The organism is Bacillus sp. ISL-57 (genome assembly GCF_018613135.1).
Taxonomy (GTDB): Bacteria; Bacillota; Bacilli; order Bacillales; family DSM-1321; genus Peribacillus; species Peribacillus frigoritolerans.
In genome coordinates, this window is sequence record NZ_JAGGQV010000013.1 from 1 (window position 1) to 57,671 (window position 57,671).

Consider the following 57,671-nt stretch of genomic DNA (forward strand, 5'->3'; position numbering starts at 1 on the left):
TTTTAAACGAAACGATTTAAGGTTGATTGGAGCGGAAGTGCGAGACTCCTGCGGGAGCAGCGGGACAGGTGAGACCCCACAGGCGTTTACGCCGAGGAGGCTCACCGCCCCGCGGAAAGCGAACATCTGGAAGGGAAATCAACCACAACTCACTACCTGGTAAATAGCAACAAAGTATGTGAAAACAGCCTTCATAAAATGGCCGAAAATTCAAAAGAAAAAGGAGCGGGAAATATGAAAAAAATCGCATTTATCGGAGCTGGATCGATGGCAGAAGCAATCATTTCGGGGCTGGTGACCCAACAGGTAATTGAACCAGAAAATATTTTTGTAACAAATAAATCAAATGATGATCGGTTCGTTTATTTAAAGGACCAATATGGCGTAACTGCAACACGATCACTGCAATTATTAATACAGGATGCAGACCTTGTCGTACTGGCGGTGAAACCGAAAGATATTTTAGAAACGATGCAATCAATAAAAGAATACATTCGTGAAGAAATGCTGTTCATTTCCGTTGTTGCAGGGGTTCATACAACAAGCTTGGAAGGAATCGCCAACAAGCGGTTTTCGATCGTCCGTGCCATGCCTAATACATCGGCAGCTGTAGGAAAATCAGCAACGGCGCTTGCGGCTAACTGCCATACGGAAGACTCGCAATTACAAACGGCGATTACCCTTTTTGAAACGGTGGGTACGGTGGCAGTGGTCGAAGAAACCCAGCTAGATGCGGTAACAGGCTTATCAGGCAGCGGTCCTGCTTATATTTATTACTTGGTCGAGGCATTGGAAAAATCAGCGAAAAAAATAGGTCTCGATTCCGAAACCGCTAAGCAATTGATTCTCCAGACATTGATGGGCGCAGCCGACATGTTACAGAAATCACCTAAAACGCCTGCCGTACTAAGAAAGGAAGTAACTTCACCAGGCGGAACGACCGAAGCAGGTCTGAAAGCACTACAAGCACATCAAGTGGAGGATGCATTCATAGCCTGTGTACAAGAAGCGACAGAGCAATCGAAGAGAATGGGCAATCAAATAAGTAAAGAACTGGCCAAGTATGTAGTTTCGCAGTAAGCCTCATGATGATGATCGGCTGTTGCCTGGCCACTCTGCAGCAGTGGTCAGGCAACAGCCCTTTTTATGATCCATACATCTTAGGGTAAACCTTCTGAAGTAGCGTTACTTTATAATCAGCATATCATTTTCATCGAAACTCCAGTCCTTCGAATACGCTACCTCCCAATAGTAACCATCGGGGTCTGAAAAATATCCGCTGTATCCTCCCCAAAAAACATGCTGAGGTGATTTCTCGATTGTTCCCCCAGCCTTTTCAGCCTTGTTGATCACTTCATCCACTTCTTCAATGGATTTAGCATTATAAGCGAGTGTAAGACCCGGGAAACCATTTTTCTTAGGCGGATCCATATCATTAATGTCTTTTGCTAGCTCCTCTAAAGGATACAAAGCAAGTTTCGTACCGGCATTATTAAAAAAAACGATTGCGGGATCGTCCTCTTTAATCAATGTACGGAATCCCAACCCGTCCCTGTAAAACCTTAATGATTTAGTAATATCCCTGACACCTAAAGTTATAATGTTGATCCTGTTCATGCCAGTCCTCCTTTTCCATGTTTTAAGGGTAAATTCGACAACTGGAACACTTTTCCCTTTTTAGCTTGATTGACCATCACCCACCATAGCAAATGCTTCTTAAAGTTCCTAAAACTGCTCACCACTTTGCAAAAAGGAACTCCACGGGAAATTCCACCTTGGATTGCCCCTCATGCAAATTACGTAGGAATTCCACTTTCTTTGCCGAATGAATACATGTTTTGTCATCTGTAAAGGAATTCCCCCATACTTATCGAATTCAACATGCAAAAGGGGGAATCTCAATGAATACAAGTGCAGTTGCCCGGTTACTGAATGTTTCCCATAGTACGATTCAACGCTGGGTCACCCAATTGAACATGGAAGTAGAACGGAATCAGCTTGGCCACTACCAGTTTTCGGATGAAGACATTGCATTATTGAGAAAAATCCAAGATCAGCTGAACGAGGGCATCATTCTCCAAAAGGTCAGCATCTCAGAGAAAAAGATTAGAAAAGCACCCCTCCAGAAACACTCCGAACCGAATAAAGAACAGGATCAACTGCTTGAACGGGTCATAAGGCTGGAAAATGGCCTGAAAACAAAAGCGGACGATGTTGTATCCTATCAGCTTTTACAGCACAGAAGTGAAATGGAAGAAATGCACAAACTCGTTAAAAAGCTTGAAGCCCGTATCGAAGCGTTAGAAACACCAACGGGCCAGCACTTTGATTATTTCCTCGCGGCTGAAGAAGCTGCTGCCACTAAAAAGACGAAGAAAAGGCCATTCATAAAAATGATTTTCGGAAACAGAAAGAACGATAGTTCATCATGGAGCACAGCCGACAGCGATTGACATCTATAATCAAGATCTTTCATGAGCACCCACGAATAACCATTTTGTTAGGCAAAGCATCTCTTCAAAAAAACTGATCTTATTAATTACCCCAAAATAAAAAGGCCCTGACCCAAGATTAAACTCACCTGGGTCGGGCCTTTTCATCATCTTAAATCAACACTGCACGGTCATTGATCATTTTTTCGCCTTTGATGCGTTGGAATTCGTTAAGCAGTTTTTCAACGGTTAACTTCTGCTTTGCAGCACCTCTGGCTTCAAAAATGATCTGTCCCTTATCCATCATGATCAGGGAATTTCCAAGATCGATTGCCTGCTGCATATTATGAGTCACCATCAACGTCGTTAATTGGTTCTTTTCGACGATTTCCTTTGTCAGGTTTGTAACAAGTTCTGCCCGCGAAGGATCAAGCGCTGCAGTATGTTCATCAAGAAGCAGGATTTTAGGCTCGGTGAAGGTCGCCATCAGCAGTGATAGTGCCTGACGCTCCCCTCCTGACAATAATCCCACTTTTGCAGTCATCCGGTTTTCCAGGCCTAAATGAAGGGTGCCCAAACATTCTTTAAAAAGTTCTTTCCGTTTTTTTGTCACCCCAAAGCCTAAACCTCTTCTATTTGTTCTGCCATAGGCAATTGCCATATTTTCTTCAATCGTCATATGCGGTGCCGTACCCAGCATGGGATCCTGAAAAACGCGTCCAATCATTTTTGCACGGGCATGTTCTTCAATGGCCGATACGTTTTCACCATCGATGATGACTTCACCGGCATCAGGGAGAATCTTACCGGAAATCATATTCATCAAAGTCGATTTACCTGCTCCATTACTTCCGATGACTGTTACAAATTCACCTTTTGTCATCTGCAGTTCCAGATTTCCAAGGGCTAGCTTTTCATCTGGTGTTCCCTCATTGAACACTTTATAAATCTGATTTAACCGAAGCATACTCTTCCCTCCCTTTCGGTAAAGTGCCATCATGACGCATCTGTATTTCTTTAAGCCGCCTTTTCTTCCGGTTTTTTTCCTTTTGTTTATCCGAAATTTTTGGAATGACAAGTGCCCCGACCACAATAAGTGCCGTAATTAATTTAACATCTCCCGTTTCAAGGAATTCAACGCGAAGTGCCAAGGTTACGACGATTCGGTAAATGATTGCCCCTCCAATGACCGCCAGCGTAGCACGTGCAATCGTTTTTGCCCCGAATAGAGCTTCACCGATTATGACGGATGCCAATCCGATGACAATGATTCCAATCCCCATGCCTATATCGCTAAAACCGTTATATTGGGCAACCAGGGATCCCGAAAAAGCCACAAGTGCATTTCCGATAGCAAGTCCTAAGATCTTCATGTTTCCGGTATGGGCGGAAAAACTCTTGACCATGGCTTCATTATCACCAGTCGCCCGTAAGGCAAGACCAATTTCCGTTTTTAAAAACGCTGACATTCCCGCTTGGATGACTACAGCCACAACCAGCATAACGATTAATATGGCCCACGTTTTTGGCAGGCTGTCACCGAGACCCACGAATGATAAAAGACCATTCAACATATTGTCCAGCCCGGTGCCAGCCCAGGCATCCTGGATATTCGTGATAATGGTTGTTTGGGAAAGCAACGGAATGTTGGATGCACCCATGATCCGCAAATTGATCGAGTAGAGCGCAATCATCATCAAGATACCTGCCAAGAGAGGATTGATTTTCCCTTTTGTATGAAGGAACCCCGTTATCGTCCCAGCGATGAACCCTGCCACCATGGCACACAACGTGGCTACGATCGGCGAGTATCCGTTAACGATCATAATCGCGGCAACAGAGGCCCCTGTCACAAAACTGCCTTCCACAGTCATATCCGGGAAATCGAGAATCCTGAATGTTAAATAGACACCAAGTGCCATGATTGCATAAATCATTCCCGACTCAAAAGAGTTGAATAAGGCTGAGAACATTTTTTTCTTCCTTCCCCGAACAAAAGCAGAGTTTATTTTACAAACTCAGCATCTGCTTTCCATTCTTCTTTTATTTCAACACCCATATCTTTTGCTGCTTTTTCATTGATGACCAATTTCAGTTTTTGTGGATATTGAACCGGGATATCTCCAGGTTTTTTACCATCCTTCAGGATTTCAACCGCTTTTTGCCCCGCTTCATAACCAATATCATAGTAACTGAAGCCATATGCTGCAAAACCTCCAGCTTTCACGGAATCAAGCTCGCCGACAAACAAGGGGATATCTTGATCATTTGCCACGGAAATGACCGATTCCAGTGCAGAGACAACTGTATTATCAGTAATGATATAGAAAGCATCCGCTTTTCCGATTAATGATTCCGTTGCCTGTTTAACATCCGCTGAAGTCGAGACGGACGCTTCCACGACTTTCAATCCAGCTTTTTTCGCTTCCGCCTTCACATTTTTTATTTGGACGACTGAATTTTGCTCCCCTGTGTTATAAACCGTTCCAATCGTTTTGGCGCCAAGCTCTTCCGCTAGGAATTTCATTGACTTGGCAATGGCTTCAGGATGGGAATCCGTCGTACCCGTCACATTTCCGCCTGGCTTTTCCAAAGAAGTGACAAGCTCCCCCGCTACAGGATCGGTAACCGATGTAAAGACGATCGGAATATCCTTGGTCGCATTTAAAGCACTTAGAGCACTAGGTGTCGAATTCGCAAATATCAGATCCACTTTATCCCCAACGAAGTTATTGGCAATCGTTTGGCTGTTGTTTTGGTCACCCTGAGCAATTTGAAGATCATATTTTGCATTGATGTCACTATCCTTCAATGCCGCCTGGAAGCCTTCATATGCTTGATCCAGGGAATCATGCTGAACGATTTGTGTTACCCCAATATTGAAGGTATCCTTTCCGCTTTCATCCTTTGCCGCATCTTTTTCCTTTTCATTTCCACACCCAGCCAATAATAAACCTGCGACCAATGTCATGGCTGCAGTTGAATATAATTTCTTTTTCATATTTTCCCCCCGCTTTTTCCTTATTTAAAATAATGTTTTTCTAACGACGCCAGCTTTTTTCGCTTTTATTTCCTAAATTATAATCGTTTAGTCCCAATTATTCCAATATATTTTTTAACTTTTTAGAATTTTTTGAGTTCTACATGTAAAACATGAAAAAAGCTGCTGTGAAAGGTATGATGACTTTCACAGCAGCTTTTTGAAAAATCAATGTTCGACAACCTGGCTGACAATTTCGGTAACGGTAGCCCGATCAATTTTTTCTTTTCCTTCTTTTAGGGCTTTCAATGTAGCTTTTGCCAATTCCAAGGGTATTTTACAGAATTGGATGATGTCCTTCGTTTCAATCTCTTCAATGTACGCATCGGCTAATGCAAGATTACGCTCCGTATGGGCAAGCATCTCGTCGAAACCCCAGCCATCCGGATAAAAGTTCACACCACGTTCTGCATCTTCCTCGCGGTTACGCAGGATATTGACCGTTTGGAGCCCACGGCCAAATGCGATGGCAAGTTCACGGTCCGTTTCGGTTCCATCGTACCAGTTCCACATATCAGACAGCATGACCCCCACTAAACCCGCAACATAATAAGTGTAATCATCGAGTTCCTCTTCATTATGGATTTGCCAGTCCTTAATAACCCATTTTGCCATGCCTTCGGCCATTTCCTTTGTTGACTCCAAGACTTTGCCTTTTGCACCGGGTGGACAAAATTCAACCCAATCCGAAAGAAACAGGGTCACCTCGGGCAGTTCATCCTTATATGGTTCAAATAACTTTTGAAGATGCTCTTCCTTGAAATCCGCATCCGGCAGCTCACTAAGGGCCTGTAACAAGGAAACCTTACTATCTGCAGGAAGATTTGGGTGGTCCTCTATCTCATCGATGGCGCGCATGCAAAGGTATGCAGCTCCAATACCCTCTTGTAATCCCTTTGGAAGATAACTGATTGGAATGAAAAAAGTCCGGCTTGTTTTTAGGAGAAAATCCATTGCTTTAGTATGTAGGTCACTTTTGTCAGTCATATTTACACTCCTTTAAATATCCAATGAACAATTGATTAATTATATCAAACATTGGCTTTGATTTCAGCTGTCCGATTCCTCTGAATACAAAGGAACTTTAATCGCCATCAGATCTTCACCCATGATCGTATTTGCAAAGATTGCTTTGCTTTCCTCTTTTAGCCTCTCAGCATCCTCTGGAGTATACCGTGAGCTGATATGCGTAAGGATTAGATGCTTAGCTCCCGCTTTCAAGGCCGTTTCTGCAGCTTGAACGGTGGTCGAATGATAATAGGCTGATGCCATTTCAGATTCTTCCGCTGAAAATGTAGCTTCATGAACAAGGTAATCCGCCGATTCAGCAAGAATGAGCGCATTGCTGCACATTCTTGTATCACCAAGAATCGTGATGATCCGGCCTTTTTTCGGAGTACTGATATAGTCCTTCCCATTTATGACACGGCCATCATCGAGACAGACCGTTTGTCCTTTTTTCAATGCTTTAAATAGAGGCCCCGGCTTCACACCTTCGGAACGCAGCCGGTCGACCAGCAGGCTACCCGGACGGTCTTTTTCCACAATCCGATAACCGATGCTGTAAATGCCATGATCAAGCGACTTGGCCGTCACTGTGAATTGTTCGTCCTCAAACACTATGCCTTCTTCTATTTCGATGATTTCCAAGGGATATTTTAAATGAGTCCCACTCACCTGTAAGCTCGTCTTAATGAATGAATCTATGCCTTGTGGACCATATACGGTCAATTTATCCACTCCGCCCTGAAAAGATCTGCTGCTTAAAAAACCAGGCAGTCCGAAGATGTGGTCACCATGTAAATGGGTGATGAAGATCTTTTCAACCTTTCGCGGTTTGACCGCCGTTTTTAATATTTGATGCTGTGTTGCTTCCCCACAATCGAATAACCAAATAGTCCCTCGCTCTTCCAATAATTGAAGGGCGATTGATGTCACATTCCGCGCTTTGGCCGGAACGCCAGCGCCTGTACCCAATAAAACGAAATCCACTCATACTACCTCCGTTGCAAATACTTTATGCCTTAACTATAGCATAACCAAGGTGCTCTTTCATTTATGACCCATTAAAACCGAAACCAAATTAAACTTTTAATGAAATCTGAGAAAAAATGCGCAAATTGATTGCTTTGAGGGAAAGCTAAACGTAAAATTAGAAATTGGTACACATACGGGAATTCCAACTTTATAGACAGATTTAACGGAAAGTTGAGGTTTTAACATGACAGAAAACAATAAACCCACAGCATTGATCATGATTTTTGGTGCTACCGGAGATTTAGCGAAAAGGAAATTGTTTCCTTCCATATATCGACTATTTCAAAAAGAGAAAATCAATAAGTTCGCGGTCGTCGGAGTGGCAAGGAGGCCATTGACGAACGAGGAGTTCCAAACAAGTGTCAAGGACTCGATTCTTACGTTCGGACATGCGGAAGAAAAGGTCGATGAATTCATTTCCCATTTCCATTATCACTCCCATGACGTCTCAAGTTCGGAATCATATTTGCAATTAAAAGACATTGCCGAACAATTAGACGGACAATATCAATTAGAAGGAAACAGGATCTTCTATTTGGCGATGGCACCTGAGTTTTTCGGAACGATTGCCGAACAGATTAAAGCTCAAGGCCTGAGTGACACGGATGGATATAAACGCCTGGTCATCGAGAAGCCATTTGGACACAGTTTTGAAACAGCACAACAATTGAATGAGCAGATTCGGACTGCATTCGCTGAAGATGAAATTTACCGCATCGATCATTATTTAGGTAAAGAAATGGTACAAAATATCGAGGTCATCCGTTTTTCCAATGCCCTTTTCGAGCCGCTATGGAATAACAGATATATATCCAATATCCAGGTTACTTCAAGCGAAACGCTCGGCGTTGAAGAACGCGGGCGTTATTATGAAACCAGCGGTGCCCTAAGGGATATGGTCCAAAACCACCTGCTGCAAATGGTGGCCTTGCTTGCCATGGAACCCCCGATCGCTCTGACGACTGAAGAGATTCGAAGCGAAAAAGTACGGGCATTGCGTTCACTTCGACCAATGAAGGTCGACGAAGTCAACCAATACTTCGTTCGCGGCCAGTATGGTGAAGGAACGATAGACGGTCAAATGCTTCCGGCCTACCGAAATGAACATAATGTAAATCCTGAATCCAACACAGAGACCTATGTTGCGGGTAAATTGATGATTGATAACTTCCGTTGGGCCGGTGTTCCTTTTTATATCCGTACCGGTAAAAGAATGGATGTCAAATCAACGAATATCGTTGTTCAATTCAAAGATATTCCAATGAATCTGTATTATAAAACGGAAGAAACGCTGAATCCGAATCTTCTCGTCATCAATATCCAGCCTGACGAGGGTATCACATTGTACTTAAATGTCAAGAAATCCGGGACGACTTCCAATACAAAGCCAATGAAGCTGACCGTCTCGAACAAAGGGATCGAACACATCAATTCTCCCGAGGCATATGAAAAGCTATTGTTTGACAGCATGCGCGGGGATGCTACAAACTTTACGCACTGGGACGAGGTTGCCCTCTCATGGAAGTTCGTCGATACCATTTCCAATGCATGGGAAAATACTAAAGACGAGTCTTTCCCTAACTATGAAGCGGGATCAACAGGTCCACTTGCATCCGATGAACTCCTGGCGGAAGATGGACATATTTGGTGGCAAGTCAAGAAAAACGAAAATAATGATTGAAATGAAGAAGGGATGCAGATTTGAATCTGCATCCCTTCTTCATGAAACACTCTTCCTTAGCAATTTATTCCGGATAATATGAAACATTTCCTTGGACTTGGACATTTCTTCCTCTTTTTCCGAATTAAGCCAAAATGAAACAACGGATTCTAAAGCAATGAAAAATAAAAAAATGGCTACAGCCCACCAGATGATGAACATAAAGTCCTCCGCTCCTTCTCTCTCTTTCTGCCTAATGTATCCTACGGCCCGCCCATCTTCTTTCAATGTTTATATTCCTTTTTCCACAGGTGTTTAAACCTAAAAAAGCAAGGATGAATGTCATACATCATACTACGTTTTCCCTAAAAAAGGTAAATTAATTGGAACTATTTACAACTAGTTCGTTTTTACCATTTTTCCCTCTATCTATAAAGAATGGTAAGCCTTTGCTGAGGATACACTAAAAAAGGTGCTTAATGACAGTACCGCTAACTTCGATGTGGAGGGATTAAACGATGGACATTCGTGAAGGATTAATTCCAACAGCGTTAGGCACAGCCGTGACAGCTGCGGGTTATGCAATGAAGCAGACCCGGGGTTCAAACAAAATGGTAGCTAATACGGTTTTTGGTTTCGGTTTGGCACATGTTGTATTAGGGGTCATTGACCTTGTAGAGCATCGGAGATAGTAATAAAAGGGGGCGCCAAGCGCCCCCTTTTTACATGCTGAAACAAAAAAGCCAGCTTAAAGGGGATCCCCTTCCAAGCCGGCTTGAACCTTTTACTTTTCCATCCATTCGGTATGGAACGTTCCTTCTTTATCAATGCGTTGGTAGGTATGAGCTCCAAAATAGTCACGCTGAGCTTGAATCAGGTTGGCTGGCAGCGTTTCTGTACGATAGCTGTCGAAATAGGAAAGTGCCGATGACAAGCAAGGAACCGGGATTCCGTTCATCACAGCCGTTGATACTACTTCACGTAAAGCTCCTTGATAACTTTCGACGATCCCTTGGAAGTAAGGATCTAGAAGAAGATTGTTCAAGTTCGCTTCACGATCGTACGCTTCCTTGATTTTTTGGAGGAATTGTGCACGAATGATACAGCCGCCACGGAAAATCATCGCGATTTCCCCATATTGCAAATTCCAGCCATTTTCTTCTGATGCTGCTTTCATTTGTGCAAATCCTTGTGCATATGAACAGATTTTGCTCATGTAAAGTGCTTTTCGGATACTTTCAATCAAAGCCTTTTTGTCGCCTGTAAATGATTCGGTTTTTGGACCACGAAGGATTTTACTCGCTTCGACGCGCTCGTCCTTGATTGCTGAAATAAACCGGGCAAACACGGATTCCGTAATGATTGGAAGCGGAACACCAAGATCAAGCGCACTTTGACTTGTCCATTTACCTGTACCTTTTTGGCCAGCTTTATCTAAAATGACATCGACCATCGGCTTGCCGGTTTCTTCATCATATTTTTTGAAAATATCAGCAGTAATTTCAATTAAATAGCTATCAAGTTCCCCTTCATTCCATTCAGTAAAGACTTCATGGAATTCTTCAGCAGACAGTCCAAGGAGATTTTTCAGAAGAAAATAAGATTCGGAAATCAATTGCATGTCCCCGTATTCAATACCATTATGTACCATTTTAACATAATGACCTGCCCCATCCGGTCCGATATATGTGCAGCAAGCATCACCATCGACCTTAGCTGAAATATCCTTCAAAATCGGTGCAACAAGTTCATATGCTTCTTTCTGACCTCCAGGCATGATGGAAGGACCTGTTAGAGCTCCTTCTTCCCCACCTGACACGCCTGTACCGATGAAATGGATGCCAAGCTTGCTTAACTCCTCATTGCGGCGCTGAGTGTCCTTGAAGAAGGTATTCCCTCCATCAATAACGATATCACCTTTTTCAAGCAATGGTTTTAATTGCTCGATTGTTGCATCCGTTGCCGCTCCGGCTTTAACCATCAATAAAATTTTGCGTGGTGTTTCCAAAGAATTGACGAATTCTTCAAGCGTATAAGCAGCTGTTACGTTTTTGCCTTCCGCTTCCTTCATCATCTCGTCCGTTTTTGATCCTGAGCGATTATATACGGAAATTGAATATCCCCTGCTTTCAATATTAAATGCAAGGTTCTTGCCCATTACGGCTAGTCCGATAACGCCAATCTGCTGTTTTGTCATGATTCATCTTCCCTTCTCTCTATCTTTATACAGCTTGTACGCTATTCTTTGTCAAAAGAAAGATCATTCCTCCTGGATTGCTCAAAGAAATCTTTGCTGAAGCTAGTGTCTGTTCCTATTGAACGTTTTTTCAAGGGTAATCCCTTTTTAATAATATTTTCTCCGTACTTATTTTGCAAGTGTTCCATCGCATCATACAGGGGTTCTTTTTCTGCATCCTCTTGAAAGGAAAAAATATCCAGTTGCTTGAAGGCCGACTCTTTTTCGATGACATCATAGGCTGTGACACCAAGAAGCCTGATTCCTTCCCCATTCCAATTTTTCATGAAGAGATCGATAGCTTCATCCAAAATATCCTTTTTTTCAAAAACTGGATTAGGAACCGTTCTGCTTCTCGTAAATGTCCGGCGGTCTTTGTAACGGATCGTCACCCCTATTTTTTGACCAAGGAGGCGTTTATTTCTCAAGCGGACGGCAACTTTCCCTGAAAGCTTTTCCAATACACCGATCAATTCTTTTTGATTGGCGGAGTCATGCGGAAGAGTTGTCGAGTTCCCGATGCTCTTATGCTCAAAAATCGCTTCGGGATCCACTGCCCTTGGGTCAATTCCATTAGCCCTATCTTTCAAACGGATGCCATTGATCCCAAGAAGCTGTTTAAGTTGACTATCATTGGCGTGTGCAAGGTCCCTGATCGTCATGATCCCGATAGTTTGAAGCTTTTCCGATGTCCTATCCCCGATGCCATGCATTTCGCCCACTTGTAAAGGCCAGAGCTTTTCCGGAATGTCCCGTTTCCTTAACACGGTGATACCCATAGGTTTCTTCATATCAGAAGCCGTTTTGGCCAAAAATTTATTAGGGGCAATCCCGATACTGCAAGGGAGATCCATCGTATTAAAAATTCTTTCCTGAATGCTATTGGCTATATCTAAAGGCGAACCCAATTCGGCGCATTCACTGATATCCAGATACCCCTCATCAATCGAAACCGGTTCAACCATCTCTGTATACTGCCTCAAAACATCGAAAATAGCCAGTGATGCCTTTCGATAGCGCTCGAAATTCGGTTTCTGAATGACTAATTGAGGACATAATTTTTTCGCCTGCCAAATCGGCATGGTCGTTTTAACCCCGAACTTCCTCGCCTCATAGCTGCAGGTGACGATTATGCCCCTTCTCTCCTCAACATTCCCTGCAATGGCAAGCGGTTTGCCTTTCAATGAAACATCATATGACATTTCCACTGAAGCATAGAAACTATTCATGTCCACATGGAGAATGACCCTGCCATTTTTGGGATACATGTCCTTCATGCTTGACCGTCACATCCTTGTAAAAATAAAAAACATTTCTATTAAAGTACCCCTATTTATCTTTGGTAACCACGCTGAGAGATGCTTCCACTCCAAGAAAAACAGCCATCATGTCATTGATGACTGTATTTATATTCCTTGGATAATTTGAACAACTTGACCTATTATGGGTGATTATTCCCCTGAAACTTCTTTGATGATAGTGATGACCATTTCAGCTAGCTTCGTTAATTCCTCAACTGGAATTCTTTCATTCGTAGTATGGATATCTTCATAGCCCACTGCGAGATTGACAGTAGGGATGCCGAAGCCTGCAATGACATTTGCATCGCTTCCACCGCCGCTTTTGACCAGCTCGCATGGACGGCCGATTTTCTCTGCTGCCTTTCTTGCGATTTCGACAACATGGTCACCAGCACCATATTTAAAACCAGGATACATGACGGTAACTTCAACTTCAGCACGTCCGCCCATTTCAATGGCTGCAGTCTCGAAAGCCTCTTTCATTTTCGCTACCTGTATTTCCATTTTTTCAGGGATCAAGGATCTTGCTTCAGCAAGGATTTCTACATGGTCACAAACAATATTGGTTTGCTGTCCCCCCTGGAAACGTCCGATATTGGCTGTCGTTTCTTCGTCGATTCTGCCTAATGGCATTCTAGAGATTGCTTTGGCAGCGATCGTAATGGCCGAAACGCCTTTCTCTGGAGCGACACCAGCGTGAGCAGTCTTGCCTAAAATGGTTGCGGACACTTTCGCCTGAGTAGGTGCAGCAACAACCACATTGCCCACTTTTCCATCACTATCGAGTGCAAAACCGAATTTAGCCGTTACAAGGGAGCGATCCAATGCCTTTGCCCCTACCAAGCCAGATTCTTCACCGACTGTAATGATGAATTCGATGGTACCATGTTCGATATTCTGTTCTTTCAACACTTTAAGCGTTTCTAACATGACAGCTAATCCAGCTTTGTCATCCGCCCCTAAAATGGTCGTTCCGTCTGACACTATGTATCCATCTTTGATGGAAGGCTTGATTCCATTACCCGGTACAACCGTATCCATATGGGAGGTGAAATAAATGGTATCTACGCCTTCTTTCGTTCCTTTTAAAGTACATACTAAATTCCCTGCACCATGACCGGTGACTGCTGTTGTATCATCTTCAAAAACTTCTACACCCAGTGCCCCGAATTTTTCTTTCAGCACTTTGGCGATGGCTGCTTCATTTTTCGTTTCGGAATCGATCTGCACCAATTCCATAAATTCATTAACTAAACGTTCTTCATTAATCATAAAATAAAACCTCCAAAAAAGTTTTCCTCTTCAATTATACTTCTAAAAGCGGCGCCCCGGCAAATAATGTGGCATGCTGTACTAAAGACCATTTTAAAAAATGAATGATGACTTATTTCAAAATGATATCTTGCCCTGTATGGAGAAGAGCCCAAAACAGATAGGTTTGGGCTCCTTGCAACGTTTGATCACAACGGGATATTTCCGTGTTTTTTCCATGGTCGAGTTTCTTTTTTGTTGCGTAGCATATCAAGAGATTGAATGATCTTAATCCTGGTTTCACGGGGATCAATGACATCATCCACCATTCCAAGACTTGCGGCAACATAAGGATTGGCGAACTTCTCACGGTATTCTTCAATTTTAGCTGCTCGTGTCGCTTCCGGATCCTGGCTATTTTGAATTTCACGGGCAAAAATGATATTTGCCGCTCCAGCAGAACCCATTACAGCGATTTCAGCATTCGGCCATGCAAACGTAAGATCCGCACCGATGGATTTACTATTAAGAGCCACATAAGCTCCCCCGTATGCTTTTCGCAGAATGATCGTCAATTTAGGCACTGTCGCTTCCGAATAAGCATACAGCAGCTTTGCACCATGTCGAATGATCCCGCCATGTTCTTGTTTAACGCCGGGGAAAAACCCGGAAACGTCTTCAAACGTAATGAGCGGAATGTTAAACGAGTCACAAAAACGAATAAAACGGGCAGCTTTATCTGATGAATCTATATCAAGTCCCCCTGCCAATACCTTTGGCTGGTTACAGACAAGCCCCACTGATTTCCCTTTAATCCGTGCCAAGCCGACCACTATGTTTTTTGCAAAGCCCTCTTGCACTTCCATAAAGGAATCCTCATCGACAACCTGCTCCAATACTTTCCGAACATCATATGGACGGATCCCTTCATATGGGACTACATCCGTTAAGTCCGGCCGGTAGTCATCTCCCTCATCCGCTTCCAGAACCGGCGGCTTCTCTTCATTATTTTGCGGAAGATAGCTCAAGAGCCGTCTAACGTCAGCCAAAACTTGCTCCTCAGATGCTCCTTTGAAATGGGCATTACCGCTTATGGTATTATGTACAGTCGCTCCGCCCAATCCTTCGGATGATATCTTTTCACCTGTAACCGTTTCAATGACTTTAGGGCCTGTTATGAACATTTGGCTCGTTTTTTCAACCATGAAGACAAAGTCGGTAATAGCAGGGGAATATACGGCTCCGCCTGCACAAGGTCCCATAATAACCGAAATCTGTGGAATGACCCCTGAATATATGGAATTCCGGTAAAATATTTGGCCATATCCGTCAAGCGAAACTACGCCCTCTTGAATACGCGCCCCACCAGAATCGTTTAAACCGATGAAAGGCGCTCCATTTTCCGCTGCCAAATCCATAACATTGGCAATTTTCAGAGCATGCATTTCACCGAGTGCCCCGCCAAAAACAGTGAAATCCTGTGAAAACAGATAAATGTCGCGGCCGTTGACCTTTCCGTAACCGGTGACAACCCCTTCTCCCGGCCCTTCTTCCTTTTCCATGCCGAAATTGGTATTACGGTGTTTGATAAAAGGATTAAGCTCGATGAAAGTACCTGGATCAACTAGAAGTTCAATTCTTTCCCTTGCCGTAAGTTTACCCTTTTCATGCTGCTTATCGATTCTTTCCTCACCGCCGCCCATTTCCACTTTTCGACGTCTGTCATATAGGTCATTGATCGCATCATAAATGTCTGTCATTTCTGCTCCTCCTTTGATAATGCTTGTTCACAAAGCTCATATAATACTCCCGCGGTAGACTTTGGATGAACGAAAGCAACATCCGCATTGTGCGCTCCCTTTCTTGATGAATCATCAATCATGCGCAATCCAGCTTCTTTGATTTCTTTTATTCTATCTTCGATGTCATCGACGCCTAGTGCCACATGATGAATCCCTTCACCGCGTTTTTCGATGAATTTGGCGATTGGGCTTGCAGGTGACAACGCTTCCAACAATTCCAAACGGGTATTGCCTGCCAGGATGAAGGCCACTTTCACTCCTTGGCTCTCCACTGTCTCGATTCCTTCAAGTTTCAATTTCAACGTTTCCGTGTAAAGCGGCAAGGCTTCATCTAGTGACTTGACGGCAATACCGATATGATCGATATTTTTAATCATCGTAAAAACCCCCATGCTATGTATTATTGGATGACTCCATTAAAATACTACTAATCTTCCATTAAAGCCTTTTAAGATTCGAAATAATATGAACATTATACTTTTACTTGTTTCTACTAAATGTTCAAGTTAAAATAAAATCAATCAAACTGTATTAAGGGAGAGAGCATATGGGAAACAAGAAAATCAGAAAGATCGTCGTGTATTTAATGCTTATCTCAATGTTATTAACGAGCTTATTATCAGGTATCGCATTTCTTTTGTAATAGACACCGTATTGGGGAGGGGAGCAGAAAGCTTCCCTCTCTTTATTTTATCGCTCCGTTTTTCTTAGCCAGCGTTTTGAAATCCTCGTTCGATAGGGTGATCAATACCTTAGTGCCGATGGGGACTTTTTCGTACAAACGCTCCACATCAGATTTATGCATCCGTACACAGCCATTTGAAATATATTTACCAATCGATGATGGCTGATTCGTACCATGTATGCCGTATATCCTCCCATCGGTATTTCGTGCATCGAAGCCAATCCATCGCGATCCCAAAGGGTTCCTGGGATCACCGCCAGGAATATTCTTTTTCCGGTAATATGGATTGACCGCTTTTACTTTGACCGTGAAAATCCCTTCAGGTGTCAGTTCCTGACTCTTTCCCGTACCGACCGGCAGAATCTCCTTGACCTCGTTATCATCAATGAAAGCCAATTTATTGTTGGCTTTATTGATGATGATAAACGGATCGCCAGGCTTAACCGATTGAGGCTGGGCCTGTACCTGTAACGGCCACAAAGATAGCATAAGCAATAAAGAAAGGATCCATTTCATTTGTATCATTCCTTTACTTTTTTGCTTAGTTTAAGCCAAGTGCCTCTTTTTCATTCGGTTGCCGGTCTGCTTAGGTAATCCCTTGAAGGAATGCTTCAACAATAAATAGCGCTCCATTTCCTTCATGAGCTGCAGTAATGCAGCCCTGGATTCGAACTCTTCACGTGTTTGCGGCAGTGCCATTCCCCTAAAATGTATCTCCATTTCTTCAAGCTTCTTCAAATAAAGGATGGCCGTATTTTGTGGGTGGACGTTTTCTGCCAAATCTTCTATAAAATCAGCCACTATCCCGCTTTGCTTGACGACCAACGGAATATTCGTGACCAAGGGAAGAATTCGTTCAATAATTTCAAATTGCTTTTCACGCATTTTGAAATAATGGTAATACAGGTCTTCTTCCCTTAAGAAATGATTTTCCACGTCCCTGAAGGCAAGGCTCTTGGCTTGATTAAGAAGATTGGCTGTTTCGGTAATTTCCTTACCATCCCATGTGTGATCATTATCCCTCAAATAGCGGACAATTCCCATCAAGATCGCACTGAAGTTCGTTTCGATACTTTCCTGATAGGCCAGCAGTTTGTCATCGACACTGGGCATGTACAGATTCATGACAAGTGCCACTCCAACTCCAACTGCAATTAATATCGTTTCATTGATCAGCAGGGAAAAAGTAATGTTACCGGACCCGTATAGGTGCATGATGATGACGCTGCTCGTCACGATCCCCTCATTAATCTTCAAGGCAACTGTCGTTGGAATGAAAATCAAGAGAATCAACCCTATTATCAGCGGATGAAATGCGATGAACTGAAATAATAGGGATGCATAGGCCATTGCGATCAAACAAGCTAAAAACCGGTGCCAGGAGGCATACACCGACTTCTTTTTTGTAACTTGGATGCATAAGATCGCAATGATTCCCGCGGCAGAGAAATATTCGAGATTAAGCATTTGTGCAATAATAATTGCCAGGGTGGCCCCCAAAGCAGTTTTAATCGTCCTGTACCCGATTTTAAACATTGTTATGTATCACCTGGCTCTTTCTCTATCTATTATAATACTATCAGGAAATCAGATATTTTTACAGTCCTTTGCGAGTTAAATTTCCAATTTTTCTAAATACATGCACGCAAAAATACATTATAGGAAAAAAATAAAAAAGGTAACTAAATGTTACCTTTTTTTCACAATTATATACTATTTGCTTTAGCTTATAAAACTTTTTCCAAGAAGTCTTTTGCACGCTGGCTTTTCGGATTGGAAAAGAAATCTTCTGGAGCACTTTCCTCAACGAGCAGACCCCCGTCCAAGAATAGTACTCGATCGGCCACTTCTTTGGCGAATCCCATTTCATGCGTTACAATCAGCATGGTCATCCCCGTATGTGCCAGTGACTTCATAACCTCGAGCACTTCTTTTACCATCTCGGGATCAAGCGCCGAAGTCGGCTCATCGAAAAGCATTACTTCCGGGTTCATTGCCAATGCCCGTGCAATCGCGACCCTTTGTTTTTGTCCGCCTGACAGACGATTCGGATAAGTCGATTCTTTATCGGCCAAACCGACTTTAGCCAATAGCTCACGAGCTTGTTTTATAGCCTCGGACTTTGATAATTTTTTCACCTTCATAGGTGCATATATCAGATTCTCCAGTACGGTTTTGTGTGGAAATAGATGGAAATGCTGAAATACCATTCCGACATTTTCACGCACTTTCATGATATTGGTCTTTTTTTCAGTGATGATTTGATCTTTAAACCTGATTTGACCATCAGTTGGAGTTTCAAGCATATTGATGCAGCGTAAGAAAGTTGATTTTCCCGAACCGGATGGACCGATGATCGCTACCACTTCACCCTGTCCTATCTCGGTGCTGATTCCTTTTAAAACTTCGAGCTTACCATAATTTTTTTTGAGTCCATCAATTTTAATCACTGCGTCTCATTCTCCTTTCAATCACTTTGCCTAAGATGGTGAGAATCATGACCATCACATAATAAATGAGACCGGCAAATAAAATCGGCTCGAAGAATTTATATGTCTCACCGCCGACAATATAAGCACGGCGCATGATATCCCCTAATCCAATAATTGTGACAACGGCTGATTCCTTCGTTAAGGAAATCAATTCGTTAACAAGAGATGGCAGGATGTTCTTGATGGCCTGCGGAAGGATAATATTAAGCATCATCCCTGAGTAAGGAACCCCAAGTGCAAGTGCAGCTTCTCGTTGGCCTTTATCGACAGCTAAAATGCCTCCCCTGATAATTTCAGAGATATATGCCGCTGAATTTAGCCCAAATGCTAGAAATGCCGCTTGGAACGCTTCGATTTGAATTCCTAATATTTGTGGTGAACCAAAATAAATCAGCATTAATTGCAGCACCAAAGGGGTACCGCGAAAAATGGATGTATAAAAGTCAGCAATCCAATTCAATGGCTTGATTCTGCTGATTTTAAGTATAGATAATAATATTCCCAAAACAAATCCGATTACTGCCGCTACCGCTACAACCTTTAATGTAGTCGGTATTCCCTCCAGGATATATGGAAGGGAAGGCATAATCCTTTCAAATTCCAGATTCACTCCATTCATCCTCTCTTATGAAGGCCGTTATCTTTAGGGCCTTCCTCCTGCTTCATTTTATTAACAATAAAGCGCGGAAAAACGTTCAGAAGGCATACCAAATCTCTTCTGAACGCTTTTCATCTCTCTGCATTATTCAGTTTCACTGCCACCGAACCATTTTAATATTAATTTTTCCATTTCACCATTTTCCATCATTTTTTTCAACTCGGCATTGAATTCTTCAGTTAACTTGCTTCCTTTTTGGAAAGCGATTGCCGATCCGGCATCTTGTTCACCGGACTCAATCAAATGCCCCACCAATTCTTTATTATCTTTCAAGTAGCCTTTTGCCACAGTATCTTCCATGATCACGGCGTCAAAACGTCCTGTTGACATTTCTTGGACAACCTCCGGAATACGATTCCTTTTTTCAACTTTCATCCCGATATCTTGGGATTTATTCAAGTCATTTGCCAATGTCTCCTGAATGGATGCAAGCTGTACGCCTACCGTTTTCCCTTTTAAATCTTCAACAGTTTTGATTTTACTGTCCTTTGTCGTGATGATCATGTTTTTAGCTGTATAGTAAATATCACTGAAATCGACTGATTGCTCACGTTTTTCTGTTGGAGTCATTCCTGAGATAACGAAATCGACCGATTTATTTTCCAGGGCAGGCACAAGACTATTAAAGTCAATGTCCTTCACTTGGACCTCATAACCTAATTTTTTCCCGATTGCTTTAGCGATATCAATGTCAAATCCTTGGATTTCATCACTTTTAGATGTTTCAACAAATTCAAATGGTGGATAATCCGCAGATGTTCCCATTACCAGGACCTTCTTGTCTTCATTGTCAGCTGTGTTCTTATCTTCTTTCTCTGATGTTCCGCATGCCGCTAAAATACCTACTAATAAAATAGAAGTAAGCAACAATGCTAACTGCTTTTTCAACTTCATTATTATTCCTCCAAAATGATATTTTCAATTCTTTTGTTATTAAATTAGGTTAGTTAAATTTCTAATAACTAATATTCATACACTAATGTGTATTTTAACACACTCTAATAATTATTCAATAATGTAAATAATAGATTCATTTTTCAGAATATTATCATAATTACACATCTAGGCTTCGTGCTTTCTCACCAAAGGTAATATATCCGCTTCCATATATATCTTCTTTCCCAAAAGATCCTGACTTATGCAATTTCATGAATAAAAAAACCCATCGATTGGGCGGGTACAGATTGTAGACAAAATTCGAATAAAAGCCAGTTTTTATATAGTTTTTTTCTTAAAAAAGTGTTTCTATTGATTCCAGAAATCCGCTCCCGTTCCGCCGACTGTCTGCCAAGCTTCTCAGCGCAAGCGCCTGTTGGCTCTCGGCTAGCCAGTTATCCGGGATGCGTGTCATAATCTCCGCAATTCAATTATGGATTAAAGTAAAAACCACCTAAGAAATTCTAGTCTGTTCTAAGATCATGGTTCGGATGAGTCCATTCCGAATCACTTTTTGTCGACAAACTAAAACCCGCCGATTGGGCGGGTTTTTAGGTTATCGCTATGGATTAAACTTCTTCGCAATATTGATCGAAGTAGTCTTGTAATTTTTCTACTACAGACATCGGGTGGTGCCCTTCAATTTCATGGCGTTCTATCATGGTGATGATTTTTCCATCCTTCAGCAATGCAAATGATGGGGATGACGGCGGATATCCTTCGAAATAATCACGGGCTTTTTCCGTTGCCTCTTTATCTTGCCCAGCAAAAACGGTTACAAGCTGATCTGGGCGCTTATCATTATGGATTGCATGAGCAGCTGCAGGTCTAGCTATTCCACCAGCGCAGCCACAAACGGAGTTTACCATAACAAGTGTCGTTCCTTTTTGTGCAAATACTTCCTCTACTTCTTCGGGAGTGGTCAGTTCTGTATATCCAGCAGTCTTTATCTCATCGCGAGCCTGTTTGACTACGTCGTTCATTAAAAAATTAAAATCCATATTCATGGCATTTGCTCCTTCCAAGTTTTCTCTTCAATCCTATCATAACAATTGCCTCTTCGTGATTCAATAAATTTACCTATTAAAACCGCATATTCCGTTCCAAACATGTTTAAAACGAAAGGGGAGCGGGAATCATGTGTGTAACAACAAGACTTACAAAAGGATGGGGCAGGCGCGGGAGAAGATCCATGCCTGCCCCATCCCCTTTATTTTTCATTAGAATTAAATGTCTCGGCAAAAGATTGAAAGGCCTGCTTAACAGCAGCAGTAACCGTTTTATTCCCTGACATCACTTGGTTCTCAAGTATAGGAAGAAGATTCTTGACGGTTTCATTTTTATAAAACATCGTTTTAAGCTGGTGATCGATCAATGAATAAAGCCATTCCCTAGATTGCATTCTTCTCCGTTCTTGAAAAACACCCGATTCCTTGGTCATATGGGAAAATTCATTCAATACATCCCAAAGCTCAGGAATTCCTTTACCGGTTATGGCGGAACAAGTATATGCCTTTCCTGCCCAACCCTTTGTTGCTGGCTGAAGGAAGTGCAAGATTCTGCTGTATTCGGATTTCGTCCTAATCGCCAGGGGGAGGTTCTCTCCGTCGGCCTTATTGACAACAATTCCGTCCACAAGTTCCAGAATCCCTTTTTTCATCCCTTGCAATTCATCTCCGGCACCCGTTAGGACAAGAAGCATGAAGAAGTCGACCATACTTCGAACTACGGCTTCACTCTGACCGACCCCGACAGTTTCTATCAGTATCACATCAAATCCTGCCGCTTCACAAAGCAACATCGTTTCCCTCGTTTTGCGGTGAACCCCGCCCAGAGTTCCTTCGGATGGTGAGGGTCTTATGAAGGCATTGGGGTTTCTAGCCAGTTCCTCCATCCTTGTCTTATCGCCCAGTATACTTCCGCCATTGACCGAAGAGCTTGGGTCGACGGCTAGAACGGCAACCTTATGGCCCCTGTCACATAAGTAGGTTCCGAACGTCTCGATGAAGGTACTTTTCCCGGCACCAGGCACTCCGGAAATCCCGATGCGGATTGAGTTCCCTGTATGAGGAAGGATGGCCTGCAATAATTCCTGTGCATGATCCAAATGGTGGGATGCATTGCTTTCAACCAATGTAATTCCTTTGGCTAGCTTGGCCCTGTCCCCTTTTATAATTCCCTCTTTAAGTTCATGGACCGGTATGTTTACATTATGTTTTTTGACGAATTTGCTTTTTGAAGGTTTGTTTTGGCTGGCTGTTAATTCCACACCTGGCTTTAATGAAGTAGCAAAACCTTCCTGATTGTTAAGATCGACCCATTCCGGCTTCTTGTCTTCACTCATTATTGGGCCACTTCCTCATATCCGAGGCGATTGTATATTTCCTGAAGCACTTTCTTTGCTGCCTGCGGAATGACCGTCCCAGGTCCAAAAATGGCTGTAGCGCCATTTTCCATAAGATAATCATAATCCTGTGCAGGGATGACGCCGCCTACGATCACTATGATGTCCTCTCGTCCCAAGTTCTTCAGTTCCGTCATAAGCTGCGGCAACAATGTTTTATGGCCGGCAGCAAGGGAACTCATTCCGACTACATGCACATCATTTTCCACCGCCTGGATGGCGGTTTCTTTCGGTGTTTGGAATAATGGACCGATATCGACATCATAGCCTAAATCCGCAAACCCCGTTCCGACTACTTTAGCTCCGCGATCATGACCGTCCTGGCCCATTTTAGCCATTAACAAACGCGGTCTTCTTCCTTCATTTTCAAGGAATTCTTCCGTCATGCGGACGACTTCCTCAATTTCCGCTTCTTTTGAGTACGCCGAGCTGTATACGCCGCTGATAGAACGGATCGTTGCTTTGTGACGTCCAGCCACCTCTTCGATCGCATCGGAGATTTCACCTAATGAAGCCCGTACTCTTGCTGCTTGCACAGCCAGTTCAAGAAGGTTACCCTCGCCAGTTCTGGCAGCCATTGAAAGCGCTTGAAGAGCTTCATCCACCTTTGCCTGATCACGTTTCGCTTTCAAATCGCTCAGTCGCTTAAGCTGACTTTCGCGAACTGCTGTATTGTCAATCTCCAGTATTTCAATCGGATCTTCTTTTTTCAACCGATACTTATTGACGCCTACGATCGTTTCATCTTGAGAATCGATTTTAGCCTGACGCTTTGCAGCGGCTTCCTCGATCCTCATTTTTGGAAGGCCGGTTTCAATTGCCTTCGCCATTCCTCCCAGACCTTCGATTTCTTCTATGTGAGCCCAAGCCCGTTCGATCAATTCATTAGTGAGCGATTCTACATAGTAAGAACCCGCCCATGGATCGATTACTTTTGTGATCCCGGTTTCCTCCTGCAGATAGAGCTGTGTATTTCGTGCAATGCGTGCCGAGAAATCCGTTGGCAGGGCAATGGCCTCATCCAATGCGTTCGTATGGAGCGATTGTGTATGTCCAAGTGCAGCCGCATGCGCTTCAATGAGGGTCCTTGCGACATTGTTAAACGGATCCTGCTCGGAAAGGCTCCAGCCGGAGGTTTGGGAATGAGTCCTCAATGCCATCGCTTTATTATTTTTCGGTTCGAAATGTTTCATCAGTTTTGACCAAATGAAACGAGCCGCCCGCATTTTCGCCACTTCCATGAAATAGTTCATTCCTACAGCCCAGAAGAATGACAGGCGTGGTGCAAATTTATCGATATCAATGCCTGCTTTCATTCCGGTACGTGCATACTCAAGCCCATCCGCCAACGTATAGGCAAGTTCGATATCAGCCGGCGCCCCCGCTTCTTGCAGATGATAACCGGAGATGGAAATGGAATTGAACTTGGGCATATATCTGGAAGTATACTCAAAGATATCAGCTATGATTTTCATGGACATTTCAGGCGGGTAGATATACGTATTCCTAACCATGTATTCCTTTAAGATGTCATTTTGAATCGTGCCTGAAAGCTTATCCTGTGTTACGCCTTGTTCTTCGGCTGTCACGATATAAAACGCAAGGATCGGTAATACTGCACCGTTCATTGTCATAGATACGGACATCTGATCAAGCGGAATGCCGTCGAACAAGATCTTCATGTCAAGAATGGAATCAATGGCAACTCCCGCCTTCCCCACATCACCGACAACGCGCGGATGATCGGAGTCATAACCGCGGTGTGTAGCTAAATCAAAAGCAACTGAGAGCCCTTTTTGCCCCATCGCCAGATTACGTCTGTAAAACGCATTGGATTCCTCAGCAGTAGAAAAACCTGCATACTGCCGTACCGTCCAAGGCCGATTGACATACATCGAAGGATAGGGCCCCCTTGTAAAAGGAGCGATGCCTGGCACACTTTCCATATGCTCCAGGCCGCGAATATCTTCCTCAACATAAAGCGGTTTGATTTTTATTTGTTCATTGGTTTCAAACAGAAGATCCTCAATGTTTTTCCCAACGGCTTTTTCGACTTCCTTTTTCCAAGCTTCCACTGTACCTTTCATCTCGGACTTAGCAGGATTTATAGCAGAAAAATTCGGTTTTTTCATTTCAGTTCACCCCTAGCTTCTGCAATAATTCAAGTAAAATGGATATTGCATTCGTTTTAACATGGATAAAATCTTTGACCCCGGCTTCTCTTAGTGTAATCTCCAATTCTTCTTGCTGCTTCCCCGCAATATAAATGGTGATGTCAGGGAATTGCTTTTTAATTTCTTTAATGATGACTGGCGCTAATTCCGAATAGTCACCATCACTGCCGCAAAGACAATAGATTGGGAGTTTGGTCACAGCTACATAATCGATTGCTTCCTCAACGGCTTGACATCCCTTACTGCCGATTGTTTCGATACCACCTGCTGCCGCAAGACTTTGAACGAAATCAGCACGAGGTTTATAGGATTTGAGATTTTTCAAATTAATTAAACCGATAGTTAGAGCCGTTCCGCTTATTCCTTTAAACTTTTCACTGCGTAGTCTTATCTGTTCGAACTGACTGGATACCCGTTCCAATTCAAGTGGGGTAATGCCAATCGGCTTCGCAACTTTCATATATGACACATGTTTATCCTTTGTCGTGTTTTTAATCTTATCAGCGGGATTCGGATATACATTCGTTCCGATGATGCTTTCTTTTCTGAAAGCCGCATTTTGAACTCTTCCTTGGTAAACTTCAGCTATTTCTTTCTGAAGGATACCTTGTTTAATTAGCTCCAGAATCCCTCCAGCTGCATCGATTTCAAGGAATTTTGCCCAAGCCTTTTCAGCCAACTCATCCGTTAGTTGCTCAACATACCATGAACCGCCAGCAGGATCGACAACTGTTGTAATGTTTGTTTCTTCTTTTAAAATCAAGTGAGTATTACGGGCAATTCTTTCTGAAAACTCATCGGTTGCACCGGTTGCGTGTGTAAATGGATGAATTTGAAGATATTGAATGCCTCCAATGGCTGCTGCAAAAGCTTGGTTCGTGGTCCGAAGAATATTGACGTGCTGATCATATAGCGTTTCTGTCAACTCGGAGGTTACGGCATGTATCGTCATTTTAAAATGGTCCGATGCTGTATCGAAAGCTTCTGCAAGACCTGCCCAAAGCCTTCTGGCAGCCCTCAGTTTAGCGATGGACATGAAGTAATTTGAATCCACTGCAAACGAGAATACTATTTTTTCGGAAACCGCAGCAATAGAAAGACCTTGCTTTTGCCCTTCCAATAGATATTGGACGGCTGCCGATAATCCGTATGCTATTTCTTGTACGGAATTGGCTCCTCCATTATGGTAGACTGCCGTATTAATCAAAATTGTTTTTAAATCCCTGCCTACCTTCTGATAGTCCTGGATCGTCTTCAGCCAGTCTGCAAAATAGTTATCCGTATCATCTGGCAGCTGACCGCAAATGAGCCATTCTGCAATTGGATCTTCAGCAATGACGCCTGTCAATTGGGTATTTTGTGCTTCGGCAACAGCTTTGAATTGAGGGAATAATTCTTTTTGTTTCCCCTTAAGGTCAATGAAAACCGGTATTTCTTTTAATGATATTTCCTTAAACAAGGTTTCAGCCCTTGCTCCCTCGGAAAGCAATCGTGCAGGATACGCCACGACATTTTGACCGCGCTTGAATGCAGCCCTCATCTTTTCATTTGCTTCTTCAGCCGTGATACCGCTTACAGGTTGAACGACAAGCCAAGGTTTGTCATGATATCCCGTTGGGGACGTTCCTCGGGTGAAAGGGAAAAATCCTGGCAATTCAGCTACTTTTTCCGTTGATTCCGCCTTTTCTGTATAGAGTGGATATAAAGCGATGCCCTCATATGTATTCGTTTTAAGCTTTTCTACACTTTTCCCTTTTAAACTTGCTTCCGCAGCTTCTTTCCACTCTTCAAAAGAAGGCTTAGGAAAGGTTATGTTTTTTACATCTTTCAGTTCCATCTGTAATCGCTTTCTTATCCTCATACGCCCTTTTCCTTCATTGGGAGAACGAACGCTCAGTCAGTTTTGGATAAGAAAACCACCCTCCCGTCAATTTAATCTGGATTATACTAACATTCTACCATAATTTTCTTGAAATTTAAGACAATAGAAATTAGCAAACCTGTTATTAGGGAAACCACTAGCCTATTTTGCCTCTTTAAATCAAGTACAGTCCCTGACCTGTATTAGAACAGCTCTTAATAAAATAATAGCAAAAATAAAATTTTTGTCGATGTTTTTCTACGGAAAAGCGAAGTGCAAAAAAAAAGGAAGGACCTTCCGGCCTTCCTTTTCTTCATTTTAGTATATGGGAGTGTTGTCTTTGGAAATCTTTTCGATGATTTCTTTAACCCTCGCGAGGAATCGTCCGCATACCAGTCCGTCCAAAACACGATGATCAAGTGATAAACAGAGATTCACCATATCTCGTACTGCAATCATGTCATTAATGACCACAGGACGTTTTACAATCGTTTCAACCTGTAAAATGGCTGCCTGTGGATGATTGATGATTCCCATGGACTGGACAGAACCGAATGAGCCAGTGTTATTAACAGTGAACGTACCACCTTGCATATCCTCTGCTTTTAACTTACCTGACTTCACTTTTGATGCAAGTTCCTGTATTTCCCTTGCTATACCTTTGATTGATTTTTCATCTGCATTTTTAATGACCGGAACAAATAGGGCATCTTCAGTTGCAACGGCTATCGATATATTGATTTCTTTCTTTTGTACGATTTTTTCGCCGGCCCACATCGAATTCAGTTCTGGAAATTCCGTAAGGGCTTGAGCAACCGCTTTTACGAAAAAGGCAAAGTATGTTAAATTATAGCCTTCTTTTTGTTTAAAATCGGATTTTAGATTATCACGCAATTTCACCATATTGCTGGCGTCAACTTCCACCATCGTCCAAGCATGAGGAATTTCATGCTTACTTTTCAACATATTGGACGCAATTGCCTTACGGATGCCGGTTACCGGTATTTCCTTGTCACCAGCCGCAGTCGGCACGTTTGTTACTGGACTTGTTTGACGATTGACTTGAGGAGCGATCTCTTCAGGAGCCGCATCGGAAATTGCGGAAGGCTCATCCGCCTTAGGAAGATTCCCTGATTCAACAAGTTTCAGTAAATCTTTACGGGTGATCCGTCCCTCATTCCCCGTCCCTTTAACTTTTGACAGATCGATTCCATGCTCCTGGGAAAGTTTTAACACAGCTGGCGAATAGCGAGCTTTCCTTGATGGTTCTCCCGCTTGCTGCACATCTCTTGTAACAGGTGCCTCAACTTTTACCTCATTTTGAGAAACTTGCGCAGCATTTTCGTTATCCGTCTTTGCCGTTTCAACTTCTATCGAGCAGATGACTTCCCCGACTGCCAATGTTTGATTCTCATCCGCTTTCAATTCCTTGATGATGCCGGTGAAGGAAGAAGGAACCTCAGCATTTACTTTATCCGTCATCACTTCAGCTAGCGGGTCATATTTCGTGACATGATCACCAGGCTTCACAAGCCATTTACTGATGGTTCCCTCTGTGACACTTTCGCCTAGTTGGGGCATCTTCATTAATTCCATAGCCATAATTCGTTCCTCCTTCTTAACAGTCATTAATACTCGGCCAATTCCCTCATTGCCTTTTCCACTTTATCAGGATTCACCATGAATTGTTTTTCCATCGTAGGTGCATAAGGCATGGCAGGTACATCCGGGCCGGCCAATCGTTTTACAGGGGCATCCAAATCAAAAAGGCAATGCTCGGCAATTATGGCTGCGACCTCACTCATGATGCTTCCTTCTTTATTATCTTCCGTAACCAATAATACTTTCCCCGTTTTAGAAGCTGCTTCTATGATGGCATCCTTATCCAAAGGGTACACGGTACGCAAGTCAAGAACATGTGCAGAAATTCCATCTGCAGCTAATTTTTCTGCTGCCTGAAGGGCAAAATGCACACAAAGGCCATAGGAGATGACAGTAATGTCTTCCCCTTCCCTTTTCACATCCGCCTTACCGATTGGAAGTACATAATCTTCAGTAGGCACCTCACCCTTGATCAAGCGGTATGCGCGTTTATGTTCAAAGAAAAGCACTGGGTCTTCATCGCGAATGGCAGCTTTAAGCAAGCCCTTTACATCATACGGAGTGGAAGGCATCACAATTTTCAAGCCCGGCTGATTGGCAAAGATCGCTTCAACCGATTGCGAATGATAAAGAGCTCCATGAATTCCCCCTCCATATGGAGCACGGATTACCATAGGACAGCTCCAGTCATTATTGGAACGGTATCTGATTTTGGCTGCCTCTGAAACAATTTGGTTAATGGCAGGCATGATGAAATCAGCGAATTGCATCTCAGCTATCGGCCGAAGCCCATACATGGCGGCTCCAATTCCAACTCCTGCGATTGCAGATTCTGCGAGCGGGGTATCGATGACCCTGTCTTCACCGAATTGGTCATATAAACCATTAGTGGCTTTAAAGACCCCACCTTTTTTCCCTACATCCTCTCCCAATACGAATACACGGGAATCCCGTTCCATCTCTTCCCTCATTGCCATTGTCACGGCATCTATATAAGAAATCACTGGCATTCTATTACCCCCTTACTTTTGTGCATAGACATGATCCATAGCACTTTCAGCCTTTGGATATGGAGCATTTTCAGCATAATCGGTTGCTTCGTTGACTATCTTCATGACTTCATCATTCAGTTGTTTCTCAAGGTCATCATCCATGATTCCCACTTCTTTTAAATAGGCTCCAAATGTCATTATGGAATCCTTCGTTTTGGCTTCGGCCACTTCGTCCGCCGTCCGGTAGCTTCGGTCATCATCATCACTTGAATGTGGTGTAAGCCTGTATGAGACGGTTTCCACTAGTGTAGGGCCTTCTCCCCTTCGTGCACGGTCAGCCGCTTCTTTCACCGCAGCATACACGGCCAATGGATCATTGCCATCCACCGTTATCCCAGGCATCCCATAGCCAATCGCCCTGTCGGAAACATTTTCACACGATAGCTGTTTCTCTATAGGAACTGAAATCGCATATTTATTATTTTCACACATGAAAATGACCGGTAGCTTATGCACACCTGCAAAGTTGGCCCCTTCATGAAAATCGCCCTGATTGGATGAACCTTCCCCAAACGTTACGAAAGTCACCAAATCCTTACCTTCCATCTTCCCTGCAAGGGCAATTCCGACTGCATGCGGGACCTGTGTCGTTACAGGCGATGAACCAGTGACGATCCTATTTTTCTTTTGACCAAAATGACCTGGCATTTGGCGCCCTCCGGAATTGGGATCTTCCTCTTTCGCGAAACCTGAAAGCATCAAATCTTTTGCGGTCATTCCGAAGGTAAGCACCACACCTACATCCCGGTAATAAGGCAGCACATAATCCTTTTGCCGATCAAGCGCAAACGCTGCCCCAACCTGTGCAGCTTCTTGCCCCTGGCAGGAAATCACGAAAGGAATTTTCCCGGATCGGTTTAGAAGCCACATGCGCTCATCAATTCTGCGGGACAAAAGCATTGTCCGGTACATATCTAAAACCGTTTCCTCATTTAAGCCTAATTGTTCATGACGTTTTTCTACCATCATAAAACCTCCTGACCTTATTCTTTAAGAATGTATGGCACGTCCATCGACAGCAAGGGCCGCCTCCCCGATTGCTTCGGAAAGACTTGGGTGCGGATGAATTGTCTTGCCTATCTCCCAAGGTGTCGCATCAAGCACTTTTGCAAGTCCAGCTTCTGAAATCATATCCGTAACATGTGGCCCGATCATATGAACACCCAGTATATCATCCGTTTTCTTATCGGCGATGATTTTGACAAAACCATCCGCTTCCCCGAAAACAAGGGCCTTACCAACTGCACGGAATGGGAATTTCCCTATTTTAAGGTCATAGCCTTCCTTATTTGCCTGATCTTCCGTCAAACCGACACTTGCAGCCTCAGGGCTTGAATACACACATTTAGAAATGAGCGAATAATCCAGCGGTTCCGGTTTTTTGCCTGCAATATGTTCAACGGCCGTAATACCTTCATGGGAGGCAACGTGTGCCAATTGCAGACCGCCGATACAGTCACCGATCGCATAGATATGTGATTCCTTCGTTTGGAAGAAGTCATTGGTTTCAATAAAACCTTTTTCTTTCACAATCTCCGTATTTTCAAGGCCGATCCCTTCAACATTTGCTGACCTTCCTACGGAAACCAGCATTTTTTCAGCTGTGAATTCCTCTACCGAACCTTTGACTTCAGCAGAAATGGATACTGAATCACCCGTTTTCAGGGTTTCAGGCAATACCTTGGCACCTGTAACGAATTTGACGCCTTTTTTCGTTAGGAGACGAAGCATTTCACTGGAAATATCATGGTCTTCTGTCGGGATGATTCTATCTGCATATTCCAGTACTGTCACTTCCACACCAAAATCATTGAGCATCGAAGCCCATTCAATGCCGATAACTCCACCGCCTACAATAATCATCGATTTTGGCAGGCTCTCAAGCGCTAGAGCTTCATCCGATGTAAGCACCAATTCCCCATCAATCGCTAAACCGGGCAGTGTTTTCGGACGCGAACCGGTTGCAATGATGACATTCTGGGGAATGAGCATTTCATTTTCACTGCCATCATTCATTTCCACGGAAATTGTCCCAGGCATCGGTGAAAATATAGAAGGACCAAGTATACGCCCTAACCCTTCATAAACCGTTATCTTTCCTTGTTTCATCAAGTGCTGAACTCCTTTATAGAGTTGATCGACCACTTTAGTCTTTCTTTCCTGCACTTTAAGGAAATCTACCTTTACATCCCCGGTAACAATACCGAATTCCTCACTTTTCACTGCAGTCTGATAAACTTCCGCACTCCTTAAAAGTGCTTTCGAAGGGATACAGCCTTTATGTAGACACGTTCCGCCGAGCTTGCCTTTCTCCACGACAGCCGTTTTCAATCCTAATTGAGCAGCCCTTATCGCCGCCACATACCCGCCTGTTCCTCCTCCGAGGATAACGAGGTCAAATTCTTCAGCCAAAACCACTCCTCCTCACAAATACATACAATTTGTCACCATTTTTACTTGCCCTATGTTTATTACGTTATCCATGTTGAAAATTCCTGTGTTTATTTAAAAAAACACAGGAATCTAATCTTGTAAATTACATTCACTTTCTTCCATTCAAGATATGTTTTTCATTTTGCAGGAATTGGCTCCTTGAATTCCTCATGCGAGCAATTCGCTCCTCTGCCATCCTATCCGCCGCTTTATAAGTTGGGATTTGATCACGTTTTGCAATCTCGATGACTCTTTCAATTGTATCATAAACCGTTTCCACTTTCTTAAGGGCTCTTTCCCGATTATACCCTAAAAGTTCATCGGCCACGTTTATGACTCCCCCTGCATTAATTACATAATCAGGAGCATATATAATACCTTTTTCATGAATTTGATCGCCATGAACAGATTCCTTTAATTGATTATTGGCAGCACCTGCAATGACCTTCGCCCTGATTTGATTGATTGTTTGATCATTTATGACAGCACCTAATGCACATGGTGCATAGATGTCACAGTCGACTCCATAAATTTCATCTGGATTCACTGCAGTCGCACCAAATGATTCGACCGCACGGGCCACGCTTTCTTTATTGATATCCGTAACGATGAGCTTGGCGCCCTCCTCATGAAGATGACGGCATAAGTTATAAGAAACATTCCCGACGCCTTGGACTGCAACCACCTTGCCTTCTAAGGAATCAGTTCCGAATGCCTCTTTTGCAGCAGCCTTCATACCGCGGTATACCCCATATGCCGTTACTGGGGAAGGGTTGCCCGAAGAACCGAATGCAGGGGAAATCCCCGTGACAAAATCCGTCTCCTCATGAATGAGATCCATATCCTCAACCGTTGTACCTACATCTTCAGCTGTTATATAACGGCCATTCAGCCCTTGGATATACCTTCCGAATGCACGGAACATTTCTTCATTTTTATCCTTACGCGGATCGCCGATGATGACGGTTTTCCCCCCGCCTAAATTCAGGCCGGCAGCGGCGTTCTTATATGTCATTCCTCTCGAAAGCCTTAAGGCATCTTCAATGGCATCTTCTTCAGATGCATACGTCCACATCCTTGTGCCTCCAAGCGCAGGCCCTAATGTTGTATCATGAATGGCAATAATCGCTTTCAAACCCGATTGTTTATCCTGACAGAATAGCAGTTGCTCGTAATCATACTTCTCAAGATATTTAAAAATTTCCATAAAGGAATCCTCCCTAGATGTTTTAATACATGTCAGATATGAGACTACTGAATTTCTCCTCATTCTTACTTGTTCCTACGTTCGTTTTAAATAAAAATCCGCTACTCACATGATATTTTCCCCATGGGGAATGGTTCCCTTGAAAAACCCATGCACCTTTAAATATGCAAATAACATGCCAATAAAATACATAATCAGCACCTATTTATCCAAAAAAAGGACATGCTGGTTAATAAGTTGGGCAACTATAGCCTATAACAAATTCAAAAAAATTTCATGTCAGAAGTGGAGTCTCGCTTAAATTAAAATAAATCAGAAAATTCCACGCATTTTTTTTCATGGTGTGCAAATGATTGCATGCAAAATTTTTCACAGTTTTAGTTTTTCCATTTTATAATATAGATTTCTAACTGAAATCCCCAGCGCTTTTGCCGTAAGTGTTTTATTTCCCTTGTGGGTATGGAACGCTTGCTGAATGATTTCGGCTTCATACTGGTCTATTATCTCCGAGAGCGGTTTCCCCGATACGTAGCCGGAAGGCTTCATTAATAATTTCTCTTGATTTAATGGAATCTCTTCGATAAAATCCGGAATATGATGGGTATCAATGATTGTCTCGTTCAATTTCATGAAAATGATTGCCCGTCCTAAGATATTTTCCAGTTCCCTCACATTTCCCGGCCAGTTGTAGATTTGCATCTTATGTATAGCTGCTTCTGTAATTCCCTCTATGCTCCGTCCATACTCCTGATTGATTTTATTAATCAAATGCTCCGCCAATTCTCTCAGATCTTCTTTTCTCTTTCTTAATGGAGCAATGAAAATAGGCATGCGGTTCAGCCTGAAATATAAGTCTTCCCTGAATGATCCGTTTGCGATGGCCTGTTCAAGATTGATGTTCGTAGCAGCAATGACCCGGACATTGATGGGGATCGGCTTCGTCCCCCCCACCCTGACGATTTCCTTTTCTTGTAAAACCCGAAGTAATTTAGCTTGGATGTTGGCTGGCAATTCACCAATTTCGTCCAAAAAGATACTCCCTTGATTTGCCTCTTCAAAAAAACCGACCTTTCCGCCCCTGCTTGCACCGGTAAAGGCTCCTTCATCATAACCGAATAGTTCACTTTCAAGTAATGATTCCGAGATGGCCGCACAATTTACCCGAACGAATTTATTGAACTTCCTATCGCTCGCATTATGGATGGCATGTGCAAATAACTCTTTGCCCGTCCCTGATTCCCCTCTTAATAAGACAGTAGCAGGTGTTCTTGCCGATAATTTCGCCTGTTCAATGGGAAGCTTCATCTCTTCGGAAGCCCCAATTATATCATCAAAGGAATATTTAGCCTGCAATGTCCGGATAATCTGTCTTGCCCGATTAAGTTCGTGGGTCAAGGCTTGAATTTCCGATACATCATGAATGACGCCAACACTTCCTTTCAGGCACCCATCCACGATGATTGGAGCAACATTCACGATCACTTCCTTGTGTTTAGGGCCGACACGCATATTGACACCACGAACAGGTTTTTTTGTCTGAAGCACTTTCATATGCATACTTTCGCCTTCGTAAATATCGATAGAAGCCGGTTTACCGATCACTTGGGTCTTTGTTAAGCCAGTGATTCTTGTATATGCCGGATTGATCAATAGCCCCCTTCCTTGATCATCCACAACAGATATGGCTTCATCACTGGATTGAATGATTGCCTGGAGCATCGTCTGTATCTCTTTTAAATCAGTGATCTGTTCCGCCAATTGCACAGCTTCCCTCTTATTCCTAAACACGGCAAAAGCCCCTATGATTTCCTTATCGGCATTCACCAGAGGTATCCTTGTCGTTATGAGTTCCATCCCATTGCCAAGGGTGATTTCCTGATTCACTTCTTTTTGGTTCGTTTGCATCACTCGCAGCAACCCTGTTGATGGGATGAAATCTTTGATATGTCTCCCAATCACATCCTCTCGCTTTGTGTCTGATGCACGTTCCGCACTATCATTGAACATGATGATGAATCCTTCATGGTCAATCACGACCATCCCTTCACTGGTCGTATTAAGGATCAAATCCATTTTTGCGGAGGTATTCTCCAATTTACTGATTAAACGATTTTTCTCTTCAAACAACTTAGTCATAATGAGGGCGACACTTCCAGGAATGAGAATCGTTTGTTCGCCCATGTCCCTTTTTATCTTTTTATAGATAGACGGGTCACCGGTCGTATCAAATATGATGTCCAAACCCCACTTCAATCCCATGCTCCAATCAGTCACAGTAGGAATCCTTCGTTCCTTCGCAGCAAGCATCCCTTCAGCCGATTCATTCTTATCAGCCATACAAACAATGGAAAATACTTCACTTTCCGATAGGAGTTTCAACACGGTCGTCCCTCCCACTCCTCCCCCTACTATCATGACCTTTTGCATCAGCCATCCCCCTTAAGAAATAATTATCCCTTTAAAAATAGATCATTCCCTGCAATTTTTTTCATACTCCACACCATTTTACCATATCGGCCCCCTTTAAAAACAGCCACCAAATCCCAGTCATTATCAAGATTCCCGTTACTTGACAAATAATTTATATCCTTTATCATTTTTTAAAGATGGAATTTTCGGAAGGGATTTGACTGCATGAAACGTTTAATCGCTTTTTTGATTCTTTTTATACCCGGTGCCTTTGCTGCCTATGGCATAAAAATAATGAGGGACATGGTGTTCGGTATTTTACAGCCCCCCTATCCATTCCTTTGGCTGCAATTTTTAATAGGACTGCTCATTACGATAGGCGGAATAGCCTTTATCGCCGGTTTCATCTTACATCGAGATCGAAAACAAAATAAGGTCCAGAGCAGGTTCAATAAATTTTAAACGCAAAAAAAGGTGCCTTGCATGGCACCTTCTTTCTTCATCTTGACTTCAATTCTTCTCTGATCCGTACCGCTGCTTTGGGGTAATCGGTTATGATGCCGCTGCACCCCAATTTGAATAACCGCCTCATCTCGGTTTCTTCATTAATGGTATAGGGCCTTACAGGAACACCCATACTAACCGATGTTTGAATGAGTGCATCAGGGGCAGCCCGGATATTCGGGTGAATTGCACTTCCGCCTATTGCCTTGGCATATATCCACGGCATGTATAGGCCATCCCTATATAGCGGTGCCGTTTCCAATTCTGGTGCCAATCGATGGCAATTGACCAAACTGTAATGATTGAAAGAAGAAAGGATTATCCTTTCCTCCATTTCGTAGGTACGGATGAGCCGGATGACTTTCTCTTCTAAGCCTGGATACAGAAAAACCGTATTTTTCAATTCAATATTGCAAAAAAGCTGATTATCATTAAGCCAAATAAACAGTTCTTCAAGCGTAGGGATCTTTTCCTTACCAAAATTACCCTTATGGGTTGCGGACGCATAAAGGGTTTTCAACTCCTTTAATGTTCGGTCTTTTACATACCCCGAGGCATTCGTGGTCCGATCGAGCTTTTCATCGTGGATGATGACCACTTCTCCATCTTTCGAGAGCTGGACATCCGTTTCAATTCCGTCTGCACCGACACGGGCAGCTTCCTTGAACGCCGACATTGTATTTTCCGGATGAGTTCCTGAAGAGCCTCGATGTGCAAAGATTAAGGTCATGATGAAACGCCGCCTCTCTCAAAAGATGTTATACACCGATTTTATGAACAGAAACAGCAAATTATTTCATCTAGATCAATTCTACAATCAAAACGCAGGTGATTATTTTCTGCATAGAAAGTTTCTTTCTTCAAATCACTCCTTTTCTTTTACAAGCTAATATGTGCCGCTTTTTCAACCAAACAAAAACGCATTTTATTTATGGGATTTGCTGCAAAATCCAATAAATAAAATGCGTTTAATTTTTTAACCGGCGTAAAAAGATTTGAAGTTGCCGATTAGAAAAAATCACGAAGCAACTTCTTCCTGTCCTTTACCTCCAGACGGAGAGTTCCTATTTATATTTAGCGGCTCTAGCCTTTATAAGGTCAATAGTTACCCTGAGTCTTAACAACCGGTATTTACCTTACCTCTGTCAAGAAGCTTTATGTTCGAGGCGCAGCTTATCGGCAACCATGGCAATGAATTCGGAATTTGTAGGTTTTGCCTTTGTCATGCTTACGGTATAGCCGAAAAGAGATGATATGGATTCTATATTTCCACGGCTCCAGGCCACTTCAATCGCATGCCGGATAGCACGTTCAACTCGGCTGGCCGTAGTATTGTATTTTTTTGCGATATCCGGATATAAAACTTTGGTGATGGAACCCAATAGTTCAATATCATTATATACCATGGATATGGCTTCCCTTAAATACAAATAGCCCTTAATATGTGCAGGCACTCCAATCTCGTGAATGATGCTGGTGATGCTTGCATCAAGGTTCTTCGGTTTGGATTCATTTTGGGGACGATAGCTAAATTGACTATGATTTTTTAAAACCGCCTGCCCTTTACCGCTTACCTGACGGATGTGATTGGCCAGATTTTCCATATCAAATGGTTTCAAGATAAAATAAGACGCACCCAAATCAACTGCTTTTTTCGTTACATCCTCTTGACCAAAGGCAGTAAGCATTATCACATTAGGCATGGCACCCCGTTTTACTTCACGAAGTTTCTCAAGTACACCTAACCCATCTAAATGAGGCATGATAATATCGAGGATCAAAATATCCGGATCAACGCTTTCTAGCATACCCAGGCAATCTTGACCGTTATGTGCCACCCCAATCACTTCCATGTCTTCCTGTGCAGAAATGTATTCTTCCAGAAGGCCAACAAGTTCTCTATTATCATCTACAACGCACACCTTAATTTTTTTCACGCTTGATTTCCTCCTCAACTACAATTGGTCTTTTTTTCTATATGACTAAATTCTATTGTAATTGAACTTTTCGACAATGGAAACTAAATTCCTTTTATTTTTGAAAAAATATAAGGAATTCAATATTATTCTCCGGATATCTCTTGTTTTCGACTTCGTTTGCTATTGGAATAAACCGTTTGTCGAAAAATCTTCATATCGTTTTCATTTTATCACAACGTTCCAAAAAAACCTCTATTTTTTGAAGAAATCAAAATTAATTCCGACCCAAACCTATGCTAATCATAATTTTCCATCAAAAAGGGGCATCCAAAAGGATACCCGGATTCTTAGCTTGCCTTTTCATAATTATCTTTGTCGTATATATTTATACCGGCTTCGTTTAACATCCATTCGATATGGACTCCATACCCACTTGTAGGATCATTAACGAATACATGGGTGACTGCACCGATTAATTTCCCATTTTGAATGATAGGACTGCCGCTCATGCCTTGAACGATCCCACCCGTTTTTTGAAGCAATTCTTTATCCGTCACTTTTAAGACCATTCCTTTGATTGCAGGGAACTTCTGTGGGATGGAACTGACGATTTCGACATCGAATTCCTCCACTTCAGAACCATCCACCACTGTAAGGATTTTTGCTGGCCCTTCCTTTACCTCATGGGAAAGGGTGATCGGGAGTGGTTTATCGTTAATTCCATTTTTAAAATCTTGATTTAATTTCCCAAAAATACCAAAGGGACTATTGCGATTGATATTTCCTATTTTTTCTTTATTGGAAGAAAAGCGTGCCAATTTTTCTCCCGGATCACCATTGCTTCCTTTTTCGATGGATGTGACCGTCGATTGAACGATCTGCCCGTCCTTAACAACGATCGGCTTTTTTGTATCCATATCGGATATGACATGTCCCAACGCCCCATATTTTTTTGAATCCGGGTGATAAAACGTCATCGTTCCGATGCCAGCTGCCGAATCACGGATATACAAACCCAATTTGTAAGTTCCTTCATTCTTATCTTTTAGCGGTAATAAGGTACTATGAAGCACTTCATTATCACGGTTAATGACAATTTTCAACGCCTCACCCTTTTCACCCGCCTGCTGAACAAAAGGGGTTACATCCCCCATCTTCTTTATCGTCTGACCATTGATTTCTGTAATAATATCACCGATTTCAATTTTCGCTTTTTCTCCCGGTGATTTTTTCCCCTGCGCCGTATCAATAAGATGATGACCTACTACGAGCACCCCAAGAGTATTAAGCTTCACTCCAATGGATTGACCTCCTGGCATTACCCTAAAGTCTTTTAACACCCTGATGTCGACCTTTTTGGCAGGCAAGCCTGCTACATCAAGTAACACTTCATTCGTACCTGGTTTCTCGGCACCAAGCGTAATCGAAGCTTGTTCATCATGAAGTGAAATTCCATCACTGGATCCCGACGTTTTTGCAGAAACAGGCAATGATTTGGAAATACTATATTGACTTCCTTCAAATAGTACAAGATGATTTGGAATTAATAAATATTCACGAGATGGCTGGTATAACCCTAATGTTAATAGCGAAACAAGGAGAATTCCACCGATGATCCTGTTTATCCATATAAATTTCAATCCATTCACTCTCCTCGCTCTCTGAAACTTTATGGCTACACCTTTAATTTAGCCCTCATGACAGTCATTTATAACAAGTGCAAAAAATAAAAGCTATCCGTTTTTGGATAGCTTTACAATGAATGCTTATGATAAGTTTAAATAATCTTCTTAAGTGCCCATCAAGATGTAATCTTAAGCCTTTTGGCCAGCTGGATTAATTCATTGGCATGTTGTTTCGTCAAGTCCGTAATCTCTACTCCCGAAATCATCCTGCCAATTTCTTTTATTTTTTCAGTTTCAATTAGCGGTTTGACCGAGGTATTCGTGCGTCCGGACCTTACATTTTTCGCTATGAAAAGGTGAGTATCCGCCATGGCTGCCACCTGTGGCAAATGGGATATGCATAATACTTGTGATCCAGTTGCCACTTTATAGATCTTTTCGGCAATGGATTGCGCAACACGTCCGCTCACACCTGTATCCACTTCATCGAATATAATGGACGTTATGCCTTGATGCTTGGAGAAAATGCTTTTCAAAGCCAGCATGATCCTCGACAGTTCTCCACCAGATGCGATTTTAGAAAGGGGTTTTAACGGTTCACCTGGATTGGTGGAAATATAAAATTCCATGGAATCCAGCCCTGACTGATTAATGCCCCTATCTGACAATTCATCGAAAGTATAAGCTGTCTGAAGGAAATGAGGTTCGAAAATTGTTTTTTCCATATATAAATCCTTTAATTCCTGGTGAATCTTTTTGGTTAGCTGCTGAGCGAATTTCTGGCGAAGTTCAGACAGATTCTTTGCTTCGACGATAAGATCTGCCTTGATGGATTTCATTTCCTTTTCAAGCTTCGCGATATGGGTTTCCCTATTTTGCAGTTTTTCGACTTCTTCTTCAATTGCGGCCCCATATTCCAGGATTTCCTCGATGGTCCGCCCGTATTTACGCTTTAATTGATTTATTTCATTAAGTCGACTTTCAATGAATTCCACACGTTCTGTATCATAATCCAAAGAGTCCAATTGGTCCCGGATATTTGACACAGCCTCTTCGAGCAGGAAGTAGCTATTTGAAACGGTTTCAGAGCTGTGCTTTAAACCTTCATCAAGCCCTGCCGCTTCCTCCAAATTATTCATGGCTACGGATAGCCAATCAATTGCATGCTGCTCACCATTCAAAGCATTATAACTGGTTTGCAGCGCTTCATGGATTTTTTCAAAATTATTAATTTTCTTCCGTTCTTCCATCAATTCTTCATCTTCGCGTAATTTCAAATCAGCTTTTTGGATTTCATCGAATTGAAACTGGATCAAATCAAGTCGGTGGACCATTTGCTGTTCATTTTGGCTCAAACCATTCAATTGTTTAGAAGCGGTTTCATAACGTTTATATAGCTTTTGGTATTCAGTGAGTGCAGATGCGATTTTTTCACCGCCGAATTGATCGAGCAGCGGAAGATGGAGTCGTTCATCCATTAATTCCTGATGTTCATGCTGACCATGGATGTCTATCAATGTTCTCCCTATCTCACGCAAGGTGGAAATCGTTACCATCTTTCCATTTACCCTGCAAACGCTTTTACCGCTTTGTGAGATGTCCCTTCGAAGTATCGCCATCCCATCATTCATATCCAGGCCAAACTCTTCCGCTTTGGCAAAGACCGGGTGTTTTTCATCTTCAATCTGGAATAATCCTTCTATTTCAGCCTTCGACTCACCATGTCGAATGAACTCTGCAGAACCACGTCCCCCAACCAAGAGATGAACGGCATCTATTATGATTGACTTCCCTGCCCCCGTTTCTCCTGTCAAGACCGTCAAGCCTTTCTCAAATGAAACGGACAGGCTGTCTATGATCGCAAAATTCCTAATCGATAGTTCTGTTAACAAACTAGATCACCTCACAACATTATTAAAGCATGTCCAAGAATTTGCCGGAAATGATCTTTGCATCTTCCTCGGAACGGCAGATAATTAAACATGTATCGTCGCCGCCGATCGTCCCGAGTATTTCTTGCCAATTTAAATTATCAATCAATGCACAGATGGCCTGGGCATTACCCGGGAGCATTTTCATAACCAGCAAGTTGTTGGCTGAGTCGATGCGTACAAATGCATCGACAAGGATTCTCTTTAATTTTTGAAGTGGATTGAAACGTTGGTCGGCCGGCAGACTGTATTTATACCTTCCATCCGTTAAAGGAACTTTTACAAGGTGAAGCTCTTTAATATCCCTTGAAACGGTGGCTTGAGTTACATTGTATCCAGCTAATTTCAATTCTTCAACTAACTCATCCTGTGTTTCGATATCATTATTCGTTATAATGTCCCTTATTTTTATATGTCGTTGTCCTTTATTCATAAGTAGAAGCACCTCTTCTCAACTGTTGCTCATTTAATGGTAATTGTATCACTTTCATTTCTTACTTAAGCAAGCTGCCCAATTTGCCTGGGTATCATCAGTACGTGCAAATAGGCCGCTTTACTAAGTGGCTAATATTAATGTTATCGGATTTTTATGCAATTGTACAACTTTTTCTCTAAAATGAATACAAGTCTACTTTTTGCACTTACCTATCTTATGTATCCACCCATCAATGATTCAAGTTCATGCCGACAATGTATAGTCAAAAAGCTCCTTTAGCCAACCATTCAGCCAAAGGAGCCATACAAAGTTCTAGCTATTCTTTTTTAAATTGGGCATGGGCCTCTCCAACGATGTCATCAACCGTTTTCTTAAGCAATAATGCTCCATCTTCCTTCGGCCCTTGCCAGTGTAAGTGAAGTAAGAATTCAATATTTCCATCACCGCCGGTAATCGGTGAGAAGGAGGCATCTTTAATATCATAGCCTTCCTTTAAAGAAAAAGAAATGATCTTATCCAACACTTGTTTATGGATTTTGGGATCACGAACAATCCCCTTTTTACCCACTTGATCCTTCCCAGCTTCGAATTGCGGTTTAACCAAGGCAACGACATCACTATTCGGGACGAGCAAGGTCTTTAGCACCGGTAAAATTAACGTAAGCGAGATGAAGGAAACATCAATGCTTGCGAAGTTTGGCATCTCCCCGTCGAGATCGGCGGGTGTAACATAACGGAAATTGGTTCTTTCCATTACTTTTACCCGCTCATCCTGCCTAAGCTTCCAGGCAAGTTGATTATAGCCGACATCAAGCGCATAAGACATTATGGCTCCATTTTGCAAAGCACAATCCGTAAACCCGCCAGTTGATGATCCGATATCAAGCAGTATTTTTCCATTCACTTGTAAATCGAATTCCCTTAATGCCTTCTCAAGTTTAAGACCGCCTCTCGAAACGTAAGGCATGACTTTTCCTTTGATCGTGAATTCGAGATCGACCGGCACTTTTTCCCCCGGTTTTTCGTATCTCTCTTCATTCGCATAGACAAGGCCTGCCATAACCATACGCTTCGCTTTTTCACGTGTATCGGCCAAGCCTTGTTCTACAAGTAATACATCCACTCTTTCTTTCATCACTTTCATATTTTCAGGCCCTTTTTTCTTTTTTGGGTGTTATCATTTTAATCTTTTTGATGGCTGTCTCAGTCGTCAGACCGATTTCTTCAAGAAGTTCATCGACGCTTCCATGTTCAATGAAATAATCAGGTATCCCCATTCGATCTATAATTGCCCCATAAAATCCTTGATCATGAGCATATTCAAGAACAGAACTACCAAAACCACCTTGAAGAACCGCTTCTTCTATTGTCAGGATTGGCATTTTTTCACCAAGGAGACTGCTCAGCATGTTCTCATCCAAAGGCTTAATGAACCTGGCATTGACCACCTTCACTGAATAATCCTCTTTCTCGAGCAGTTCTGCCGCTTCAAGAGCCATGGGAATCGTTGTGCCGAAAGTCAAGATGGCAGCATCCGTTCCTTCTTTAAGAACTTCCCACGAACCGATCGGAATCTGCTGTAATTCAGCATCCATCTCAACTCCCCAACCATTCCCACGAGGGAAACGCATGGCAATCGGACCATCATTATATTTTAAGGCCGTATTGACCATATGCTGGCCTTCGTTTTCATCTTTCGGCATCATCAGCACCATATTCGGTACGTGGCGCAAGAAAGCAATGTCGAAAACGCCTTGATGCGTTTCACCATCGGAACCAACCAATCCAGCACGATCGATTCCTATGAATACGTTCAAATTCTGACGGCAAATATCATGCACCACCTGGTCATAAGCCCTTTGCAGGAAGGTTGAATATATAGCCAGGAATGGTTTCATTTTTTGCGTTGCCAATCCGGCAGCAAAAGTTGCAGCATGCTGCTCGGCAATCCCTACATCATAGAAACGCTCTGGGAACTCTTGAGAGAAGCCCACCAATTTCGAACCTACGGGCATTGCAGGTGTAATCGCGACAATCCGCTCATCGTCACGGGCTAGCCTGCTGACAGTATCGCTTACGAGAGCGCTCCAAGCAGGACCCTTACTAGGGGATTTCACGAAATCACCTGTCTCGATCTTATATGGGCCTGTCCCATGCCAGTTCCCGGTTGTGTCTAACTCGGCAGGTGAATATCCCTTGCCTTTTTTCGTGATGACATGCAGCAGGACCGGTCCCTTCGTTTTCTTGGCATATCTTAAATTCTCAAGCAATTCTTCATAATTATGTCCATCTACTGGTCCAAGGTATGTGAACCCGAGTTCTTCGAAAAAGATTCCTGATACCAATAAATATTTCATGCTATCCTTTAAACGTTCTGCTGTAGCCGCAAGTTTACCACCGACTGCAGGAATTTTTTTCAAAAGCAGCTCCAATTCATCTTTTGCCCAGTTATATTTACCTGCTGTCCGCAATCTTCCCAATATCGTGTGTAAGGCACCTACATTGGGGGCTATGGACATTTCATTATCATTCAGGATAACGATCATGTCCTTTTTTTCATCACCGATATGGTTCAACGCTTCAAGCGCCATCCCCCCTGTTAGGGCACCGTCTCCGATTACAGGCAAAATAAAGCTGCTTTCCCCTTTGATATCACGGGCAGCCGCCATCCCCATTGCAGCTGAAAGGGAAGTTGAACTGTGACCGGTTTCCCAAACATCATGGGGGCTTTCAATCATTTTAGGAAAACCGCAAAGACCTTTATATTTCTTTAAGGTGTCGAACTCTCCTGCTCTGCCAGTCAGGATTTTATGGACATAGGATTGATGTCCGACATCCCATAAAATTTTATCATTCGGACTGTCGAATTCTTTATGCAAGGCTATAGTCAACTCGACGACACCTAAATTGGGACCAATGTGCCCACCGGTCACCGATAATTTTTCCACAAGGAATTTCCGTACTTCCACACTTAACTCGACAAGTTCTTCATTATTCATCTTCTTCAAAAAAGAAGGGTCTTTTATAGATAGAAGATCCAAACAGGACCACTCACTTTCTGTCATTTTCGGTGGTTAGCATAAACAAAGCCTCATGAAAGAGGGCTATGGAAGACTTGACCGAAAAATTGGTTTTAAGTTAAAAAATAGCCGCCAACACCCAGGTGATTTCGGCGGCTTATTATACCTATTTTATCACGTTTCTCAATTAAAAAATTCATTTTGATTTTCACATATTTTTGCACAATGAGTATACCACAAAACCTCAATTGATAACAAATTTAGCCACAATCAATGATTACGGTTCGCAATTAAATCAGTTAGTTCATTCAACAAACCCGTTTGTAAGGTTGTTTTTCCTAAAGCGGCATGGGCAAGTTCTATATGATGTTCCAACTTTTGCTTTGCCCCTTGAAGGGTTAGTAAAGAAGGATATGTGCTTTTATGATTCCCCACATCACTGCCAACCGGCTTGCCGATCAACTCGACTGACCCTTCAATATCCAGAATATCATCGCGAATTTGAAAAGCAAGCCCCAGGTGGTATGCAAAGTCTCGTAAATGCAGTTGCTGTTCTTCACTCGCCCCTGCTAATATAGCACCGGAAAGGATGCTTGCAGTCAATAACTTCCCTGTTTTATGTTCATGTATATACTCCAATTCCTGAAGGGTCAGCTGTTTATTCTCACCTTCCATATCGGCAACTTGCCCCCCAACCATTCCTTCGGCTCCGGCGGACTTCGCAATTTCACTTACAAGGTTCAGCTTCATTTCAGCCGTGACCTCGGGAGTGGTCATATCCGTCACCAATTGAAAGCTATAAGTAAGAAGCGCATCACCTGCCAGTATGGCCACCGCTTCACCGAACACTTTATGATTCGTCGGTTTTCCGCGGCGGAGATCATCATCATCCATTGCCGGAAGGTCATCATGAATCAAAGAATATGTATGAATCATTTCAATGGCAGCCGCTGCAGGAATCCCAATCCTCAAGCTTTTTCCAAAGGCCTCCAAAACCGCAAAGACCAATAATGGGCGAATCCGTTTACCCCCTGCCTGCAGTGAATAGATCATGGCTTCTTTGACTATTGCCGGGGCTTTAAGTTTATTAACATATTCGACGATTTCCCGTTCTATAATTGCCTTATATTCATTAGAAAACATTTCAAAGGACGCCGTACCCATGTCATTCTTCCTCCTGTACAGCAAAGTTTTCAAGTTCCCCATCTTCGCGTAAAATTTGAGTCAACTGATCTTCAACAGCCTTAAGCTTTGAATGGCAAAGCCTCGATAAATCCATTCCTTGTTTATATATCGAAATGGCTTCTTCCAAGGGCACATCGCCTTCTTCCAACTGCACTACAATTTTTTCGAGATTCTCCATCGCTTCTTCAAATGTAGCTTCCTGTTTTTTTGTCATGATTCAATCCGCTCCTTAATTTCTTTAATTTCACATTCAAGAGTTCCATCTTTTATCGAAACCGCTATCTTATCCCCTTTTGATACTTGCTGTGTACTTTTTACTAATGTCTCATCCTCAGCAAACACCAATCCATAGCCCCGTTCCATGATTTTTAGTGGACTGAGAGCAGATAAAGTGGCTGTAATATGGACGAACTGCTGAGATTTATGCCGATAGATGGCTTCCATGGCCCTCCGTAAAACCTTTGCATGCTGCTGCAGTTCATCTTTCGCATTTTTCACCGCTTGTTCAGGATGCTGCTTTTTCAAAATATCGTTCAGCTGATTCAGCTCATCCCTCTTTTTCATGAAATATCGCGTGCTGGTCCTCCCTAGCCTGTCCATCGTCTTGTCTAGTTGTTCAAGCTTCTGTTCGTACATTTTATGTGGGTAACGGAAGGCATAAGACCTCTCCATCCTGGTCAAACGGGTTCGTTCAAAATTCACTGCTTCTTGAATGGAGCGGGTCAATCGATTCTTGCGGTTCATCAGGCGTTCGAGTATTTCATTCAAGTGAGGAACCGCTAACTCTGCTGCACCAGTCGGTGTAGGAGCACGCATATCGGCGACAAAATCAGCAATCGTAAAGTCGGTTTCGTGACCGACAGCAGAAATTACAGGTATATCGGAATCATATATAGATTCAGCCACTATCTCCTCATTAAAGGCCCATAGTTCCTCGATCGACCCGCCGCCCCTTCCGACAATGAGAACATCGCTTTCCGCCCTTGCGTTCGCCATGGAAATTGCCTTGGCAATCGATTTAGCGGCATTATTCCCTTGTACAAGTGCTGGATAAACGATGATCCTGGCGATTGGATATCTCCGCTTGATGGTTGTCAGGATATCTCTTAATGCAGCGCCGGTCGGGGAAGTTATGACCCCTACAGACTTAGGGTACTGCGGGATCGGCTTTTTGTGTTCGGCCAAAAACAAGCCTGCCCCCTCCAGCTTTTTCTTCAGTTGTTCATAAGCAAGATATAAATCCCCCACACCATCAGGGGCCATGCTTTTCACATAAAGCTGATACTGTCCTCCAGCTTCGTATAATGATATATCACCCTTAACAAGTACCTTCATGCCATTTTCAGGCAGGAATTTCATCCCTTTATTATTGGCGGCAAACATGACGGAGAGAAGTCGTGCCTTCTCATCCTTTAAAGTAAAATACATATGTCCGCTTGTATGTTGTTTAAAATTTGAAATTTCACCTTTTATGTATACATTTTGCAAATGGGGGTCGGCATCGAACTTCCTTTTTATGTACTTCGTTAAAGCCGACACACTCAAATATTGTTGGTTGCTCATATCATGTCTCCTTCCGATGGAAATCGGATATAAAGAAAACTCACCTATAGATTATCATAAATCCATGAATGGAAAAAAAGCGGTCTCCCGTTATTATAAAACAAGAGGTCCGCTTCTTTAAAATAATTTAACGTTTTTTTCAGCTTTTTAATGCTTGCTTGTTTGATTCAAGTGCTTTTTGAGCAGATTTGACCGTATTCTTCATAAGCATCGTAATCGTCATGGGACCAACGCCTTTAGGAACAGGTGTAATGTATGAAGCCTTATTTTTCACGTCATCAAACGCCACATCACCGCAAAGCTTCCCTTCATCATTCCTGTTCATTCCGACGTCAATGACGATTGCGCCTTCTTTAATGTGGTCACTCGTGATCGTGTCCCTCTTTCCGACCGCTGCCACAACGACATCGGCTTGCTTGGTATAATACGCAAGATCCTTTGTCCGTGAATGACAGTATGTAACGGTTGCATTTGCGTTTAAAAACAATTGTCCGGCTGGTTTTCCGACGATATTACTTCTCCCTACGATGACAACATGCTTACCTTCAAGGTCATAGTCGATATACTCAAGCATCACCATTACGCCGTATGGAGTACAAGGTAAAAATGCATCTTGTCCAGTCATCATCCGCCCAATATTAATCGGGTGGAATCCATCTACATCCTTTTCAGGGGAAATCGCTTCAATGATCGCCTTTTCCTGAATATGTCCAGGCAAGGGCAGCTGCACCAATATACCATGAATGCTGTCATCCTGGTTTAATTCAGCAATGCTCTGAATTAATTCCTCCTGAGAGAGTTCCGCAGGCTTTTTAATTAGTACGGAATGCATACCCAAGTCCTCACAGGCCTTTTGCTTATTGCGCACATAAGTTTGAGATGCTTGATTGTCACCCACCAGGATTACAGCTAAACCCGGAACGATATTTTTTTCACGTAACTGTTGAACTTCCTTACTGATTTCCTGCCTAACTGACTCTGCAATTTCTTTACCATTAATGATTTGAGCTGACATGTGTTTATTCCTCCCAAGTTAATTTTGCTAAAGAAATTGCTGAGAAAATCCTTGTTCAAGGCTGCAGCTTTAGCTGCCGCTTTTCACCTTCACTTTGGATAAAACGGCATTTACAAAGCTGCTTGATTGATCATCACCGAATTTCTTAGCAATTTCAATAGCTTCATTCATTGCAACACTTACAGGAACATCTTCACTGTGAACCATTTCATAAACCGCGATCCGCAGTAAATTCCGATCAATGTTCGCCAGTCTTTCCAACGTCCAATTCTCTAAATTGTCCCTGATCATTCCATCAATTTGTTCACGATTTTCCGTTATCCCCATTACTAATTTCTTGAAATAATTATCAGTGGGAGCACCATCCAGTACGCTTTCCATTGCTTCTTCTGCATTCGAATTGGTAATATCTATCTGATATAGTGCTTGAAGGGATTTTTCACGGGCTTCTCTTCTTTTCATAATCTTACTCCTTTTACATCTACTATTATATATGAAAATGCTAGAACAAACGAACATTAAATAACATTTTTTCAAAAATATTAAGATTCTCGCTATATTTTTTATAAAAATAAGCTAAATCCCACTAAATTAAAGGCCAAAAGATTCAATATCTTGATTCAAGATTACATTTCAAGATTACTTTCCAATTAAACGGCCAACAGAGTCCCATACTTTTCGAAAGTGTCAAAAAGCTCTTGCCTAGCTTTCATGCTCATATTTCACCTTTTACACTCTAACAGAAATCACCCTTGAATTAAAGGGAAATTTCCAGACACCGCCTTATTATGTTCATTTCAAATTAATATTATAAGCAGGCTCCAAAAACGGGTATCTTTGAGTTTACATTCAAAAAACAAAAACCCGGCTTTTTGCCGGGTTTTTGCAGGTGTGAATCGAATGAAGCCCACTTACACTTCTTGTTCGTAATCCGCTTCTTGTTTAGCGTTTTCAAACGCAATGCCCACTACATGAATGTTCACTTCGCCAGCGTCGATAGCGGTCATATTCAACAAAGCTTCACGAATGTTATCTTGCACTTCCTGAGCAACTTTCGGAATTGAAACACCAAACTTCATGACACAATAAAGTTCGACTTTGATGGATTCTCCCGTTAAGTCCACTTTAACACCTTTACCGTGGTTCTTTTTACCAAGCTTTTCAACTACACCCGTAGCGAAATTCCCGCGCATATGTGCAACACCTTCAACTTCCGATGCAGCGATACCCGCAATCACCTCTATCACCTCAGGCGCAATCTCCACTTTGCCCAGCCCACTATTATAATCATTCATTTCGAGTAATTGGCCTTCCATTTCACTCATTCAAAAGCACCTCCTGTCTTCCTTTACATTATGAGTTCATTACATCATATATTTCAAGGAATTTGGTATTAAATTCTCCGGAAACAAATTGTTCATGCTGAAGTAACTTAATATGGAAAGGAATTGTGGTACTGATCCCTTCAATGACAAACTCACCCAAGGCGCGTTTCATCTTCTCGATCGCCTCTTCTCTAGTCGGTGCATGGACAATCAATTTAGCGATCATGGAATCGTAATACGGCGGTATCGAGTACCCAGGGTATGCCGCAGAATCCACACGAACTCCGTAGCCGCCTGGAGGTAAATACATTTGAATCTTACCTGCGGAAGGCATGAAATTCTTTTCTGGATTTTCGGCATTGATCCGGCATTCGATAGACCATCCGTTATAAGTGACATCCTCTTGCGAGAGCGATAGTTTGTTGCCTGAAGCAACTTTGATTTGTTCTTTAATCAAATCCACGCCCGTTACCATTTCTGTAACTGGGTGTTCAACCTGGATACGTGTATTCATTTCCATAAAGTAGTATTTTCTATTCACATAGTCATAAATAAATTCTACTGTTCCGGCACCTGAATAGTTTACGGCAAGTGCAGCCGTCACAGCGGCCTGCCCCATTTCCGCACGTATTTCACCATCCAACGCCGGTGACGGGGTTTCTTCAACAAGTTTTTGCAAACGTCGTTGGACCGTACAATCACGCTCACCTAAATGGATGGCGTTGCCATGATTATCGGCCATGACCTGTATTTCAACGTGACGGAAGTCCTCGATGAACTTTTCAATATACACGCCAGGATTCCCGAATGCCGTCGCGGCTTCCTGTTGCGTGATGTTAATGCCCTTAATGAGATCTTCTTCCGTCCTTGCGACGCGGATACCTTTACCGCCTCCGCCTGCAGTAGCTTTGATGATGACTGGATAGCCCATTTCATTAGCTAGTGCTACACCCTCATCCGTATCTTTGATTATGCCTTTAGAACCTGGCACGATCGGTACACCAGCTTTGCGCATGGTTTCCCTTGCTACGTCCTTTGTACCCATTTTATTGATCGCTTCGGGGCTAGGACCAATGAAAATGATATTGCATTCACGGCATAGCTCAGCAAAGTCGGCATTTTCAGCTAGGAAACCATATCCCGGATGAATTGCATCAGATCCCGTTTTCTTGGCTGTGCTGATAATGTTGGTTGTATTCAAATAACTGTCTTTTGATAATTTAGGACCGATGCAATATGCTTCATCAGCAATTTGAACATGTAATGCTTCTTTATCTGCTTCTGAATAGACAGCAACAGTCTCGATCCCTAATTCCTTGCATGCCCGGATGATTCGGACTGCAATTTCCCCACGATTGGCAATTAATACCTTTTTAATCATTTAGAAACAGCTCCTCATTCCGGCTTTACTAAAAATAATGGTTGACCATATTCTACAAGCTGACCTTCTTTTACAAGGACTTCCACGATTTCACCGCTTACTTCAGCTTCGATTTCATTGAAAAGTTTCATGGCTTCCACGATGCAGACGATGGAATCCCCCGTTACTTTATCGCCTGCTTTTACGTATGCAGGTGAATCCGGTGCAGGAGATTGGTAGAATGTCCCTACCATCGGGGAAGTGATTTTATGTAAATTTTCCTGTTCAGTGACGGCAGCAGCCGGTTTTGCAGTTTCAACAGCTTTCGGTACTTCAGGGGCAGGGGCCGCTGCGGGCTTGACCTCTACAGCTGCATTGGCTTGAACAACATCTGGAGCAACTGCTGCTTGGTGTAATACTGTACCCATTTCGGTTTTTTTCAATTTAATTTTCGTTCCTTCATTTTCGAAAACGAATTCACCGATATTTGATTGATCGACTAACTTAATAATTTCACGAATTTCTTGCACTTTCATTTTGTGGCACCCCTTGTCTAATTTAATATGAGTTTGTGAGGCAATAATATTTTATGTAACCCTACCCTTAGCTTATCCTACTTTGTCCAATACTGCACAAAGTAGCCGCTTTCTTTACGCGAATGCGAATAAACTGAATATAAACCTCATCTGTATTATAACAGATATTTCACTTTCTCAAAATATTGTTTCCCTAAGAAAATTGAAAAGTTTATGACCAGCTTCTAACATCATACAATATTAGCTTATACAAATTCAATGATAGATTAATTGTTACTTAATATCCATACTTCTATCTTACACCTTTATTATAATATTGTGAATATTTATCAACTGGGGCACCTTAACGGTTTCTCATGAATTCTGCATTTCATTCCTGGAAAACCAGCCATAATATCCATTGTAATTACTTTTCTAGAATATTACGGATGATCATCATCACCATTTCTATTTGAGTTCCTGATTCCAATCGACATAAAAAAACTTTTCCTCTAAAGTTTTCAGGTTTGTGAGATAGTTAATAAAATCATAATAAAAAGCCTCCCATTTTTTTATTAAGGGGGCTTTCAAATTTTTATGTTGATGAACTGTTCTGTATCAGTCACTTTTTTCTGTATGTGTTTTTACTTTTCCGGTTGGAAATCGACCACTACATTTTGTGCATCGCTCACTTCTTTCCTTACGAGGCGGATAATGTTATTGGCCTCTGTTTTCGTTTGTTTATCCGCCTTGACACTCACCTTAACATCCGTTCCGTCAACCCGGACCAGTGCGGCATTGTAATCCATGGCAACAATTAAGTTTTCGATGATATTTTCTTTCACTTTCGTTTCACTTAATTGTTCGATTTTTGCATAAGCCTCGTCTCTTTCTTCAGCTGATAGTTCGGTGTTGCCCATCTTTGCAGTCAATTCTTCATTCAGCTTCGCTCGTTCATCTTCAATCTGCATCCTTAACGATTCGAACTCATCTCCAGATGCAATGGTTACAGAGGAACCTTCTGTATTTTTGGAAGTTTCTTTTTCACTTTTATTTTCCCCTTTTGTCTCTGCTTTGTTTTCTGCTTTATTTCCTTCTTTTTCCATTTGTTCTGTTGCCGTCATATCGGCGGCATTTTCTTCAGGAGCGGTTAAATAATAGACTGAAAGCACAACGACCAGACTTAGCATAGTCAATAACCAAACGGTTTGTTTTTTTAATAACATGTAGATTTTCCCCCTTATTTTTTAGGCATGACAGAAACCCTGTGACTCGGTACATCAAGTGAGCGTGTGACAGCCTCGATGATCCACTTCTTTATTTGAATGTTTTCGGCCCCTTTAGCGACTACCAGGACTCCACGTACACTAGGTTTTTTCGTTTCCGAAATGATCGGTCCTTCTTTTTCACCGCTCTTGACCAAAACTAGCTGTTCATCAACGGATGTGTCTTCGACCGTCCTTTTGCCGCCTTCCTGGTCGGTTTCTTCAGTTACTTGTTTTTGGGTTACTTTATTTCTTTCATATACTTTTTTCTCGGATGCATCGACGTAGATTACGACTTTCACATCCTGGACGCCTGCGATGGATTCCAGCGCTTCCTTCATTTCATTCTGTAGATATATTTCATAGTCTTTTGTAGTCTTGAATTCTGATTTCTTCTGGCCGAATGTTTCAACATCCTCATCTTCTTCCTGCTGTTTATCATTATTGAATACAGTCGTCACTTCAGATGTTTGTCCCGTCTTGTTGGTGGTTAACAGATTCCCGGCCATCATGATTCCCGATCCCAAAAGGACAACTATTAGAGCATAGACATACAGGGAAGGTTTTTTTTCCTTAGGCTCTTTTTGGTCAGGGTCTTTATTTAATAGTTTTTGCAGCCAGGATAATGGACCTTTGTCTTTGTTCAATACTCAGTCACTTCCTTTCCCCGGCGATTTCAATGATCTCTTCATCAACAGACCAACTTGTTGCCAGAAACCTTTTGACAGCATCCAGATTGGCATCATTCGAAGTGGATGGGCTATCTGTATTGATATCAACCTTCGCTACTGCCTCTATCTCCGAGTTTTCTTTCCCTTCTGCCTTTTCCAATGAGATTGTTATGTTCTGCAGATCATCAACACCCGGCTCTTCCTCATTCTTGACCCCTACATCAATTGAACTAATCCTCATGTTATAATCCGCCATCAGCTCCTCTTCCACTTCTGCCTGTAAGTCAACAGCCATTTGTTTTAAAATATATGCACCCTGGGTAGCTTGTATTTCTTTTTTCTTCATTTCTGTCAAATTTCCTAAATCTTTTTTTTTCTGATCCTCAAATTCACTAGTGGCCGCAGTGAGAATATCATCGAAATCCTTATTGAATAATCCCAATATAGGAGTGATGATGATTGCAATCAGTAAAAGCCCGATAACCATTTTGGCATACTTCTGTAAAGCTGAATTCGGCAGAAGCATATCGATCACAGTAGCCAACAGTACAAATATGATGATGTTGGATACCCAGCCAGCTAAAAAACTCACCAAGTCCTCCTCCTTTCTAACGAACCATCAGGGTAATGTTTCCAGAGGCGATGATTACCGTGATACTTAAAAAAAACATGAGTGAGACAATGGCCAATGCAGCGAAAATATAAATCATGCTTTTACTTATAATGTCAAGGCATTTTATTACAGGTCCTCCGCCCAGCGGCTGCAAAAGACTCGCTGCCAATTTATAGACAAAAGAAATCATCAGGATCTTTAAGGCGGGAAATGTAGTAATGAGCAAGAGAATGATGACGCCTGACAATCCCACTGTATTTTTCAAAAGGACGGAGGCACTAATGACCGTATCCGTTGCATCGGTAAACATGCGCCCTATCACCGGTATAAAGTTACCTGTTACGAATTTGGCTGTCCTGATCGTCACTCCATCAGCTACAGCTGAGGATGCTCCCTGAACGGAGATCACACCAAGGAATATGGTCATGAATGCTCCAAGGATCCCGATGGCAAAATTACGGAGAAGTTGTGCCAGCTGAGTCACTTTGTAATGTTCGGTCAACGTGCTGACTATGCTTAAAATCGCTCCAAAGAATAATAACGGAAGAACAACGAACTGAATCAAGATGCCGCTTGTATTCATCAAAAACATCAATACAGGATGAAAGAAGGCTGCCGATACAAGTCCGCCTGAAGCAGCTATCAATGCCAAGAGTAAAGGGATGAGCGCCATTAAAAAGGAAATCATCAAATCTATCGTATCTTTTGTATATTCAATCGCCACATGAAAACTGTTAAGTGCCAAAATAATCAGCACCATATAAACGATTGCATAAGCGACCTTACTTACGGAGCTTTGCTCGAACGCATTCTGCAAAGACTGGAGGAACATGCTGAAAACGGTCAATAAAATGAGTGACCCCAGCAGCTTTCCATTCACGAGCAGTTCATGAAAAATGAATTTTGTGATTCCCTTTATCCATTCATCAAAGGAAAATTTCTTATCGCCGCTTACAAAATCCATGAAGCTCCCTTTCTGGCTTTCCGGTAAGAATCCTCCATATTCCGTAACGATGTCATCCCAATATTGTTTGAGCTCATCGACGCCCAGCCTTTCTATTTGGGCTTGTACCAGTTCGGACTGCATGATCGGCTCTTGATCAACTTCACCATTTTCCGGATTTTCGGCAGCTTGTCCAATAGATGCATGCAAAAAAAAGAGTAAAACGAATAGAATGGATAAGTAAGGCATCCGCTGCTTCATACATTCACCTCATTGACTAGTAGGAGTAATCCATTAACTTGGGAGCATCTGTAGAATCGTTTCGATAATGACCGTCAAAATCGGAATCGCCATGGCAAGAATCAAGATTTTTCCGCTTAATTCTATTTTGGAAGCGAGCGAACCTTGCCCCGCATCTTTTGTAATTTGGGAAGCGAATTCCGCAATATAGGCAATTCCGATTATTTTTAAAATGGTCTCTAGATACACGGTATTTACATTGGCATTAACTGCAATTTTTTCTAACATCAAAATGATTTCGTATATTTTGTCAGCTAAAAAAAGAAAAATGGAACATCCTACAAAAACAACAAGCAGGAATGCTAAATTTGGTTTTTGCTCTTTGACGATCAGTGCCAAAAAGGTGGCAACTAGGGCAATGGCCACGATTTTTATGATTTCAATCGCGAATCCCTCCCTTACTGAAATAGAAATACAGATTTAATTTTTTGAAATAAATCCTCTACTACAGAAGCAACCATGAATAAAATATAAATAAATCCGAAAAGTGTCACCCACTGGGCATATTCCTTCTTCCCAACCTGATCGAGTATCGTGTGAAGAAATGCCACTACAAGCCCCACACCCGCTATTTTAAATATGATGTCCACGTCAATGCCCATTTTCATTCCCCCCACATATTCCTACATCAGCAAGATGATCAATAATAGCCCTGATAAAAAACCAAGACTTTTCATCATTTTTTCATATTTCCCCTGGCGGTCGAGTGCATCGGTTTCTTCCCGTTCCAGATGTGCCATCGTTAGCATGATTTGCTTTTGCTGATGATATTTATCGCTTTTTCCAAGCGTCTCCCCAAACTGTGAAAGAATCTCGAATTCTCCCTGTTTTAAAGCAAGGGATTGCCATATTTTCTTCAAACTATCATCCCATGCTTCTTTGACGGTGGTTTCACCTGACTCGAGCCGATTTGCAAATGTATCGAAAAAGCTGGACAAAGGTTTGGCCATCTGTTTAGAAAGTTTCCTTGCCGCTTCTTTCAAAGGTGTATGACCGAACATGATTTCAGCTTCAAGCGATTGCATGGCGACTTTCAGCTGTCTCAGTTGACGAGGCCTCATACTTAATTTATTCGCCGCTTCAAAACCTGCCCAAGTCGTCGCTATAATAATTATCGCTGCTCCTATTAACTTAAACATGCGGGTTCACACTTTCTCCCAAGTAAATGGGAACCCCTGCTGCATCAAGGACTTTGTAGCCCCTCCTACCGGATTTACTTCTTTTTAATTCAATAAAGCGTTCAAAGATGTTCTGCTTTAATATTTCAGCGATAATGGGTCTCTTCTTGATTTCATCCAGTGTATGGCCATGCGTGGTTATCATGAGTTTAATACCTGCATTCACGGCTTCCAGCACAGCCTGCGTATCCGCTTCGCGGCCTATTTCATCCACGATCAATACATCCGGGGACATCGAACGGATCATCATCATCATCCCTTCCGCTTTAGGGCATCCATCGAGCACATCAACCCTTATTCCGAATTCTAGCTGCGGCACTCCATGCACACATCCGGCAATTTCTGAGCGCTCGTCCACTATCCCCACCTTTTGAGGGGCAATGCCGAGTTTTTCATTACCACTGGATATCATTCTTGCAATATCACGTAATATGGTCGTTTTTCCCGTTTGCGGAGCACCGATCAACATGGTATGCTGCCATTCCCCTTCATATAAATATGAAGTGAGAGGTTCCGCTGCACCTATTTTTTCACGTGCAACCCGAATATTGAATGAGGAAATATCCCTGATCGCCTTGACCGAACCATTTTCCAGGATCACCTTGCCAGCAAGCCCCACCCGATGTCCGCC

At 42.5% G+C, this 57,671-nt stretch carries 56 protein-coding genes (1 of these 56 running past the window's edge); 6 read left to right on the forward strand and 50 right to left on the reverse strand.

All coding sequences use genetic code 11. From position 1 onward, the window contains the following. The first annotated feature begins 234 nt into the window (after window positions 1-234). The gene (gene proC, locus J7I90_RS18320; protein ID WP_214773205.1) at window positions 235-1,080 is read left to right on the forward strand and encodes a pyrroline-5-carboxylate reductase; all 846 of its coding nucleotides are present in this window, start codon (window positions 235-237) and stop codon (window positions 1,078-1,080) included. A gap of 105 nt (window positions 1,081-1,185) precedes the next feature. Here proC and J7I90_RS18325 read toward each other — a convergent pair whose 3' ends face one another. Beyond that, window positions 1,186-1,617, reverse strand: coding sequence for a VOC family protein (locus J7I90_RS18325; protein ID WP_214773206.1), 432 nt, complete (start codon window positions 1,615-1,617; stop codon window positions 1,186-1,188). A gap of 284 nt (window positions 1,618-1,901) precedes the next feature. Between J7I90_RS18325 and J7I90_RS18330 the strand changes: the two genes are divergently transcribed. Further along, a complete protein-coding gene (locus J7I90_RS18330) occupies window positions 1,902-2,453 on the forward strand; it encodes a MerR family transcriptional regulator (RefSeq protein WP_214773208.1) in 552 nt (183 codons plus the stop codon). 151 nt (window positions 2,454-2,604) lie between these two features. Here J7I90_RS18330 and J7I90_RS18335 read toward each other — a convergent pair whose 3' ends face one another. From J7I90_RS18335 to rnz, 5 genes are all read right to left on the reverse strand, one after another. Beyond that, window positions 2,605-3,399 carry an ABC transporter ATP-binding protein gene (locus tag J7I90_RS18335; RefSeq protein WP_214773210.1) on the reverse strand — a complete coding sequence of 265 codons (795 nt, stop codon included), beginning with the start codon at window positions 3,397-3,399 and terminating at the stop codon, window positions 2,605-2,607. Continuing rightward, the gene (locus J7I90_RS18340; protein WP_214773211.1) at window positions 3,374-4,405 is read right to left on the reverse strand and encodes an ABC transporter permease; all 1,032 of its coding nucleotides are present in this window, start codon (window positions 4,403-4,405) and stop codon (window positions 3,374-3,376) included. The genes J7I90_RS18335 and J7I90_RS18340 overlap by 26 nt, the downstream gene beginning before the upstream one ends. Before the next feature lie 32 nt (window positions 4,406-4,437). Further along, a complete protein-coding gene (locus tag J7I90_RS18345; protein ID WP_214773213.1) occupies window positions 4,438-5,433 on the reverse strand; it encodes an ABC transporter substrate-binding protein in 996 nt (331 codons plus the stop codon). A gap of 207 nt (window positions 5,434-5,640) precedes the next feature. Next, entirely contained in the window at window positions 5,641-6,459 is an 819-nt protein-coding gene (locus J7I90_RS18350) for a squalene/phytoene synthase family protein (protein ID WP_214773214.1), read from the reverse strand. A 63-nt stretch (window positions 6,460-6,522) separates the two neighbouring features. Then, window positions 6,523-7,464: a ribonuclease Z gene (gene rnz, locus J7I90_RS18355; RefSeq protein WP_214773215.1), complete on the reverse strand. Its 942-nt coding sequence runs from the start codon at window positions 7,462-7,464 to the stop codon at window positions 6,523-6,525. Between the two features lie 229 nt (window positions 7,465-7,693). Between rnz and zwf the strand changes: the two genes are divergently transcribed. Further along, window positions 7,694-9,190, forward strand: a complete 1,497-nt coding sequence (zwf, locus tag J7I90_RS18360; protein WP_034308214.1) for a glucose-6-phosphate dehydrogenase — start codon at window positions 7,694-7,696, stop codon at window positions 9,188-9,190. 39 nt (window positions 9,191-9,229) lie between these two features. On the opposite strand, the gene J7I90_RS18365 is transcribed toward zwf, so the two are convergent. After that, a complete protein-coding gene (locus tag J7I90_RS18365) occupies window positions 9,230-9,457 on the reverse strand; it encodes a hypothetical protein (RefSeq protein WP_214773216.1) in 228 nt (75 codons plus the stop codon). A gap of 230 nt (window positions 9,458-9,687) precedes the next feature. On the opposite strand from J7I90_RS18365, the gene J7I90_RS18370 reads away from it, so the two are divergent. Further along, window positions 9,688-9,861 (forward strand): hypothetical protein, encoded by a 174-nt coding sequence (locus tag J7I90_RS18370; protein ID WP_034308217.1) that lies wholly within the window; start codon window positions 9,688-9,690, stop codon window positions 9,859-9,861. A gap of 92 nt (window positions 9,862-9,953) precedes the next feature. Here J7I90_RS18370 and gndA read toward each other — a convergent pair whose 3' ends face one another. From gndA to mce, 5 genes are all read right to left on the reverse strand, one after another. Next, window positions 9,954-11,366, reverse strand: coding sequence for an NADP-dependent phosphogluconate dehydrogenase (gene gndA / locus J7I90_RS18375; protein ID WP_214773217.1), 1,413 nt, complete (start codon window positions 11,364-11,366; stop codon window positions 9,954-9,956). Window positions 11,367-11,407: 41 nt separating this feature from the next. Next, window positions 11,408-12,682 (reverse strand): DNA polymerase IV, encoded by a 1,275-nt coding sequence (locus J7I90_RS18380; RefSeq protein WP_214773218.1) that lies wholly within the window; start codon window positions 12,680-12,682, stop codon window positions 11,408-11,410. Window positions 12,683-12,856: 174 nt separating this feature from the next. Next, a complete protein-coding gene (locus tag J7I90_RS18385) occupies window positions 12,857-13,978 on the reverse strand; it encodes a tripeptidase T (RefSeq protein ID WP_048678525.1) in 1,122 nt (373 codons plus the stop codon). A 188-nt stretch (window positions 13,979-14,166) separates the two neighbouring features. After that, on the reverse strand, window positions 14,167-15,717 hold the full coding sequence (locus tag J7I90_RS18390) for an acyl-CoA carboxylase subunit beta (RefSeq protein ID WP_214773219.1): 1,551 nt from the start codon (window positions 15,715-15,717) through the stop codon (window positions 14,167-14,169). After that, window positions 15,714-16,136, reverse strand: coding sequence for a methylmalonyl-CoA epimerase (mce, locus tag J7I90_RS18395; protein ID WP_082201153.1), 423 nt, complete (start codon window positions 16,134-16,136; stop codon window positions 15,714-15,716). Before mce ends, J7I90_RS18390 begins: the two co-directional genes overlap by 4 nt. Window positions 16,137-16,306: 170 nt before the next feature. Between mce and prli42 the strand changes: the two genes are divergently transcribed. After that, on the forward strand, window positions 16,307-16,402 hold the full coding sequence (gene prli42 / locus J7I90_RS27830; protein ID WP_155726463.1) for a stressosome-associated protein Prli42: 96 nt from the start codon (window positions 16,307-16,309) through the stop codon (window positions 16,400-16,402). A 42-nt stretch (window positions 16,403-16,444) separates the two neighbouring features. Here prli42 and J7I90_RS18405 read toward each other — a convergent pair whose 3' ends face one another. The 15 genes from J7I90_RS18405 to J7I90_RS18475 all read right to left on the reverse strand — a co-directional run bounded on the left by J7I90_RS18405 (window position 16,445) and on the right by J7I90_RS18475 (window position 35,690). After that, the gene (locus tag J7I90_RS18405; RefSeq protein ID WP_202313180.1) at window positions 16,445-16,960 is read right to left on the reverse strand and encodes a L,D-transpeptidase; all 516 of its coding nucleotides are present in this window, start codon (window positions 16,958-16,960) and stop codon (window positions 16,445-16,447) included. Window positions 16,961-16,990: 30 nt separating this feature from the next. After that, window positions 16,991-17,980 (reverse strand): aromatic acid exporter family protein, encoded by a 990-nt coding sequence (locus tag J7I90_RS18410; RefSeq protein ID WP_214773220.1) that lies wholly within the window; start codon window positions 17,978-17,980, stop codon window positions 16,991-16,993. Window positions 17,981-18,171: 191 nt separating this feature from the next. Beyond that, a complete protein-coding gene (locus J7I90_RS18415) occupies window positions 18,172-18,894 on the reverse strand; it encodes an amino acid ABC transporter ATP-binding protein (RefSeq protein WP_214773222.1) in 723 nt (240 codons plus the stop codon). Continuing rightward, entirely contained in the window at window positions 18,887-19,546 is a 660-nt protein-coding gene (locus J7I90_RS18420; RefSeq protein WP_034311315.1) for an amino acid ABC transporter permease, read from the reverse strand. Before J7I90_RS18420 ends, J7I90_RS18415 begins: the two co-directional genes overlap by 8 nt. 132 nt (window positions 19,547-19,678) lie before the next feature. Further along, on the reverse strand, window positions 19,679-20,482 hold the full coding sequence (locus tag J7I90_RS18425) for a transporter substrate-binding domain-containing protein (RefSeq protein ID WP_214773313.1): 804 nt from the start codon (window positions 20,480-20,482) through the stop codon (window positions 19,679-19,681). Between the two features lie 617 nt (window positions 20,483-21,099). Further along, complete coding sequence (locus J7I90_RS18430; RefSeq protein ID WP_034308239.1) at window positions 21,100-21,537, reverse strand: BrxA/BrxB family bacilliredoxin; 438 nt, start codon at window positions 21,535-21,537, stop codon at window positions 21,100-21,102. 203 nt (window positions 21,538-21,740) lie between these two features. Beyond that, window positions 21,741-22,874, reverse strand: coding sequence for a methylmalonyl Co-A mutase-associated GTPase MeaB (gene meaB / locus J7I90_RS18435; RefSeq protein WP_214773223.1), 1,134 nt, complete (start codon window positions 22,872-22,874; stop codon window positions 21,741-21,743). Continuing rightward, entirely contained in the window at window positions 22,874-25,066 is a 2,193-nt protein-coding gene (gene scpA, locus J7I90_RS18440) for a methylmalonyl-CoA mutase (protein WP_214773225.1), read from the reverse strand. Before scpA ends, meaB begins: the two co-directional genes overlap by 1 nt. Window position 25,067: 1 nt before the next feature. After that, window positions 25,068-26,969 (reverse strand): methylmalonyl-CoA mutase family protein, encoded by a 1,902-nt coding sequence (locus J7I90_RS18445; protein ID WP_214773227.1) that lies wholly within the window; start codon window positions 26,967-26,969, stop codon window positions 25,068-25,070. Between the two features lie 318 nt (window positions 26,970-27,287). Next, a complete protein-coding gene (locus tag J7I90_RS18450; protein WP_214773228.1) occupies window positions 27,288-28,571 on the reverse strand; it encodes a dihydrolipoamide acetyltransferase family protein in 1,284 nt (427 codons plus the stop codon). Window positions 28,572-28,597: 26 nt separating this feature from the next. Next, window positions 28,598-29,581 carry an alpha-ketoacid dehydrogenase subunit beta gene (locus J7I90_RS18455; RefSeq protein WP_034308251.1) on the reverse strand — a complete coding sequence of 328 codons (984 nt, stop codon included), beginning with the start codon at window positions 29,579-29,581 and terminating at the stop codon, window positions 28,598-28,600. A 12-nt stretch (window positions 29,582-29,593) separates the two neighbouring features. Then, on the reverse strand, window positions 29,594-30,589 hold the full coding sequence (locus tag J7I90_RS18460; protein ID WP_214773229.1) for a thiamine pyrophosphate-dependent dehydrogenase E1 component subunit alpha: 996 nt from the start codon (window positions 30,587-30,589) through the stop codon (window positions 29,594-29,596). Between the two features lie 24 nt (window positions 30,590-30,613). Then, window positions 30,614-32,035 (reverse strand): dihydrolipoyl dehydrogenase, encoded by a 1,422-nt coding sequence (lpdA, locus tag J7I90_RS18465; RefSeq protein ID WP_214773230.1) that lies wholly within the window; start codon window positions 32,033-32,035, stop codon window positions 30,614-30,616. Window positions 32,036-32,165: 130 nt separating this feature from the next. Then, window positions 32,166-33,263 (reverse strand): branched-chain amino acid dehydrogenase, encoded by a 1,098-nt coding sequence (gene bcd / locus J7I90_RS18470; protein ID WP_133347738.1) that lies wholly within the window; start codon window positions 33,261-33,263, stop codon window positions 32,166-32,168. Between the two features lie 369 nt (window positions 33,264-33,632). After that, window positions 33,633-35,690: a sigma-54 interaction domain-containing protein gene (locus tag J7I90_RS18475; protein ID WP_214773232.1), complete on the reverse strand. Its 2,058-nt coding sequence runs from the start codon at window positions 35,688-35,690 to the stop codon at window positions 33,633-33,635. A 207-nt stretch (window positions 35,691-35,897) separates the two neighbouring features. On the opposite strand from J7I90_RS18475, the gene J7I90_RS18480 reads away from it, so the two are divergent. After that, a complete protein-coding gene (locus J7I90_RS18480) occupies window positions 35,898-36,134 on the forward strand; it encodes a DUF2627 domain-containing protein (protein WP_076365441.1) in 237 nt (78 codons plus the stop codon). Between the two features lie 37 nt (window positions 36,135-36,171). Here J7I90_RS18480 and J7I90_RS18485 read toward each other — a convergent pair whose 3' ends face one another. From J7I90_RS18485 to spoIIIAA, 23 genes are all read right to left on the reverse strand, one after another. Beyond that, a complete protein-coding gene (locus tag J7I90_RS18485) occupies window positions 36,172-36,906 on the reverse strand; it encodes a glycerophosphodiester phosphodiesterase (RefSeq protein ID WP_214773233.1) in 735 nt (244 codons plus the stop codon). A gap of 415 nt (window positions 36,907-37,321) precedes the next feature. After that, the gene (gene spo0A, locus J7I90_RS18490; RefSeq protein WP_034308269.1) at window positions 37,322-38,113 is read right to left on the reverse strand and encodes a sporulation transcription factor Spo0A; all 792 of its coding nucleotides are present in this window, start codon (window positions 38,111-38,113) and stop codon (window positions 37,322-37,324) included. A 329-nt stretch (window positions 38,114-38,442) separates the two neighbouring features. After that, window positions 38,443-39,735 carry a SpoIVB peptidase gene (gene spoIVB, locus J7I90_RS18495; RefSeq protein WP_214773235.1) on the reverse strand — a complete coding sequence of 431 codons (1,293 nt, stop codon included), beginning with the start codon at window positions 39,733-39,735 and terminating at the stop codon, window positions 38,443-38,445. Between the two features lie 161 nt (window positions 39,736-39,896). Beyond that, entirely contained in the window at window positions 39,897-41,612 is a 1,716-nt protein-coding gene (gene recN / locus J7I90_RS18500; protein ID WP_214773237.1) for a DNA repair protein RecN, read from the reverse strand. A gap of 22 nt (window positions 41,613-41,634) precedes the next feature. Beyond that, window positions 41,635-42,084, reverse strand: a complete 450-nt coding sequence (gene ahrC, locus J7I90_RS18505) for a transcriptional regulator AhrC/ArgR (RefSeq protein WP_034308279.1) — start codon at window positions 42,082-42,084, stop codon at window positions 41,635-41,637. Window positions 42,085-42,403: 319 nt separating this feature from the next. Beyond that, window positions 42,404-43,231, reverse strand: a complete 828-nt coding sequence (locus tag J7I90_RS18510) for a TlyA family RNA methyltransferase (protein WP_214773238.1) — start codon at window positions 43,229-43,231, stop codon at window positions 42,404-42,406. Between the two features lie 4 nt (window positions 43,232-43,235). Further along, window positions 43,236-45,128 (reverse strand): 1-deoxy-D-xylulose-5-phosphate synthase, encoded by a 1,893-nt coding sequence (dxs, locus tag J7I90_RS18515; protein ID WP_034311320.1) that lies wholly within the window; start codon window positions 45,126-45,128, stop codon window positions 43,236-43,238. A gap of 249 nt (window positions 45,129-45,377) precedes the next feature. Further along, complete coding sequence (locus J7I90_RS18520; RefSeq protein ID WP_214773239.1) at window positions 45,378-46,271, reverse strand: polyprenyl synthetase family protein; 894 nt, start codon at window positions 46,269-46,271, stop codon at window positions 45,378-45,380. A 1-nt stretch (window position 46,272) separates the two neighbouring features. Continuing rightward, window positions 46,273-46,506 (reverse strand): exodeoxyribonuclease VII small subunit, encoded by a 234-nt coding sequence (locus tag J7I90_RS18525; protein WP_214773240.1) that lies wholly within the window; start codon window positions 46,504-46,506, stop codon window positions 46,273-46,275. Further along, window positions 46,503-47,855 (reverse strand): exodeoxyribonuclease VII large subunit, encoded by a 1,353-nt coding sequence (gene xseA / locus J7I90_RS18530; RefSeq protein WP_057278793.1) that lies wholly within the window; start codon window positions 47,853-47,855, stop codon window positions 46,503-46,505. The genes J7I90_RS18525 and xseA overlap by 4 nt, the downstream gene beginning before the upstream one ends. A gap of 139 nt (window positions 47,856-47,994) precedes the next feature. Beyond that, window positions 47,995-48,870, reverse strand: a complete 876-nt coding sequence (gene folD / locus J7I90_RS18535) for a bifunctional methylenetetrahydrofolate dehydrogenase/methenyltetrahydrofolate cyclohydrolase FolD (protein ID WP_214773242.1) — start codon at window positions 48,868-48,870, stop codon at window positions 47,995-47,997. 69 nt (window positions 48,871-48,939) lie between these two features. Further along, complete coding sequence (nusB, locus tag J7I90_RS18540) at window positions 48,940-49,332, reverse strand: transcription antitermination factor NusB (RefSeq protein ID WP_214773243.1); 393 nt, start codon at window positions 49,330-49,332, stop codon at window positions 48,940-48,942. A 449-nt stretch (window positions 49,333-49,781) separates the two neighbouring features. Continuing rightward, window positions 49,782-50,186 carry an Asp23/Gls24 family envelope stress response protein gene (locus tag J7I90_RS18545; RefSeq protein ID WP_222620245.1) on the reverse strand — a complete coding sequence of 135 codons (405 nt, stop codon included), beginning with the start codon at window positions 50,184-50,186 and terminating at the stop codon, window positions 49,782-49,784. A gap of 37 nt (window positions 50,187-50,223) precedes the next feature. Next, entirely contained in the window at window positions 50,224-51,576 is a 1,353-nt protein-coding gene (accC, locus tag J7I90_RS18550; RefSeq protein WP_034308301.1) for an acetyl-CoA carboxylase biotin carboxylase subunit, read from the reverse strand. A gap of 14 nt (window positions 51,577-51,590) precedes the next feature. Then, complete coding sequence (accB, locus tag J7I90_RS18555; RefSeq protein WP_214773245.1) at window positions 51,591-52,091, reverse strand: acetyl-CoA carboxylase biotin carboxyl carrier protein; 501 nt, start codon at window positions 52,089-52,091, stop codon at window positions 51,591-51,593. Between the two features lie 623 nt (window positions 52,092-52,714). Further along, the gene (locus J7I90_RS18560) at window positions 52,715-53,296 is read right to left on the reverse strand and encodes a SpoIIIAH-like family protein (protein ID WP_214773246.1); all 582 of its coding nucleotides are present in this window, start codon (window positions 53,294-53,296) and stop codon (window positions 52,715-52,717) included. Window positions 53,297-53,310: 14 nt separating this feature from the next. Next, the gene (gene spoIIIAG / locus J7I90_RS18565; RefSeq protein WP_053535677.1) at window positions 53,311-53,982 is read right to left on the reverse strand and encodes a stage III sporulation protein AG; all 672 of its coding nucleotides are present in this window, start codon (window positions 53,980-53,982) and stop codon (window positions 53,311-53,313) included. Window positions 53,983-53,989: 7 nt separating this feature from the next. Next, window positions 53,990-54,598 carry a stage III sporulation protein AF gene (gene spoIIIAF, locus J7I90_RS18570; protein WP_034308312.1) on the reverse strand — a complete coding sequence of 203 codons (609 nt, stop codon included), beginning with the start codon at window positions 54,596-54,598 and terminating at the stop codon, window positions 53,990-53,992. A gap of 16 nt (window positions 54,599-54,614) precedes the next feature. Next, window positions 54,615-55,823 (reverse strand): stage III sporulation protein AE, encoded by a 1,209-nt coding sequence (spoIIIAE, locus tag J7I90_RS18575; protein ID WP_214773248.1) that lies wholly within the window; start codon window positions 55,821-55,823, stop codon window positions 54,615-54,617. A 33-nt stretch (window positions 55,824-55,856) separates the two neighbouring features. Then, a complete protein-coding gene (spoIIIAD, locus tag J7I90_RS18580) occupies window positions 55,857-56,237 on the reverse strand; it encodes a stage III sporulation protein AD (RefSeq protein WP_223255841.1) in 381 nt (126 codons plus the stop codon). Between the two features lie 23 nt (window positions 56,238-56,260). Continuing rightward, window positions 56,261-56,464, reverse strand: a complete 204-nt coding sequence (gene spoIIIAC / locus J7I90_RS18585; RefSeq protein ID WP_034308319.1) for a stage III sporulation protein AC — start codon at window positions 56,462-56,464, stop codon at window positions 56,261-56,263. A gap of 21 nt (window positions 56,465-56,485) precedes the next feature. Further along, entirely contained in the window at window positions 56,486-57,001 is a 516-nt protein-coding gene (gene spoIIIAB, locus J7I90_RS18590) for a stage III sporulation protein SpoIIIAB (protein ID WP_214773250.1), read from the reverse strand. Next, window positions 56,994-57,671, reverse strand: the 3' portion of a protein-coding gene (gene spoIIIAA / locus J7I90_RS18595; protein ID WP_214773251.1) for a stage III sporulation protein AA. It continues 255 nt past the right edge of the window; only the last 678 of its 933 coding nucleotides appear in the window; the start codon falls outside the window, past its right edge — the gene reads right to left on this strand; its stop codon occupies window positions 56,994-56,996. Before spoIIIAA ends, spoIIIAB begins: the two co-directional genes overlap by 8 nt.

Bases quoted from the DNA above. Each gene is read 5' to 3' on its own strand.
- proC (WP_214773205.1), top strand. From the start codon at position 235: ATGAAAAAAATCGCATTTATCGGAGCTGGATCGATGGCAGAAGCAATC.
- J7I90_RS18325 (WP_214773206.1), bottom strand. From the start codon at position 1,617: ATGAACAGGATCAACATTATAACTTTAGGTGTCAGGGATATTACTAAA.
- J7I90_RS18330 (WP_214773208.1), top strand. From the start codon at position 1,902: ATGAATACAAGTGCAGTTGCCCGGTTACTGAATGTTTCCCATAGTACG.
- J7I90_RS18335 (WP_214773210.1), bottom strand. From the start codon at position 3,399: ATGCTTCGGTTAAATCAGATTTATAAAGTGTTCAATGAGGGAACACCA.
- J7I90_RS18340 (WP_214773211.1), bottom strand. From the start codon at position 4,405: ATGTTCTCAGCCTTATTCAACTCTTTTGAGTCGGGAATGATTTATGCA.
- J7I90_RS18345 (WP_214773213.1), bottom strand. From the start codon at position 5,433: ATGAAAAAGAAATTATATTCAACTGCAGCCATGACATTGGTCGCAGGT.
- J7I90_RS18350 (WP_214773214.1), bottom strand. From the start codon at position 6,459: ATGACTGACAAAAGTGACCTACATACTAAAGCAATGGATTTTCTCCTA.
- zwf (WP_034308214.1), top strand. From the start codon at position 7,694: ATGACAGAAAACAATAAACCCACAGCATTGATCATGATTTTTGGTGCT.
- J7I90_RS18370 (WP_034308217.1), top strand. From the start codon at position 9,688: ATGGACATTCGTGAAGGATTAATTCCAACAGCGTTAGGCACAGCCGTG.
- gndA (WP_214773217.1), bottom strand. From the start codon at position 11,366: ATGACAAAACAGCAGATTGGCGTTATCGGACTAGCCGTAATGGGCAAG.
- J7I90_RS18380 (WP_214773218.1), bottom strand. From the start codon at position 12,682: ATGAAGGACATGTATCCCAAAAATGGCAGGGTCATTCTCCATGTGGAC.
- J7I90_RS18385 (WP_048678525.1), bottom strand. From the start codon at position 13,978: ATGATTAATGAAGAACGTTTAGTTAATGAATTTATGGAATTGGTGCAG.
- J7I90_RS18390 (WP_214773219.1), bottom strand. From the start codon at position 15,717: ATGACAGACATTTATGATGCGATCAATGACCTATATGACAGACGTCGA.
- mce (WP_082201153.1), bottom strand. From the start codon at position 16,136: ATGATTAAAAATATCGATCATATCGGTATTGCCGTCAAGTCACTAGAT.
- prli42 (WP_155726463.1), top strand. From the start codon at position 16,307: ATGGGAAACAAGAAAATCAGAAAGATCGTCGTGTATTTAATGCTTATC.
- J7I90_RS18405 (WP_202313180.1), bottom strand. From the start codon at position 16,960: ATGAAATGGATCCTTTCTTTATTGCTTATGCTATCTTTGTGGCCGTTA.
- J7I90_RS18410 (WP_214773220.1), bottom strand. From the start codon at position 17,980: ATGTTTAAAATCGGGTACAGGACGATTAAAACTGCTTTGGGGGCCACC.
- J7I90_RS18430 (WP_034308239.1), bottom strand. From the start codon at position 21,537: ATGAATATGGATTTTAATTTTTTAATGAACGACGTAGTCAAACAGGCT.
- meaB (WP_214773223.1), bottom strand. From the start codon at position 22,874: ATGAGTGAAGACAAGAAGCCGGAATGGGTCGATCTTAACAATCAGGAA.
- scpA (WP_214773225.1), bottom strand. From the start codon at position 25,066: ATGAAAAAACCGAATTTTTCTGCTATAAATCCTGCTAAGTCCGAGATG.
- J7I90_RS18445 (WP_214773227.1), bottom strand. From the start codon at position 26,969: ATGAGGATAAGAAAGCGATTACAGATGGAACTGAAAGATGTAAAAAAC.
- J7I90_RS18450 (WP_214773228.1), bottom strand. From the start codon at position 28,571: ATGGCTATGGAATTAATGAAGATGCCCCAACTAGGCGAAAGTGTCACA.
- J7I90_RS18455 (WP_034308251.1), bottom strand. From the start codon at position 29,581: ATGCCAGTGATTTCTTATATAGATGCCGTGACAATGGCAATGAGGGAA.
- J7I90_RS18460 (WP_214773229.1), bottom strand. From the start codon at position 30,589: ATGGTAGAAAAACGTCATGAACAATTAGGCTTAAATGAGGAAACGGTT.
- bcd (WP_133347738.1), bottom strand. From the start codon at position 33,263: ATGGAAATTTTTAAATATCTTGAGAAGTATGATTACGAGCAACTGCTA.
- J7I90_RS18475 (WP_214773232.1), bottom strand. From the start codon at position 35,690: ATGCAAAAGGTCATGATAGTAGGGGGAGGAGTGGGAGGGACGACCGTG.
- J7I90_RS18480 (WP_076365441.1), top strand. From the start codon at position 35,898: ATGAAACGTTTAATCGCTTTTTTGATTCTTTTTATACCCGGTGCCTTT.
- J7I90_RS18485 (WP_214773233.1), bottom strand. From the start codon at position 36,906: ATGACCTTAATCTTTGCACATCGAGGCTCTTCAGGAACTCATCCGGAA.
- ahrC (WP_034308279.1), bottom strand. From the start codon at position 42,084: ATGAATAAAGGACAACGACATATAAAAATAAGGGACATTATAACGAAT.
- J7I90_RS18510 (WP_214773238.1), bottom strand. From the start codon at position 43,231: ATGAAAGTGATGAAAGAAAGAGTGGATGTATTACTTGTAGAACAAGGC.
- J7I90_RS18520 (WP_214773239.1), bottom strand. From the start codon at position 46,271: ATGGGTACGGCGTCCTTTGAAATGTTTTCTAATGAATATAAGGCAATT.
- J7I90_RS18525 (WP_214773240.1), bottom strand. From the start codon at position 46,506: ATGACAAAAAAACAGGAAGCTACATTTGAAGAAGCGATGGAGAATCTC.
- xseA (WP_057278793.1), bottom strand. From the start codon at position 47,855: ATGAGCAACCAACAATATTTGAGTGTGTCGGCTTTAACGAAGTACATA.
- folD (WP_214773242.1), bottom strand. From the start codon at position 48,870: ATGTCAGCTCAAATCATTAATGGTAAAGAAATTGCAGAGTCAGTTAGG.
- nusB (WP_214773243.1), bottom strand. From the start codon at position 49,332: ATGAAAAGAAGAGAAGCCCGTGAAAAATCCCTTCAAGCACTATATCAG.
- J7I90_RS18545 (WP_222620245.1), bottom strand. From the start codon at position 50,186: ATGGAAGGCCAATTACTCGAAATGAATGATTATAATAGTGGGCTGGGC.
- accC (WP_034308301.1), bottom strand. From the start codon at position 51,576: ATGATTAAAAAGGTATTAATTGCCAATCGTGGGGAAATTGCAGTCCGA.
- accB (WP_214773245.1), bottom strand. From the start codon at position 52,091: ATGAAAGTGCAAGAAATTCGTGAAATTATTAAGTTAGTCGATCAATCA.
- J7I90_RS18560 (WP_214773246.1), bottom strand. From the start codon at position 53,296: ATGTTATTAAAAAAACAAACCGTTTGGTTATTGACTATGCTAAGTCTG.
- spoIIIAE (WP_214773248.1), bottom strand. From the start codon at position 55,823: ATGAAGCAGCGGATGCCTTACTTATCCATTCTATTCGTTTTACTCTTT.
- spoIIIAC (WP_034308319.1), bottom strand. From the start codon at position 56,464: ATGGGCATTGACGTGGACATCATATTTAAAATAGCGGGTGTGGGGCTT.
- spoIIIAB (WP_214773250.1), bottom strand. From the start codon at position 57,001: ATGTTTAAGTTAATAGGAGCAGCGATAATTATTATAGCGACGACTTGG.